Source organism: Nostoc sp. DedQUE04 (assembly GCF_034530995.1).
Taxonomy (GTDB): domain Bacteria; phylum Cyanobacteriota; class Cyanobacteriia; order Cyanobacteriales; family Nostocaceae; genus Nostoc.
In genome coordinates this window covers 16,829-74,499 of sequence record NZ_JAVRCA010000031.1, presented here as the reverse complement: position 1 = coordinate 74,499, position 57,671 = coordinate 16,829, and the positions used below count along the sequence as shown (strand labels likewise).

48 protein-coding genes (1 of these 48 cut by a window edge) are annotated in these 57,671 nt (G+C 41.8%); 23 read left to right on the top strand and 25 right to left on the bottom strand.

What is annotated here, in order from left to right; all coding sequences use genetic code 11:
* Positions 1-325, bottom strand: the 5' end (the start) of a protein-coding gene (locus RM049_RS21055; RefSeq protein ID WP_322705548.1) for a DUF6930 domain-containing protein. The gene continues 1,307 nt to the left of window position 1, outside the view; only the first 325 of its 1,632 coding nucleotides appear in the window; its start codon is at positions 323-325; its stop codon lies beyond the left edge, outside the window.
* A gap of 316 nt (positions 326-641) precedes the next feature.
* On the opposite strand from RM049_RS21055, the gene RM049_RS21050 reads away from it, so the two are divergent.
* The 3 genes from RM049_RS21050 to RM049_RS21040 all read left to right on the top strand — a co-directional run bounded on the left by RM049_RS21050 (position 642) and on the right by RM049_RS21040 (position 1,930).
* Positions 642-998 carry an iron-sulfur cluster assembly accessory protein gene (locus tag RM049_RS21050; RefSeq protein WP_322665540.1) on the top strand — a complete coding sequence of 119 codons (357 nt, stop codon included), beginning with the start codon at positions 642-644 and terminating at the stop codon, positions 996-998.
* A gap of 86 nt (positions 999-1,084) precedes the next feature.
* Positions 1,085-1,507, top strand: a complete 423-nt coding sequence (locus tag RM049_RS21045; RefSeq protein WP_322705547.1) for a hypothetical protein — start codon at positions 1,085-1,087, stop codon at positions 1,505-1,507.
* 177 nt (positions 1,508-1,684) lie between these two features.
* Positions 1,685-1,930 carry a hypothetical protein gene (locus RM049_RS21040; RefSeq protein WP_094352470.1) on the top strand — a complete coding sequence of 82 codons (246 nt, stop codon included), beginning with the start codon at positions 1,685-1,687 and terminating at the stop codon, positions 1,928-1,930.
* Positions 1,931-2,045: 115 nt separating this feature from the next.
* On the opposite strand, the gene RM049_RS21035 is transcribed toward RM049_RS21040, so the two are convergent.
* Positions 2,046-2,966 (bottom strand): TIGR01777 family oxidoreductase, encoded by a 921-nt coding sequence (locus RM049_RS21035; protein WP_322705546.1) that lies wholly within the window; start codon positions 2,964-2,966, stop codon positions 2,046-2,048.
* A gap of 422 nt (positions 2,967-3,388) precedes the next feature.
* On the opposite strand from RM049_RS21035, the gene RM049_RS21030 reads away from it, so the two are divergent.
* Complete coding sequence (locus tag RM049_RS21030) at positions 3,389-3,736, top strand: hypothetical protein (RefSeq protein ID WP_322665545.1); 348 nt, start codon at positions 3,389-3,391, stop codon at positions 3,734-3,736.
* A gap of 80 nt (positions 3,737-3,816) precedes the next feature.
* Here RM049_RS21030 and RM049_RS21025 read toward each other — a convergent pair whose 3' ends face one another.
* The 7 genes from RM049_RS21025 to RM049_RS20995 form a co-directional block, all read right to left on the bottom strand.
* A complete protein-coding gene (locus RM049_RS21025; protein WP_409882195.1) occupies positions 3,817-4,254 on the bottom strand; it encodes an FHA domain-containing protein in 438 nt (145 codons plus the stop codon).
* 248 nt (positions 4,255-4,502) lie between these two features.
* Positions 4,503-6,983: a heavy metal translocating P-type ATPase gene (locus RM049_RS21020; RefSeq protein WP_322705545.1), complete on the bottom strand. Its 2,481-nt coding sequence runs from the start codon at positions 6,981-6,983 to the stop codon at positions 4,503-4,505.
* A 159-nt stretch (positions 6,984-7,142) separates the two neighbouring features.
* Positions 7,143-7,403, bottom strand: a complete 261-nt coding sequence (locus tag RM049_RS21015) for a hypothetical protein (RefSeq protein WP_322705544.1) — start codon at positions 7,401-7,403, stop codon at positions 7,143-7,145.
* 179 nt (positions 7,404-7,582) lie between these two features.
* The gene (locus RM049_RS21010; RefSeq protein ID WP_289798872.1) at positions 7,583-7,858 is read right to left on the bottom strand and encodes a TM2 domain-containing protein; all 276 of its coding nucleotides are present in this window, start codon (positions 7,856-7,858) and stop codon (positions 7,583-7,585) included.
* 777 nt (positions 7,859-8,635) lie between these two features.
* Positions 8,636-10,210: a type II CAAX endopeptidase family protein gene (locus RM049_RS21005; protein WP_322705543.1), complete on the bottom strand. Its 1,575-nt coding sequence runs from the start codon at positions 10,208-10,210 to the stop codon at positions 8,636-8,638.
* 280 nt (positions 10,211-10,490) lie between these two features.
* Positions 10,491-10,613, bottom strand: coding sequence for a DUF29 family protein (locus RM049_RS21000; protein WP_322705556.1), 123 nt, complete (start codon positions 10,611-10,613; stop codon positions 10,491-10,493).
* A gap of 173 nt (positions 10,614-10,786) precedes the next feature.
* Positions 10,787-12,715 carry an alpha-amylase family glycosyl hydrolase gene (locus RM049_RS20995; protein WP_322705542.1) on the bottom strand — a complete coding sequence of 643 codons (1,929 nt, stop codon included), beginning with the start codon at positions 12,713-12,715 and terminating at the stop codon, positions 10,787-10,789.
* 485 nt (positions 12,716-13,200) lie between these two features.
* Between RM049_RS20995 and RM049_RS20990 the strand changes: the two genes are divergently transcribed.
* From RM049_RS20990 to RM049_RS20980, 3 genes are all read left to right on the top strand, one after another.
* Positions 13,201-14,250 (top strand): hypothetical protein, encoded by a 1,050-nt coding sequence (locus RM049_RS20990; protein WP_322705541.1) that lies wholly within the window; start codon positions 13,201-13,203, stop codon positions 14,248-14,250.
* Positions 14,251-14,520: 270 nt separating this feature from the next.
* Positions 14,521-16,335 (top strand): protein kinase domain-containing protein, encoded by a 1,815-nt coding sequence (locus RM049_RS20985; RefSeq protein ID WP_322705540.1) that lies wholly within the window; start codon positions 14,521-14,523, stop codon positions 16,333-16,335.
* Between the two features lie 367 nt (positions 16,336-16,702).
* Entirely contained in the window at positions 16,703-16,921 is a 219-nt protein-coding gene (locus tag RM049_RS20980) for a hypothetical protein (RefSeq protein ID WP_322674241.1), read from the top strand.
* 130 nt (positions 16,922-17,051) lie between these two features.
* Here the strand turns inward: RM049_RS20980 and ribD are convergent, their stop codons facing one another.
* The 4 genes from ribD to RM049_RS20960 all read right to left on the bottom strand — a co-directional run bounded on the left by ribD (position 17,052) and on the right by RM049_RS20960 (position 21,151).
* Positions 17,052-18,293, bottom strand: coding sequence for a bifunctional diaminohydroxyphosphoribosylaminopyrimidine deaminase/5-amino-6-(5-phosphoribosylamino)uracil reductase RibD (gene ribD / locus RM049_RS20975; RefSeq protein ID WP_322705539.1), 1,242 nt, complete (start codon positions 18,291-18,293; stop codon positions 17,052-17,054).
* Positions 18,294-18,604: 311 nt separating this feature from the next.
* Positions 18,605-19,222, bottom strand: coding sequence for a rod shape-determining protein MreD (gene mreD, locus RM049_RS20970; protein WP_322682943.1), 618 nt, complete (start codon positions 19,220-19,222; stop codon positions 18,605-18,607).
* A 25-nt stretch (positions 19,223-19,247) separates the two neighbouring features.
* Positions 19,248-20,042 carry a rod shape-determining protein MreC gene (gene mreC / locus RM049_RS20965; protein WP_322682944.1) on the bottom strand — a complete coding sequence of 265 codons (795 nt, stop codon included), beginning with the start codon at positions 20,040-20,042 and terminating at the stop codon, positions 19,248-19,250.
* A gap of 101 nt (positions 20,043-20,143) precedes the next feature.
* On the bottom strand, positions 20,144-21,151 hold the full coding sequence (locus RM049_RS20960) for a rod shape-determining protein (protein WP_322674271.1): 1,008 nt from the start codon (positions 21,149-21,151) through the stop codon (positions 20,144-20,146).
* 374 nt (positions 21,152-21,525) lie between these two features.
* On the opposite strand from RM049_RS20960, the gene RM049_RS20955 reads away from it, so the two are divergent.
* Positions 21,526-21,888, top strand: coding sequence for a single-stranded DNA-binding protein (locus RM049_RS20955; protein ID WP_322705538.1), 363 nt, complete (start codon positions 21,526-21,528; stop codon positions 21,886-21,888).
* Between the two features lie 138 nt (positions 21,889-22,026).
* Here the strand turns inward: RM049_RS20955 and RM049_RS20950 are convergent, their stop codons facing one another.
* Positions 22,027-22,770 (bottom strand): SIMPL domain-containing protein, encoded by a 744-nt coding sequence (locus tag RM049_RS20950; protein WP_322682969.1) that lies wholly within the window; start codon positions 22,768-22,770, stop codon positions 22,027-22,029.
* 325 nt (positions 22,771-23,095) lie between these two features.
* Here RM049_RS20950 and RM049_RS20945 point away from each other — a divergent pair, with 325 nt between their 5' ends.
* The 4 genes from RM049_RS20945 (at position 23,096) to murI (ending at position 30,495) form a co-directional block, all read left to right on the top strand.
* Positions 23,096-24,574, top strand: coding sequence for a cation:proton antiporter (locus RM049_RS20945; RefSeq protein WP_322674238.1), 1,479 nt, complete (start codon positions 23,096-23,098; stop codon positions 24,572-24,574).
* Positions 24,575-25,209: 635 nt separating this feature from the next.
* On the top strand, positions 25,210-27,084 hold the full coding sequence (locus RM049_RS20940; RefSeq protein ID WP_322705537.1) for an N-acetylmuramoyl-L-alanine amidase: 1,875 nt from the start codon (positions 25,210-25,212) through the stop codon (positions 27,082-27,084).
* A 501-nt stretch (positions 27,085-27,585) separates the two neighbouring features.
* Positions 27,586-29,499 carry an N-acetylmuramoyl-L-alanine amidase gene (locus tag RM049_RS20935; RefSeq protein WP_322705536.1) on the top strand — a complete coding sequence of 638 codons (1,914 nt, stop codon included), beginning with the start codon at positions 27,586-27,588 and terminating at the stop codon, positions 29,497-29,499.
* Positions 29,500-29,628: 129 nt separating this feature from the next.
* Complete coding sequence (gene murI / locus RM049_RS20930) at positions 29,629-30,495, top strand: glutamate racemase (RefSeq protein WP_322705535.1); 867 nt, start codon at positions 29,629-29,631, stop codon at positions 30,493-30,495.
* Between the two features lie 65 nt (positions 30,496-30,560).
* On the opposite strand, the gene RM049_RS20925 is transcribed toward murI, so the two are convergent.
* Positions 30,561-30,713: a hypothetical protein gene (locus tag RM049_RS20925; RefSeq protein WP_322690443.1), complete on the bottom strand. Its 153-nt coding sequence runs from the start codon at positions 30,711-30,713 to the stop codon at positions 30,561-30,563.
* A 967-nt stretch (positions 30,714-31,680) separates the two neighbouring features.
* On the opposite strand from RM049_RS20925, the gene sds reads away from it, so the two are divergent.
* Positions 31,681-32,652, top strand: coding sequence for a solanesyl diphosphate synthase (gene sds / locus RM049_RS20920; protein WP_322682950.1), 972 nt, complete (start codon positions 31,681-31,683; stop codon positions 32,650-32,652).
* Positions 32,653-33,205: 553 nt separating this feature from the next.
* Here sds and RM049_RS20915 read toward each other — a convergent pair.
* Positions 33,206-33,679 (bottom strand): hypothetical protein, encoded by a 474-nt coding sequence (locus tag RM049_RS20915; protein ID WP_322674233.1) that lies wholly within the window; start codon positions 33,677-33,679, stop codon positions 33,206-33,208.
* 205 nt (positions 33,680-33,884) lie between these two features.
* On the opposite strand from RM049_RS20915, the gene hetZ reads away from it, so the two are divergent.
* The 3 genes from hetZ to RM049_RS20900 all read left to right on the top strand — a co-directional run bounded on the left by hetZ (position 33,885) and on the right by RM049_RS20900 (position 38,719).
* On the top strand, positions 33,885-35,090 hold the full coding sequence (gene hetZ, locus RM049_RS20910) for a heterocyst differentiation protein HetZ (RefSeq protein ID WP_322674232.1): 1,206 nt from the start codon (positions 33,885-33,887) through the stop codon (positions 35,088-35,090).
* Complete coding sequence (locus RM049_RS20905; protein ID WP_322701370.1) at positions 35,083-36,060, top strand: PatU; 978 nt, start codon at positions 35,083-35,085, stop codon at positions 36,058-36,060. The genes hetZ and RM049_RS20905 overlap by 8 nt, the downstream gene beginning before the upstream one ends.
* A 355-nt stretch (positions 36,061-36,415) precedes the next feature.
* Positions 36,416-38,719: a DUF3488 and DUF4129 domain-containing transglutaminase family protein gene (locus RM049_RS20900; RefSeq protein ID WP_322705534.1), complete on the top strand. Its 2,304-nt coding sequence runs from the start codon at positions 36,416-36,418 to the stop codon at positions 38,717-38,719.
* A gap of 210 nt (positions 38,720-38,929) precedes the next feature.
* Here the strand turns inward: RM049_RS20900 and RM049_RS20895 are convergent, their stop codons facing one another.
* Positions 38,930-39,658, bottom strand: a complete 729-nt coding sequence (locus RM049_RS20895) for a hypothetical protein (RefSeq protein ID WP_322705533.1) — start codon at positions 39,656-39,658, stop codon at positions 38,930-38,932.
* Between the two features lie 484 nt (positions 39,659-40,142).
* On the opposite strand from RM049_RS20895, the gene RM049_RS20890 reads away from it, so the two are divergent.
* Positions 40,143-41,474 (top strand): hypothetical protein, encoded by a 1,332-nt coding sequence (locus RM049_RS20890; protein ID WP_322705532.1) that lies wholly within the window; start codon positions 40,143-40,145, stop codon positions 41,472-41,474.
* Between the two features lie 151 nt (positions 41,475-41,625).
* On the opposite strand, the gene RM049_RS20885 is transcribed toward RM049_RS20890, so the two are convergent.
* The 3 genes from RM049_RS20885 to RM049_RS20875 all read right to left on the bottom strand — a co-directional run bounded on the left by RM049_RS20885 (position 41,626) and on the right by RM049_RS20875 (position 44,155).
* Complete coding sequence (locus RM049_RS20885; protein ID WP_322674228.1) at positions 41,626-42,063, bottom strand: response regulator; 438 nt, start codon at positions 42,061-42,063, stop codon at positions 41,626-41,628.
* A 171-nt stretch (positions 42,064-42,234) separates the two neighbouring features.
* Positions 42,235-43,602 carry a DUF3370 domain-containing protein gene (locus RM049_RS20880; protein WP_322705555.1) on the bottom strand — a complete coding sequence of 456 codons (1,368 nt, stop codon included), beginning with the start codon at positions 43,600-43,602 and terminating at the stop codon, positions 42,235-42,237.
* Between the two features lie 31 nt (positions 43,603-43,633).
* Complete coding sequence (locus RM049_RS20875; protein WP_322705531.1) at positions 43,634-44,155, bottom strand: peptidase C15; 522 nt, start codon at positions 44,153-44,155, stop codon at positions 43,634-43,636.
* Between the two features lie 58 nt (positions 44,156-44,213).
* On the opposite strand from RM049_RS20875, the gene hisH reads away from it, so the two are divergent.
* Positions 44,214-44,849, top strand: a complete 636-nt coding sequence (gene hisH, locus RM049_RS20870) for an imidazole glycerol phosphate synthase subunit HisH (protein ID WP_322674225.1) — start codon at positions 44,214-44,216, stop codon at positions 44,847-44,849.
* 105 nt (positions 44,850-44,954) lie between these two features.
* Positions 44,955-45,545 carry a 16S rRNA (guanine(966)-N(2))-methyltransferase RsmD gene (gene rsmD, locus RM049_RS20865; RefSeq protein WP_322705530.1) on the top strand — a complete coding sequence of 197 codons (591 nt, stop codon included), beginning with the start codon at positions 44,955-44,957 and terminating at the stop codon, positions 45,543-45,545.
* A 47-nt stretch (positions 45,546-45,592) separates the two neighbouring features.
* Here rsmD and petG read toward each other — a convergent pair whose 3' ends face one another.
* Positions 45,593-45,706: a cytochrome b6-f complex subunit V gene (gene petG, locus RM049_RS20860; protein ID WP_063721252.1), complete on the bottom strand. Its 114-nt coding sequence runs from the start codon at positions 45,704-45,706 to the stop codon at positions 45,593-45,595.
* A 209-nt stretch (positions 45,707-45,915) separates the two neighbouring features.
* Here petG and RM049_RS20855 point away from each other — a divergent pair, with 209 nt between their 5' ends.
* Complete coding sequence (locus RM049_RS20855) at positions 45,916-46,290, top strand: cytochrome c (protein WP_322674223.1); 375 nt, start codon at positions 45,916-45,918, stop codon at positions 46,288-46,290.
* A gap of 351 nt (positions 46,291-46,641) precedes the next feature.
* On the opposite strand, the gene RM049_RS20850 is transcribed toward RM049_RS20855, so the two are convergent.
* Together RM049_RS20850 and RM049_RS20845 are read right to left on the bottom strand one after the other, a co-directional pair.
* On the bottom strand, positions 46,642-51,120 hold the full coding sequence (locus RM049_RS20850; RefSeq protein WP_322705529.1) for a translation initiation factor IF-2 N-terminal domain-containing protein: 4,479 nt from the start codon (positions 51,118-51,120) through the stop codon (positions 46,642-46,644).
* Positions 51,121-51,322: 202 nt separating this feature from the next.
* Positions 51,323-52,240, bottom strand: coding sequence for a histone deacetylase (locus RM049_RS20845; RefSeq protein ID WP_322674221.1), 918 nt, complete (start codon positions 52,238-52,240; stop codon positions 51,323-51,325).
* 113 nt (positions 52,241-52,353) lie between these two features.
* Here RM049_RS20845 and RM049_RS20840 point away from each other — a divergent pair, with 113 nt between their 5' ends.
* The gene (locus tag RM049_RS20840) at positions 52,354-53,379 is read left to right on the top strand and encodes a mechanosensitive ion channel family protein (protein ID WP_322690436.1); all 1,026 of its coding nucleotides are present in this window, start codon (positions 52,354-52,356) and stop codon (positions 53,377-53,379) included.
* 48 nt (positions 53,380-53,427) lie between these two features.
* Here RM049_RS20840 and RM049_RS20835 read toward each other — a convergent pair whose 3' ends face one another.
* Together RM049_RS20835 and RM049_RS20830 are read right to left on the bottom strand one after the other, a co-directional pair.
* A complete protein-coding gene (locus tag RM049_RS20835; protein WP_322690437.1) occupies positions 53,428-54,207 on the bottom strand; it encodes an MBL fold metallo-hydrolase in 780 nt (259 codons plus the stop codon).
* Positions 54,208-54,344: 137 nt separating this feature from the next.
* The gene (locus RM049_RS20830) at positions 54,345-55,091 is read right to left on the bottom strand and encodes a Uma2 family endonuclease (RefSeq protein ID WP_322690438.1); all 747 of its coding nucleotides are present in this window, start codon (positions 55,089-55,091) and stop codon (positions 54,345-54,347) included.
* Between the two features lie 186 nt (positions 55,092-55,277).
* Between RM049_RS20830 and RM049_RS20825 the strand changes: the two genes are divergently transcribed.
* Positions 55,278-56,171: an alpha/beta fold hydrolase gene (locus tag RM049_RS20825; protein ID WP_322705528.1), complete on the top strand. Its 894-nt coding sequence runs from the start codon at positions 55,278-55,280 to the stop codon at positions 56,169-56,171.
* 125 nt (positions 56,172-56,296) lie between these two features.
* Complete coding sequence (locus RM049_RS20820) at positions 56,297-57,340, top strand: serine/threonine-protein kinase (protein ID WP_322690440.1); 1,044 nt, start codon at positions 56,297-56,299, stop codon at positions 57,338-57,340.
* Positions 57,341-57,671: the final 331 nt, after the last annotated feature.

Sequence of the window (57,671 nt, the reverse complement as noted above, 5' to 3'; positions counted from 1 at the left end):
GCAGCACTCCCCGCAGGTAAAATTGGATCTCGCGGTCTTTGACTACAATTCTTTGGGGTCTAGCAGGTCTTGCCGGACTCTGGGGATGCTCCATTGCTTGCATTAAGGTGCGAACTATTGCTTCTGGGCCGGTATCAGAAGCTACCACGTCCATTCCTCGAACAACACCTTGGGAGTAATCTACCCAAAGAATGCATTCTCCCTTTGCCTCTGAGTCTGACACCTGGTTTGGTGATGACAACGGACGGCGATCGCCCTCCCATACAGAAGGAATTTGAGTTAATTTCTTCAACCGGCGACTGGTAGAGCGATTAAAACTTGTCATAGAATCAAAAGAAGCAATTTGGAAGTAAACTTGGGGGCTAGCTAGCCTCGGATTAAATTTTTATGGCTGCACCTGAAGGGTGGTTGCTTCTGTTGCTGCCGTAAGGCTGGAATTTTAAGAATACCGAATGTATAAACACATTGAGTCTCTCAATTCTAGAATAAAAATCTTTGGCTACTTTTGACGGAGTGTTTACAATTTGGTATCTAGCAACATCTAAGCCGCTAGAATGAATACAAAAACACCAAGAGCAACCCAGAAGCATTACAAGCCGATATAGGGTAACGCTTATACTAATTAAGGAGTTGAAAAGCAGATGACACAAGCAATTGAAGCTCAACAACGTGGAATTCTGTTGAGCGAAGCCGCATTGCACCAGGTAAAATCTCTCCGGGACAAGCAAGGCACAGACTTGTGCTTACGGGTAGGGGTGCGTCAGGGTGGGTGTTCTGGGATGTCTTACATGATGGACTTTGAAGATACCAGCAAAATAACCCCTCATGATGAAGTTTTTGATTATGATGGCTTCAAAATTGTCAGCGATCGCAAGAGTTTGTTATATCTCTACGGTTTAATGCTCGATTACAGCGATGCCATGATTGGCGGTGGTTTCCAATTCACTAACCCCAATGCTAATCAAACTTGTGGTTGCGGCAAGTCATTTGGGGTGTAATATTGTCAGTTGTCATTTGTCCCTGAGTATTGGACGAAAGACAAATGACAATTGACCAATGACTAATGACTCATGATTAATTTACTATGACTCAAACAGTTGAATCCCTGTTTGATACAGGTTTAGAACGCTATAAAGCAGGAGAATCAGCAGAATCTTTAATCCCTGTATTTAAAGAAGTGTGCGATCGCGCTCCTAAAACTAGTGCAGCTTGGGTTTGTTTAGCGTGGTTGTATCTACTCGATAACAAACCCAATTTGGCTTACAAAGCTGGACAGAAGGCAGTCAAGTTAAATCCACAAGATCCCCAAGCTAGAATCAATCTTGCCTTAGCAATGCTGGAAACAAAGCAAAAAGGCTTGCGAGAACATATTGATATAGCACAGCAGTTAATTTTTGTCAACGAAGAATGGAGTGATGAAATAAAAAATAGTATTGAGGACGGTTTAACTAGAAAACCAGATTGGCAGAGTTTAACAAAAGTCAAAAATTGGCTGTTTGAAAAGTAAAAAATGGGGACTGGGAACTGGGAACTGGGGGTTAGGGACAACGAGGAGAAGGGAGAATTTATTGAAATAACTCTCTAGGCTGTCTCTTCCCAATGCCCAATTCCCAATGCCCAATGCCCAATGCCCAATGCCCAATGCCCAATGCCCAATGCCCAATGCCCAGTACCCACTCCAATCATGAAAGATAAATTGTTAAATTGGCTAAACATGGTTTTAGTCGCAGATGTTTTTTTAGTTTTGTTTGGCTTTGGCTGGTTAGCGATCGCTGCGATCGGTGATGCTGCTGGAGTAAACCTGGGTTTGGATTTGTGGCATCAACTGTGGCAACCCTTGTTTAACCCCGCAATTGGCATTCTCATGGGCGGTGCAATTCTCAGCGGTATTATCAGTTGGGTTTCCAAAAAATTTCTTTCTAGTCAATAGTCAAAGAATAAGACATGGGGCAATTCAATTTTGGATTTTGGATTTGAGATTTTGGATTAAATTTCAATCTAAAATCCAAAATCTCAAATCTAAAATTCTTACTCCCCACTCCCTTTTAATTAAGAATTTGTGTTAATGCCGATTGCAAATTAGGATATTTGTACTCAAAGCCTGTTTGCACGGTGCGTTTTGGGATAACTTGCTGACCTTCTAAAACTACTATAGCCCCGTCTCCTAAAAGAGCTTCGATCGCAAAAGCAGGAACAGGCAACCAAGAAGGGCGATTCATCACTTGTCCCAAAGTTTGGCTTAAATCTGCCATCCTAACTGGGTTGGGGGCAGTGGCATTGTATACGCCTTCTATTTCCGGTTTAGTTAAAGCTTGCAAAATCAGGCTAACTAAATCGTCTACGTGAATCCATGAGAACCACTGCCGACCACTGCCAATAGGCCCGCCAGCAAAGAGTTTGAAAGGCGGAATCATTTTACCTAAAGCACCACCATTGCCCAGGACAATCCCAAAACGCAGAATTACTAGTCGCACACCAGCATCTTTTACTTTTCTCGCTTCAGTTTCCCAGGCTTGGCAGACTTGGGCAAGAAAATCGTTACCAGATAGACTGGTTTCATCAAAGGTAGCCGTTTCACTGGTGCCGTAGTAGCCAATAGCCGAAGCGTTAATTAACACTGATGGTTTAGGATTAGCATTGGCTATTGCTTCAACTATTTTTTGTGTACCTAACTTTCGGCTATTGAAAATTTCTTGTTTCCGTTCTGGTGTCCAACGTCCTTCACCAATAGGTTCTCCTGCCAAATTAACTACGCCATCACAATTAGCAATGACACTTTGCCAAGAACTAGATGCATTTGGTGTATAGGCAACAATTTCTACATTAGGGAAAGCCTCAGATGGAAAAACCTTTTGAGCAAAAGCGGTATTTCGAGTTAATGATACTATTTTATGACCTTCTTTGTGTAATCGTTGTACCAAACGACTACCGACAAATCCTGTTGCTCCAGTAATTGCGACTTTCATTTTCTACCTTAGCCAAACCTTTATTGTAAAGTTTTCGATCAAACTTTCAGCTTACCAAAGAAGGCAGGAGGCAGGAGACAGGAGGAAGAAAACACATTTTTTGCCCTCTACCACTTTCTTCTAGATCGAGTAAATTTATTTATGTTCGCGAAGCGTGTCTTAGAGAAGAAATAATAAAGTATGTATTTCGAGCGGAAAGTGCCACAAAAAATACTGCGTCCTTATTGAAACCCCATTCAGCTGACACTCACGGAACGCCTAAATTATTTATGACGTTTACCTCCTACCTCCTGCCCCTTGCCTCTTCATTGACTGTATATCTGGTAATACCTGCTCTCAAAAACTTTGATTTTTTAATGACTTTATATTTAGATACTTCGGTATTATAGGATGGACAGAGTGTTGCAAGGCTTGGGGCTATTATGGCTCGCTATACCTGTTCATTTATTGTTTCTGTTCCTAGTGACCATCTGGTGCCGTTACTTGTAGAACTTCTACAGGACTGTCAGTTGGATATTCAGTATCACACAGCCGAATATATTATCGGTCGTGAGGTTCCTGGAAATGTTCCTTTTCCTAAATTAATAACAGTAGAAGTACTGATTGACAAATCAAAATCTACTGAGACAGAAACTCGGATGAGTATTGTGATTAAAAATGAAGAACTACCAATTCACCTAGATAATTACTGCCGACAAATGTTTGAGTTAATCAAGCAAGCTATTGAAAGTAGCCGCCATTGGCATTTGATTGAAAGTATTGCAGGATAGTTTTGGTGATTGAATTGATACTTCCACGGTTTCAAACCGTGGAAGTATCAGACTGTGATTGGTAGTTATAATTCACTCTCTTAATCCTCTAAATCCTCGGCCATACCGGGGTTTATTAGTGTAATGTCGTACTCGCTCGAATCCGTTTGTCCTAAACGCTGAGTGTTTCTTAAAAGGTAATAAATGGCACGTACTTGAGGCCCAAAAACGATCTCGTCTTCATTTCTGAGATCGTGGGCTGGTATTTTACGTCCATTAATCATCAAACCATTGGAACTAGGCTTACCTTTGGCATCGCCATCTACAATCCGGTAATAGTAGCTATGACTATTATGCTCTCGTGGCAATCTCACTAATGTGGCATGGCGGCGGGAGACAAACTGCGACATCAAACGGATATTACATTCGCGGTCTCTACCAATAGAGTAGACGGGGTGCTCCAGAGAAAATTCTTTGCGACCTTGATCGTCTTCAATAATTAGTAGATGGTTTTCATTGGTTTCTGCTGCCATTGACAAATCGTGGAACTGTAATTGATTAAACTTTGTTTAGTATCGTATCTTGCCATTTTTGCGCACCAAAAGTTTGTGGTGCTAATCTAAATAAGCTTTAAAATTGCATAATACCTTGAAAGAGTAGAACATGTCCGTTCTACTCCAGTAGCTATGATAGCTTTGGTAGGTGTCTTAATCTGACGACTGACTCCTGAATTGTGTTTTGACAATCCAAAATTTGTGGTGGCAAATTGGACGTGTAAACGAGTATTCTACGGGCGATGAGCGAATCGCCGTAATAATATTGAGTTGGTGACGACGCTAACAGAGCTAAAAGCCATTAATGCAGCAGCACCAGATGGGTTAAGCACAAAACCCAGACTAGGAAATAAAACACCTGCTGCTAAAGGAATGCCAAGTGTATTATATGCAAAAGCCCAGAATAAATTTTGGCGGATTTTGTTGAATGTGGCGCGACTAAGCTGAATAGATTCGACGACATCGTTTAGGCGATCGCGCATTAAAATAATTTCAGCAGTTTCCATCGCCACATCTGTCCCGGAGTGTAAAGCAATTCCTACATCAGCTTGAGATAAAGCTGGAGCGTCGTTGATTCCATCTCCTACCATTGCGACTACTGAGTGCTGAGTGCTGAGTGAGAAGTGAAGAGTTTTCTTCGTCCCCTTGTCTCCTTGTCCCCCTTGTCCCCTTGTCCCTTCTAACTGGAGAGACTGGATTGCAGCTGCTTTTTTAGCTGGGGGAACACCTGCTATTACATCAGCGCTATCTAATCCTAGTTGTTTAGCTATGGCGCTAGCTGCTTCTAGACGATCGCCACTGAGCAACATTACCCGTAAGCCCATTTGACGCAACTTGTCTACTGTAGATCGAGCATCCGATCTAAGGGTATCAGAAACACCAATTAGTCCGGCTAAGGTTCCCCCAATTGCTACATAAACGGCTGTTTTACCATTTGTTGCTAAATCCTGTGCTAACTGTTGTGCGGTTTCGTTAATGGCAATGCCGTGCCAACTCAACCATTCCCAGTTACCCAACAATACAACTGTGCCCTCTACCACAGCAGATACTCCTAGCCCTGGTTCCGTGTGAAAGTCTACACCCTCTGGAATAGATAACTGTTGCCGCCGTGCTTCTTGCTGAATCGCTTTTGCTAGGGGATGGTGAGTACCGCTTTCTACGGCTGCTGCTAGTTGGATTAGGGATTGAGCATTATTCTTCTCCAGTCCCCAGTCCCTAGTCCCCGATTCCTCAATTAACAGACAATCTGTGACTATGGGATTACCTGTGGTGAGAGTACCAGTTTTATCAAATACTACGGTATTTAACTGGTGTATTTTTTCTAAAACATCGCCACCTTTGATTAACAAACCTCTTTCTGCGCCCATAGCAGTTCCAACCAGAATGGCTGTTGGTGTGGCAAGTCCCAAAGCACAGGGACAGGCGACTACCATAACTGCGATCGCTAGTTTTAAACTAATTAACAGGGAAGAGTGAGGAGTGGAGTGGTGAGCGTGGCTCATCATTTCCATGCCACCAGACATGGTGATATCAGTCCAAATGTGAGTGCCGAAAAAGTACCAAAATCCAAATGTTAAGACAGATGCTGTTAGTACCCCGTAAGTAAAGTAACCAGCTACTGTATCTGCTAATTTCTGTACTGGGGCTTTGCGAGTTTGGGCGGCTTCTACTAGGGCAACAATTTGAGCTAGAGTTGTATCACTTCCAATCCGGGTTGCTTGAATAGCGATCGCTCCTGACTGGTTTAGTGTTCCCCCTGTCACTGTATCTCCTGGTTTCTTGATTACTGGCACTGCTTCCCCGGTTAGCATCGATTCATCAACCGTTGTTTGACCAACCACCACTTCACCATCAACGGGGATTTTATCACCTGGCAGCACTTGTAAGCATTCACCGACACGCACCTGTTCAGCAGGAATCTCAACACTAGAAGAACCCATTCCAGCTTTCTCTGGGTTGGCAATCAATCGCGCTAAGAGTGGCTGGAGTGCTAGCAATTTCCTAAATGCAGCAGCCGCTCGACCTCTAGCTTGTTGCTCTAATGTCCTTCCTAAGAGAATAAAGCCCAGCATCATTACTGGTTCGTCAAAGAAGCACTCCCAACCCAATTGGGGAAAAAGCAGCGCTAGTAAACTAGCAATGTAGGCTGTCAGCGTTCCCAATCCCACTAGGGTGTTCATGTTAGGCGCATTTCGCCGCCAGCCCAGCCAGCCATCTACTAAAATCGGGCGACCGGGAATTAACAGCGCTACTGTCGCCAGTCCACAGTGAAACCAGATGTTATTTAGCACTGGCAGCACTGAGCTACCAAGATTACCAAAATGTCCACTTCCCGACAATATCAGCAATACCCCTGCGATCGCTAACTGCCATAGAGAAGAACGCATTTCTCGGCGTTGTCGTTCTGCTGGATCTGGTAAGGTTGATATTTCGCCTGCTACTGTGCCATTAGCTTTTCGGGGTTGAGTCGGGAATCCAACGGCTGTTAATCGCTGTGCCAGTGCATCTACATCTATTGCACCAACTTCTGACTCTACAACTGCTACCTCTGTGGCCAGGTTCACACAGGCACTCTTGACTCCTGGATGTTGGGTCAGCTGTCGCTCTACAGCGTTCACACACCCAGCACACTTCATACCCCCAACATCTAGAATAATCTTCTCTAGGATTGGGTCAGGTTCTAGGGCTGGCTTAGTTTTCGGGACGAGTTGCATGGCTTGTGTTTAGATTCGCTACAGAAATTCAACGCCTGACTAAAAGCGTCTCTAATTCGAGCGTAGGCTAAATATGGAACTATGACTCAATGTCAACCATATTAAAATTATTAATTTATCGTACTTCGTTGAGCATCAAGACTATCGCTGCATTTTAATTCAACGTTCCAAGTTCTCAGATTTTTCTGTAGGGTTCTGAATTTTAAATTTTAAATTTTTAATTTTAAATTCCCCTACAGGGGGTTGACATTTCCAACGTTGATAAGTGACATAAATAACAGCTGCCATCTGTATTGGCGCGATCGCAATCAGGTTTTTGAAGAAATAGTTGATTTCTAAATGAGATATAACGCTGAAATATCCTAAGCCTAACAAGAAGAACATTGTCCAGTTAAGCTGTTTAGGTTTGAAAATAAGCATATTATTAAAAATAAATATAGAAAGTAAAAGTGCTGTATAACTTTTGTTAAAGGTAAAAGGTGAAGCGGAAGGGAAAAAGGATGTTTCTTTGGTTGCTCTTTATCCCTGCGCTTTTGCTGCAATCCTAAACTTGGCAGGGAGGATCATTCTCTGCTTCCAGTAAGAAAGTTATTCTTGCACTAGAACCAGCCCTGCTTATTCACAAAATAGGTATTTACAAATCCTTCAGGGGATTTATTTAAGTAAATCATGCCTTCAATTAGACCTACAAGTTGCATAACTAACAAAGCAACGCCGTAGGTAAAAGAACCCCCAACTACAGAAATCACTAACATGATAAAGCCTTCCGAAGCGTATCCTAGAATAAACTTATGAACCCCGAATGCTCCCAGGATAATGCCACAGTAACCAGCTAGAAGTTGTTTGGTAGGGTGACTGGGGTTAAGATTTGCCATATAAGTGCTGCTCCTTGATAAGTGAGTATAAAAATAAAGTCTTTATTGTAATGGAAGCAAATACATTTACTTGCTTAATAAATAGATTTTTAATTTTTTCAGTCTGAGTAAATCTCAAGATGAATAATTAAAATCAGCGTGCTTCTATTCCAAAGGAGACGCCAAGATGTCTTGCGCTATAGGCCGAACTGGCGCTCCTTGATGACTTTTGCTGGATTTGACGATCGCAAACCTTGGTACAGCAGTTTTGCAGATTTTTAGCTCAGACATTTATCTTGAGCAGAATCAATCTTAAATAATCAGCAAAAGCTGCTACATACACCACTTTTTACAAGTCCATCAGTATTATTTCCGGATGTTTTTGCGTAGGCGTAGCCCGTCGTAGACATCGCACCAATGGCAAGACAACTGCGTGGCTAGTGGGAATCTAGAAGTGCAAAAGGCAGCTTCCATATCTTTATAACCGTTTTTTAGTTACCGATCCCCACTTCCATGAGCGCAAACCGGAATTGAATTCCAATTTATGACAGCTAAAAATGGTTCAAGAAGGCAATTAACATCTCGAAAAATGGCTAAAATCTACCTGAATGAGAATAAATGCTTAACTAGATAGTTTGTTGTCTATGTTAATAGCATTCTTTAATTTGCTTTTGCCATTATCGTAATTGGGTTTTCAGCTAGTATTTATGCTTGTAACCAATTATTACTAGTAAATTGTCTCTATCTAAGGAGATAAAATCAGATATTTTTGTTTTTGGCAACAGTACTATACTTGTATTAACTACTACCTAAAACAAATAAACTTAATAGTGTACCACTATTCCAAAGGCTGTGGAGGAGCATAGGAGCGAGGAGATTGCGCGATCGCGTGTAAACTACTCCCAACACAATGCCTAATGCGGTCAGGGGGAGAATTTCCGATAAGCTGAGGTGAGCGATCGCAAACAACAAACTACTGATCAGAATTGCTCCCCACACGGGTAAGTAACGAGTTAGAGAGGGTAACAAAAAACCGCGAAAGAGGATTTCTTCAAAAAATGGAGCTGCGATCGCTGCTGTGGAGAAAAATATACCTAGCGCTACACCATCTTGGCTTTCCAGGGCTAATTGCAACAGAGGATTACTCCCACCCTGTCCTTGCCATAGCTGCTGATTAATCAAAGATACCACCACAACTACAGGTAAAGCCGTGCAATAGCCTCCCAGTCCCCACAAAAACCAGTTATCTTGAAAACGGAAGCGAAACCAGAATTCCGGTAGTGGAAAAAAGCGCTTGAGAGAGAAATACAGTACTAACAGCGCACCTAATGCTACTAAAAAGTAACTAACCAACACAGAAAATGCCTGAAGTCGCACATCCACAATGGGACGCGGGATGGGTAGCAACGATATTACTAAGGGCACAAAAATTTGCCCCATAAAGAAAAAGCCAATGATAAAAACCTGCAAAACCGTTTCACCACCCCAAGGGGTTGACCAGGGGATATCAGCATTTTGAGCTAATAACGAGGCTTTTCCTTTCAACAAGCGTTGAGCAAATAATAAAATCAGCAGTATTAGACCAATTAAAGCTGCCAAGGTGGGAATAGTGCCAATAACTGCCAATTTAATCACTGCTTGAGCAGAAGATTCTTGTTGTGCGGCTTTTACTGCTGATAACGCATCTTGTCGTTGCTGGAGTTGGTATAACTTAACCAAAGCAGTAGAGCGAAACCAACCTTCTAAATTCTTTTGAATTGGTTCTTGAGCATTTGGGAGGATACGAGGAGGATTGCTCCACAGTCCAGTCAATACAGCGGCGGTTTCCCAAAACCCTGAATTAATATCTGAGCGTTGTTGTAATTCGCTCCAAGTCTTAAAGGCTGTATCCGTCTGTCCTTGCTGTGCTTGTAAAATTCCCAAGCGCAGGTCTAATTCAGCCAGTAATTTTTGTAATTGCTCAAAAGACTGCTGTAACTGTTGCTGTCCCTGTTTAGACGTTTCAATAGTGGGAGGAGCATCCGGTAGAGGTTTCGGAGGCGTGGGAGTTATTTCAGCTTGAGAGCGTAATTGTGCAAGTTTGTTGTTAACTTTGTCTAAATTAGCTTGAACTGATTGACGCGCCTCCTGATACTGCTTTGTAGCGCTTTCTAGAGGTTGCTCACCAAGTATTGCTTCGCGAATCGCCTGGAGTTTGTCATCATTGCTATCTTCTGATTGCCAAGCTTGGGCTTGTAAAGCAATATTTGTTTGGTATAGTTCCAAACGACTTTGAAATTGAGGTTCTTGCCAACTACCGAATAAAGCCGAAACTGCTAACAGAACTGCTATCGGCGTCATCACAAAAAATAAAACCAACCGCTTGAGTGTCATCTATCCCCCTTTGACTAACCAGTGGAGAGCGCGTCCCCCTTGGGAATTATCGCAATAAAAAGTCAGAGGTGGATAGATATCATCAATATTATAAGTTTGCAATGAATGTGCGGTGCCTGCGGTAAATGCTCGCCTATGCACCCACGATGTTAAATTACAGTGGTGTTCTCTTATCTTGAGGAAGCCGATAATCTTTGTTTTGAGCGATCAATCACTCACTACGGACTAGGATTTTATTTTATGTTTAATTATGCCTACTTACGAGTTTCAGCAGTCTAACTTAGAAAAATTCAGGATCGAGAAGTTTTTCCATAGTGAAAGGAGACTCAAGGGGAAAAGTTTCTATTGGCTTTTCAGTTTCATTTGCGGCATCTCGACGAGCGCGGCGATAATATTTCTGTATCCACTACCTGTCTTCTAGAAGGCGCTGCAAACTAGGAGTATCTTTCAAAAGGAATTTAGTAATTACTCCTTTGATTAATTTCAATTTGTGTATTTTTTAGTACTCAAAATTTATAAATAATGAAGAGTGAAGAATCAAAATTTTAATTCTTCACTCTACCTTATTCTAAATTTCTAAGATTCTCTTCCCGATGCCCAGGTATCACGCCATTTGACAGTACCTTCTTTCGCAATCACCCAGCGGCGATTTACGAGATTTTCGCGTAGAGGCGATCGCCCTTCCCGCCACATGGCATATTTATAAGCAATTAGCTTACCAGCACTTTCATCAAAGGGAATTTCGGCAAACCAAGTATTGGTGTTGATGTACTCTAAAGGATAGGCTTTGCCAATATCCCAGTTACCTAACTCTGGGCAATCTCCTGTCACCACAATAATTTCACCAGGTTGGGTCTCTACGCCATTGAGTTGGACGCGGACAATTGTTTGTGCTTTTAACCGTTCGCCAACGTGGCTGAAAACAATTACTCCCCTTTCTTCTAGTACTAGGTCATAAATCTTGCCATCTTTCACCTCATACTTGTTGCGAGTCACTACGCAGGTATGTTCGCCATCGGGCAATTCTGTTTCTACTTCTGGTAAAGTAACTTCTCCTCCCCGATTTAAAGCGACAAAACACACAGAGTCACGATAACGGCGTACATAGCAGTAAACATCCGGTGTTAAGTATTTTTGCCAGTGGCTACCCATTGATACGGCTGGATTCAGTCGCCGTAAGCCAGACAGCAGTCTGATGCAACGATAAATCTCACTCTCAGTATCCCAATTTTCCATCATTGGGCGGTTGTACGGGTCGTTGCCGCCATCAGTGTCGTTATGCAGATACTGTTCTGTGCCGTAATATATGCAGGGAATGCCGCGACAGGTCATAATTAAGGCGATCGCAACCTTCAGCATCGCTGGATCGGGATTCAGCGATTGGAAACGGCACATATCATGGTTATCAATGAAGGTAACTAGCTCTGTTGCCCCGTTGTAGCGATGATCTTGGTCAAAAATATATTGAATTGTTTGGAATCCGTTTTCTGAACCTTGTCCTAGTGCGGCTCGAATTGCCACGCACAAGCCAAAGTCTAGAAGTGTCATGCCTGAGTGGTTAACAAATTCCACTGAGCGATCGTCACTGGGATTACTATAAATCCATTCACCAAAAATGAATACATCTGGTTTGTGATTGGTCATCTCGCCAGTGAATTCTTGCCAAAACCAAATCGGCATGTGCTTGACAGTATCCACCCGCAGTGCATCTACACCCCGGTCTAGCCATTGTTTAATTGCTGACTTGATATACTCCCGATATTCAGTATTATTTTCATTGAAGGTTGCTAGACCAGATAATTCACAGTTTTGTACTTGCCAATCATCTTCCCAATTTTGCACTTCGCCATAGTGGTGATACCAATTATTGACATCATCATTGAAATCAGCAATTTTGACACCATCATCATACAATTCACCTTTACTACCGCTAGTATCAGGTGTGCTATGGTTGCAGACAATATCCAGCACTAGCTTCATATTGCGCTTGTGCATTTCTGTAATTAACCGATCGAAGGTCGTATTTTTTTCTTCTTGAGTTGCGTTTAAAGAAGGGTTATCTCCCTGCGCAATGTATCGAGGATTAAGCCGTTTAAAGTCTTTTGTCCAATAGCCATGTATTGCTGCATTACCAACAAATAACTCCTCAACCTGCTCGAACAGGGGAGTTAGCCAAAGAGCGGTAACTCCCATATTTTTGAGATAATCTAATTTATCGATGACACCTTGCAAGTCGCCACCCCAGTACTTACCCCAATCCTGTCTAGTTGGATCGTACAGTTCTGAATTTGCACCTTCGCTGTTATCTGGATCGCCATCATAAAAGCGATCGACTACGAGAAAATAAATTGTTTCCTGACGAAATTCAATATCTCTGGTGTAAAGGAACTCTAGAGCAATCTCAATATCTAACTGCGGTTCTTGTATAAGAGCTTCTACATTTTCCTTTGCAGGATCTACTTTATATTGATCTGGTGAAAACTGAGATGGTGGGGTTTGTACCATAAAAAAACTCAAAATTTCATCTAATTCACACTTGCAGAACCAACAGTACAACGTTTCAGGTATTGTGTGTCACTACAAACTTGGGTATTGTGACATCCTGCTTACGGTGTAGGTATCTATCGCTAGCTAGTTTATAATTCTATCGGTAGATATAATTCATCTGCTAGAGGATAAAAATAAAAAAATATAGCAGTTATTAAGGATAATTGCTAGGTTACAAAAATTTACAATATTTAATTAAATTAACCTGTAGTAAATACTGAGTTTGTCTGGTACTTAGGTGTATATTCGAGAAAAGATTTTAGAACACCTCAACTCCTTAGATGATATTAGTTGTCAATAAGGTTTAGTTGTTACACCTGAGTAATACTGAGTAAACCACGTATCAGCCAACTTTTTCTCTAGAAGATTCGCTCCATTGGTAAACTGACCATTGTCACTTTCAATCTGTTATTACTATCAAGGAATTAATTTAGGTAGCAATTATGACTAAATATGACAAGGTTTTTAACTCACCAAAGACATCAGAGGAATCACTAAGTCCAGAGGAAGCAGTGGCAGCGATCGCAACTGTGACTGCGATCGCTGATTCATTTATTGAAGAGGTAGATGCAGAAAGTTTAGCGGGTATCCTCTGGGAATTCGAGGTTTTCGAGGAATACTCAGAAGATGACATTGCAGAAATAGTTGATAGACTGATCTCCATTGCCGAAGAAGAGGGAATTGGGCCTTTGTTTAATGCCGCTAAAGTATCTCTCTCAGATGAATTAGTGCTAGATGGTTTTGCAGCTGGGGTAATAGTGCTTTTAGACGATGACCTCGCCATCCCCAAATCGAAACAAATCTACCTGAAAAAGCTACAGGCCGCTTTAGAACTTGAGGATGAAGAAGCAGAGGAAATCATCAAGGAGGTAATTGCAGCCTTTAAAGAAGCAGAAGATGAAGAATATGCAGACGATGAAGATGAGACAGTAGTCATCGAAGATTTTAGCGAACAGACCTATCAATCCCCTTTAGGTAATTTTACCGTGCCGATTCCGGTCGATCCGCAGCAGGGCGGTAGAATTCAAAGCCAGGAAGGAGTAGTTGGCTTTTCTGATGACATCGGTACTTTACTGAGAATCGATTATTATCCTTTCCCCTTAGAACAGTTAGAGGAATTGGAGTCTGTTGGACAAGAAGAATATTTACAAACAATTTTAGTAGACAAGTATGTACCCCAAGCGATTTTCGCTAATGTACCAGAAGCTTCTGTGGAATATACCGAATATCTGGAAAATACTTTGCGAGGCGCTTACTACGTGTTAATTGATATGCCCAAAGGTTCGACAATTTCTAAGCAAGAAAATAATGGAACTGCGATCAGATTAGATGCGTACCGGGGGTTGCTCACCTTTATCAGTGGTGAATTTTTGTATATAGTTAGTAGTCAGCACAGCTTTATTAACGGCGAAACTCCTGATTCTGTTGAGGAAGAGGCTGAAGACATCAAAGAAAGTATTTTAGAGTTTGTTGAGACTATAGAGTTCACTTAGTACAGTATTTCATTCATTCGTGGCGAATTAAATTTGGCAGGATTCTGCAATACCAATGCATTGGCTGGCATTAGACATAAGAATGTAGAGACGTAGCAGTGCTACGTCTCTACAAGAATTCTGGATAACGCATATTTAATTTCACCAGAGTATATTCGCCTTGCCTTCGCTTATGTGATGTACATTTGGAAAGGGCGATGTCTGACGACAAGTTTGGAGAAGACAAGAAGTCTCAGGCTCCGCACTGGGTGTCTACGCTTATAATTTTTCATGACAATAACCCTGCTGAACAATCGCTATCAAGTTATCCAGGTAATCGGCGCTGGTGGGTTTGGCGAAACCTTTCTAGCAGAAGATGTCCACATGCCTTCTCGCCGTCGCTGTGTAATCAAGCAACTAAAACCGATAACCAATAATGACCCGCAAACCTACCAACTTATCCAACAACGGTTTGAACGGGAAGCCGCAACCTTGGAGTATTTGGGTGAAAGTAGTCACCAAATTCCCAAACTCTATGCCTACTTTTCTGAGAATGGACAGTTTTACCTCGTCCAAGAATGGATTCATGGTCAAACCCTGACAAAAATTGTCGAAGCCAAAGGATTTGAGAGTGAAACTGCTGTTCGGCAAATTCTCTTGAGTCTGCTTTCAGTTTTAGATTATGTCCATAGTAAAGGCATTATTCACCGGGATATCAAGCCAGATAACATTATTCTGCGTTCTGTTGATAACAAGCCAGTTTTGATTGATTTTGGTGCAGTCAAAGAAACAATTCGTTCGGTAGTGAATTCTCCAGGATACCCCACGCGATCGCTTGTCATTGGTACGCCGGGATATATGCCTAGCGAACAAGCCGTTGGTCGCCCAGTTTACGCCACTGATATCTACAGCTTAGGTTTAACAGCAATTTATCTGCTGACTGGCAAACACCCGCAAGAACTAGTAACCGATCTAAAAACTGGGGAAATACTTTGGCAGCAGCACGTCCCTAACGTCTCTTCTCAATTGGCCGCGGTACTCAATCAGGCAATTAAGCCTCATGCTGGCGATCGCTACAGCACTGCCAGTAAAATGCTATACGCCCTACAATCTGCTAGTAATATACCTACTGAGTTAACTGCAAATCCTTCTAGAGTTAGTTTTTCTCCCACCGCATCGACTCGGCAAACTCAGCCATTATATTCTCCACAAAACAATTCTGCGATTCCAGAGTCTTCCAATCCTGGAAACTGGCAAAAATCTGCTGTGATTGTTGGTAGTTTGTTGATAGGCGGCTTGATTGGTGCAATAGCAATTCCTAGCATCATTCGTCAGCAACAACCAGAAACAACCATTGGCACAAATCCCACGCCATCGCCAGAATCTTTTCCAACTTCTGCATCTACCGAACCGCCCGTTTCTTCTCAAACTTCTCCAGTTCCAGTTATCCCTAGCTCACCACCACGACGGCGACCAACCTCTAATTCTCCAGTTGTACCCATACCACAGCTAGAAAAAGAGCCTGTCACTTCAGATACTCCAGCGCCGATAGCAGTATCCACACCACAGCCAGAACCAAAGGATGAGGTAAGCGCAGTTCCTAAACCAGAAGTTCGTTCCACACCACAAAATAAGCCGCGCAGTAAATTAGCTGCCACTGCCAGCAGAGAAAGCGTTCCCGCATTCCCTACAGGTACAACAAGAAACATCGTAGAAGCTACCCTCGGCAAACCAAATCAAGATTTAAGAGGCGCATGGGGCAAAACTCGTGCTGTCGTTTACAAACTAGTGCCAAACAAAATTGACCTTGGCTACTTATTCGATCGCAATTCTAAAACGCTGCGTCAAACTGAGGTATCTTTTGCTCAATCGGTAGATCCAGAAGTAATGGAGACTACCTTGAATGGAATGTTAGCAGGGCAAGCCACTGAAGAAATTAAGCAGGGACTCAAACAGGTACAACAGCGTCAATCTGATAATTTTAGTTTTAAAAATGGCTCAGTCAAGGGTCAAATTATCCGCCAACAATGTGATTTTATTTACATCAGCATTTGGGATGCAGATTTACATGATTTTGTAAATCCATCTACAGCCAAACAGTGTTAACTTTCTGGCAAACACTGTTCTCGAAAGTTAGATTTTTGTATCCTACAAGACAGACTCAGTATTCAACATAGTGATTCAAAAACTGACTTTATTCGGCTACAATCAAGATAATTTCAGTCTTCACAAACACAAAAACCCAATTTTTAGAATTAGTGCATTTGTTTTCTAAATTTTGCAACTAAATCCATAAAAATCTGTGTTTCCCATTCCCCATTCTTTATTTTCAATTCTTAATCTTCATAAAGTTATAAATACCATTATTAAGTTTTTAATAATACTTGTCTCAGCTTCTACATTCATGTCGTAAAGTTCGATTGGAATTGTGTAATCTGAAGACAGCAAAGCTAAATTATTCAATTGAGGTCTGATGACTCCTACAATCATACGTCAGCTTTGGTCAGTGGTTGAAACCGCTCAAGCCAAGCTCCTTTTACAACTGGATGATGCTAGCTTGGTGCAGTGGTTAGTGAAACAAACCGAAACGCAAGTGTTGTTAGATTCTAACGAAACTGATTTTCTTAGCCACTACATTCAATCTCGACTAGCCCTCATACGCGATCTTGCCCATGAACGCCAATGTTCATGATGCCTACGCCGGTCACTGAGCTTTGTCGTACCACTTCGTGGAAGCAAGCTACGCGCAGCGTCTCGCAGAGAAGTGCGGGCTACGCCAACGCAAAATCAAGATAAATAAATAGATCGATCGTCAAGTGTTATTACTGTTGACTATTAGCTTTTGGGGAAAAATAACCTTCCACTAAGCAGTCAGAGCCTACTACACGCCAACGAACACGTTCTAAAGACAACGCCTCAGTCATGGTAGTAAAACCTAAATCGCCCACTGGTGTGGGAGCAATACTACCACCAATGATCTTTGGGGCAATAAATGCCAAAACTTTTTGCACTGCTCCTTGAGCGATCGCACTAGCAGCTAAAGTGCCACCACACTCCCACAACACGCTACAAAAACCTCGTTCATATAAGTACGCCATTGCCTTATCCGGTGTCAGTGATGCTAATTCCACTACCTCCACACCCTGGTTGAGCAACAGGTCTTGAAAATCGGGGTTAGCACCCTTCTGTGTCAACACCAAAGTTGGAGCATCCGCGGTTTGCCACAGATGGGCACTGGCCGGTAAGTTAAGATGGCGACTCATCACCACTCGTAGGGGATTGTGTGCCCCCACCTGATGGCTGGTTAAGTAAGGATTATCTTGTCGGACTGTATTACCACCGACAATTATGGCATCACAAGCCGCCCGCACTAGATGTACTTCACTGCGGGCTTCTTGACTTGTCACCCAAGCGCTATGACCAGAGGTAGTAGCAATTTTGCCATCTAAAGTCATGGCATATTTTAAAATTCCCAAAGGTCGCTTATAGAGAATGCGATGCACAAAAGCTTCATTTAGCTGACGACAGGCTTCCTCTTCTACTCCAACCAATACTTCGATTCCTGCCGCTCGTAAACGGGCGATGCCACCTCCAGCCACCAGTGGATTGGGGTCAACCATACCCACTACTACTTTTGCCACCCCTGCTTCAATCAATCCTTCCGAACAAGGGGGAGTACGTCCGTAGTGATTGCAAGGTTCGAGGCTGACATAGATTGTTGCACCACGAGCGCGATTCTCCTGAGCAGAGGCTGCGCCAACGCCTGCTGCCCTCAAGGCAAACACTTCTGCATGAGGCTCACCTGCGCGAGGATGAAATCCTTCGCCGACAATCTCGCCATCCTTGACAATCACCGCTCCCACTAACGGATTGGGCGAAGTCCGCCCTAAAGCGCGACGGGCAAGTTCTAAACACCGCAGCATCATACGAGAGTCAAAGTCAGTTCCTACCTTTGGCTTCGGTGGTGAATTCGAGCCAGCTGCTGACTCCACTATTGGTGTATTTTCCTGAGTGTAATTTGGTAAGGATGCATCTGCTTGAGCGATTACTGGGGAATTATCCATAATTTTAGGCAACACTGTAAATATTCTGCACGCGATCGCGCAGCCTCTCCACAAGAGAATCGCGCTTTGCTCCTGATAATTAAACAGTAATATCTAGGCGCTATTATTGGCTGTCTCAACTTACATGAGTCTGTAATATTCAGACTTACAGTTCACTGTAACTTGAATCCATATTGCCAGAGGTTGCTCAAATTCATAAAGATTTAGGTTACAGGGTACAAAAGATAATTTTCTTTACTGTCACCTGTAACCTATTCCCTTCCTAACTCCTAATTCTTGTACAGACGCGATTAATCGCGTCTCTAACTTTACTATTGCTCCAATAATTTCATCCGTTGCCACCAAAGATTCAACGGATAATAGACGACAGGCGCCCACAGACTACTCAAAATGGCAGATGCAAGAGCGACGCGCTGATAATATGTCCAAATATCTGTCACCTTACGCTCATTGCCCAGCAAAGTTAATTGCAACCCAAAGATAGTTTCTGCCAAAACTGCCAAAACAAAGACAATTACAGCAATCGAAATAAAATCTTCTTCGATAAAACGCTGTTTCTGAAGCAGACCAGTTAAAGCCCCCACTATTCCTAAACTGATGGCATGAGTCGGGCTAGGTGATGTCATCGAATCTTGAAGTAGCCCCAGAACTATACCAGCCAATGCTCCGGCAAACACCGTGCGCTTCACACTCCAAGCTACCACCCAAATTAACAGCCAGTTAGGGCCAATTCCCAACAATTCCATACCTGGGAATCGGGTTGGTAATAATAGCAAACATAACAGTACAGAACTAGCCGTCACTATCCAACCAAACAACTGACGTATACCGGGATGCCAACGAGCAAGCGGCTGAATTCGGAATTTCGATTTTCGCTCTGACGATTTTGGCTTTTTCTGCCTGCTACCACCAAATGCAGGAATCTTCATTTTTCTAGTGATTTTTTCAAAGAATTTACTTAGACTTTTGCGGCACTTGATTTGCCGACTCTTGGTTTTCTGGTTTGGGATAAACAGCTACCCAATCAAGAGAACGGATTGGCGGAAAAAGCTCAATTTTCGCCACTGATGCTGGGAGTTTCTTTAAATCCAGCGACTTAATTCGTCCTACTGCCAAACCAGAGGGAAATTTCTGACTATAAGTAGATGTGGAAACTAAATCTCCTACTTTGACATTTGGAACTTTTTCATAAAACTCCAATACAGCTTCAGCAGAAGAATCTCCTCGCAAAACGCCTTTAGCTGCTGTGCGACTAATCGATACACCCACTTGACTCTTGAGGTCACTAATTAACAACACGCGGCTAGTATTAGGAGTTACACTCTCCACCAAACCCACCAATCCGCCTTCTGCCTTGACTATGAAGCCTTCCTGAATCCCTGCACTCGCACCGCGATTTAGCGTCACTTGTTGCCACCACTGGTCAGCACTACGTCCCACCACCCGTGCTGGAACTGGCCGTGATGCTAGTGGCTCTTTTTCCACATAGCCTAATAAATCTTGTAATTTTGTCTTTTGACTTTCCAAATCTACTATACGGGTTTGCAATTCCATTATCCGGGCATCTCTAAGACGTTCTTCTGGAGTTGGCCCTGACTGCAACATCTCTAATGGGCGGGTAATTGCCTGATATGTCTCAAGCACTAGTTCTCCTTGAGTCTGTCGCAATATCCAAGCACTACCAACTACTAAAGCTAACAAGCCAATTTGCAACCCTTTACGATCCCACCAACGCCGTATTGTCACCATATATACCTACATGTACTTATATAAATTAAGTTCTACTTGGATTCTATGTATATAGAACCCAAATAGAACTCAAATAGAACTCAAGTCTGATATTTTTTTTGTTACATATTGCGAGAGCTTTCGATAACAACTCGTTCCAACTGTTTAAAGTTTTCTAACACACGACCTGTTCCCAGCACAACACAGCTCAAAGGATCGGCAGCAATGTGGGTAATAATCCCTGTTTCATGGCTAACGAGGGTATCTATGCCTTTGAGCAAAGCACCGCCACCAGCTAACATAATACCTCTGTCAATAATGTCTGCTGCTAGTTCTGGCGGTGTGCGTTCTAGTGTCCGCTTCACAGCTTCGATAATTACTGATAGCGGTTCCATCATACTTTCACGGATTTCTGGGGCTTTGATGGTTACAGTTCGCGGTAGACCCGAAAGCAGGTGTAAGCCTCGGACTTCCATCATCGCGTCATTATCATCATTAGTCGGATAGGCAGAACCAAGCCGAATCTTGATTTCCTCGGCAGTACGTTCACCAATGACTAAATTATGAACTTTCTTAATATACTGAACGATCGCATCAGTCAGTTCATCTCCAGCAATGCGTACTGATTCGCTGATTACCGTACCTTGAAGACTCAGCACTGCAACTTCTGTTGTCCCACCACCAATATCGATGATCATGTTGCCAGTTGCTTCGGCAACAGGTAGTCCTGCACCAATAGCCGCAGCTACAGGTTCATCGATTAAATAGACTTTTCTCGCTCCTGCTTGGTGAGCTGCATCCATCACCGCTCGTCTTTCTACTCCTGTGACGCCACTGGGAATACCAATGACAATCCGGGGTAGAATTAGAGATTTACCTTCATTTACACGCTGAATAAAGCTTTTGAGCATCAGCTCGGCTATATCAAAGTCAGCGATTACACCATCCCGCAAAGGACGGAGAGCAATCACATTTCCCGGTGTGCGACCGAGCATTTTTTTGGCTTCTTCTCCTACTGCTAGTGCAACCTTTTCGTTGACATCGATAGCAACTACAGAAGGTTCTTGTAGTACAATACCTTTACCAGATACATAAACCAGGGTGTTTGCAGTACCGAGGTCGATACCCATATCCCATGAAGTGCGAAAGTTTCTAAAAATACCCACGCGTCTGTAAGCCCCCTATGTGCGATACTTCTTGACTACAACGGTAAGAGTTAATCGTGCTTGATTCGATTATGTTTGTATCCTAAGTTGAGTAAACTAGACAATATTTTTATATGATTCCCAGAAATATTTAGTATGTCTCAAGCCCCGTACTTTTTGATATTCTCTGGTTAACTTAGTATATCCGTATACTTTTATGTGTTTACTCCAAATAATGTGTATAAATTTTCAAGTCAATTATATTGTTAACTGTTTAACACATTATTTTCAAGTCTTTCACAATTCGCTATGATGAAAGTCGAAATTGCTAAGTACGTTTGTACTGAAAGGTAACGCACATGAGTATTAATATTGTCACCCTTGTTGGTCGTGTCGGTGGCGACCCTGATATAAAATATTTTGAATCTGGTAAGGTGGTGTGTAAATTAGCACTAGCTGTAAATCGTCGTACAAAAGAAGGTGAACATACCGACTGGTTTAATTTGGAACTATGGGGAAAAACGGCGGAGGTGGCAGGTAATTATGTACGTAAAGGCAGGCAAATTGCTGTCAAAGGTTCTTTGAAGTTTGACACATGGAGCGATCGCCAAACAGGAGCAAACCGATCGTCACCAGTGATTCAAGTAGATCAACTTGATTTATTAGGCTCTAAGCGAGATGCAGAAGGCGGTACAGGAGATATGTCTTCAGAACATTTTTAATTGAGCATGCCTTCGGCTCCGCTCAGGGCAAGTGGGCATTGATTATTAGTCCTTTGCCTTTACAAATGACAAAGCGCAAAGTCTGAGCGCCGGCTTCCGGCGATCAGAACTTTGTAAGAGAGGACTAATGACAAATGACTAATAACTAATTTGCAACGTCACCGATGCTTCTACTTGCTGTTCACCACCAACAATCGGGGTGGAAGCATCAGCTGATTTCGCAGCCTCAGCCCGTAAAAACATTGGTGGTGGTGGAGGCGCACTGGCATTATTAACTTGAATGCTGACTATTTCTTTGGATTTAAAACCCAAAGCACTAAAAACGGCATCAGCTTGCTGCCGCGCGTCTTGAGTAGCTTCTTTTAATGCTTGCTTTTGAGCCGCGGCGATCGCTTCATCTTTCGCAACAAAAGTAATGCCGTTAATTTGTGTTGCACCGGCTTTGACTGCATCATCCAATAATGTCCCAGCTTGCTCAACAGGAATACTAAAACTCACAGTGTTAGTGGCAGCATAGCCTGTAATTCGCTGGACATTATTGGTGTAGCTGTAAACCGGATTGAGACGGATACCGGTAGTTTGTAATTTTTCAACATTTTTGCTCTTGAGAAACGCAACCACCGCTGATGACCTCTGAGCGGCTTCTTGCTGTACCTCCTGGGCTGTTTTCCCCTGAATCTCCACTCCTAAACTAACTTGTGCCAGAGTTGTCGGAATTGTTTCGACTCCGCGACCACTGACACTAAGGGTTCGTGACAATCTATCTTTTTCTTGTGCGAATGCAGGTAGTGCAAAAGTTGCACATACAAGCATTGCTAAAGGCAGTATTTTCCACAGGTTTGCCGATGGAAAATGAGAACCGGGTAAAGCGGCTCTAGTCATCATATTTGCACTCCTCAAAGTATCCACAGATGTTTTAAATAAAGGTATATAGCAATCTGCTGCTGGTTGTTGAGAACCAACAGCCACCACAAGTTTTTCACAACTTAAGTGCGATCGCCAGATACGATTCGTATGTTCTTACTTTGACACTGCGATCGTCAAAAGCTGAAATGGTTACATTTTTTGAAACTAAAAAAATTACACTAGTACTGCACAGCCTAAATGAAACGTTTACGCCGTATTCATTTTGAATTCGGATTGCTTCTCCATAGGATGTTTTTCAGAAACGCGTCAAAATCAAAGAGAAGGATTTTCAGAGAACCTAATGCATTTGTTAGAACCAATCAACTTCTCTTTTCCTCTGCTGGCTAGCGCAACACAAGCCGCAGACAGTTCAATGGTAGTCGAAGCAGTGCTACTAAGCTTAGTAGTCATTTATCTCGCCAGCAAAGTTGGTGGAGAGTTATCAAACCAAGTGGGTTTGCCGCCTGTTTTAGGCGAACTCGTTGGCGGTGTGGTAGTTGGCATCTCTGTTTTCCATCTTTTAGTGTTTCCAGAAGGCGGCACAGACAGTTCTAATTCTTTGATTGTGTCCTTCCTTCAAACCACTGCTGGTTTAACGCCTGAAGCCGCTCCAGCAGTGTTTGCAGCCCAGTCCGAGGTCATTTCCGTTCTGGCAGAATTGGGTGTGATCATTTTGCTGTTTGAAATCGGCTTGGAGTCGAATTTAAAAGATTTAATGGCAGTTGGTATTCAAGCTACTGTTGTCGCAGTAGTTGGGGTAGCAGTACCCTTTGCTGCTGGGACTGTGGGACTGATGACTTTGTTTGGGATTAGCGCTATACCTGCAATTTTTGCCGGGGCAGCTTTAACTGCCACTAGTATTGGGATGACATCCAAAGTGCTGTCAGAATTGGGGCGGCTCAATTCTAAAGAAGGGCAGATTATTTTGGGTGCTGCGGTAATTGATGACGTACTAGGAATCATCGTTTTAGCGGTAGTTGCCAGTTTAGCTAAAGACGGCGTGGTGGATGTCAGCAAAGTGATTTATTTGATTATCAGTGCCACTGGTTTTATTTTGGGAGCAATCCTACTAGGGAATGTTTTCAATAAGTCCTTTGTAGCGATCGCCGATCAACTCAAAACACGAGGTGGACTAGTAATCCCAGCATTCGTCTTCGCTTTTGCTATGGCATACCTGGCCGCCGTCATCCAGTTAGAAGCAATTTTAGGAGCTTTTGCAGCTGGTTTAGTTCTAGAAGAAACAGATAAGCGTAAAGAACTGCAAAGGCAAGTCTGTCCCATTGCCGATATGTTAGTGCCAATTTTCTTTGTGACTGTTGGCGCAAAAACCGATTTGGGAGTTTTAAACCCAGCAATTCCCGACAATCGTGAAGGTCTAATTATGGCAACTTTCCTGATTACAGTAGCCATTCTCGGTAAAGTAATCACAGGTTTAAGCGTGTTTGGTCAACCGGAAATCAACCGTTTAGCGATCGGTGTGGGGATGATTCCTAGAGGCGAGGTTGGGTTAGTGTTTGCTGGTGTCGGCGCTGCCAGTGGCGCTCTCTCGAAACCATTAGGAGCAGCAATTATCATGATGGTTATCTTGACAACCTTTTTAGCTCCTCCATTGTTACGATTTGTGTTTCCAGATCCAAAAACCGTGGACGGAAATTCAGAGCAACTAATTTTAGACGGTTCCTCTGGGACTTCGTTGGTAATTGAACCACCTCAGTCGAGGGTGCCAGCATCAAATGACAGCAGCAATTTGGGAGTAACTCCAGATTCTGGCGATCGTTAATTATTGGGAATGGGGAATGGGGAATGGGGCGTTAGGAGTTCTGAGTAATGAGTAATGAGTAATGAGTAATGAGTAATGAGTTAGGAGTTATTCTCCTCCTGCTCCCCTGCTCCCCTGCTCTCCTGCCCCTCTGCTCCAATTGTGCAGTGGAAACTTCTATCCTCAAATCTCCGTCCCGTGTGATTGTAGAATAATCATTTGTTTATAATTTCTACCAGCATTCAGAATGTTACTTAATTTCTAGTCTCCCTGGGCTTGTGAGCCTTTATCTGAATATTTTCCAGATAATTGGGGAGTAACACCCATAATTTTGCTAGATCGTTTGACAGTAATGGGAATTATTTATTCAGTGCATCGATGGCAGCAAAGAACAAACACTTATCAGTAAACAGCTATCAATTATCAGTTTTCTAGCTTTATTGGGAGTCAGAGTTCTCCACCTGTAAAGGTGGAAGGTTTCGCATGGGGATTTAAACTTAATTTGAAACCCGATCGATGATTTAAGTGTGTCTAAATACTGGCTTAAAAATCAAACAAGGGATTCAGAAGTCAAGTTTAAGTGGTGATGGTGTGATGATTTACCAATGAGTTGAGATATTGACGGCTCCCATGAATGTGAATTAGGAGAAAGGACTGTGAAATTACATTGGTTACTAGCCAGCACTATTGGAACTATCTTCATGCTATCGTCGCCAGCAATGGCCGCGAGACTTGAATCTTGGCGCTTTGATGCCAATCAAAACAGGCTGGAAATTAATACTGTGGGAGCAGTTCAACCCCAAGCACAACTAATTTTCAACCCAACTCGGCTGGTAATTGATTTGCCGGGAACTACATTTGGTCGTCCGCAGTTAACCCAACAGGTGGGTGGTGGAATTCGCTCAATCCGTGTTGGACAATTTGATATCGATACAACACGCATAGTTGTCGAATTGACTCCTGGTTACAGTTTAGACCCGAAACGAGTGAAATTTGTTGGTACAACTGGCGATCGCTGGACGGTGCAATTACCGAAACCAGAAGTCGAAAAAGTAGCTTCATCTCCTAGAAGTGCTTACAGTGTAGTTACCCCAGACTCCGAACGTCAATCTAATATTTCAAGGGTTGCTACTACTACACGAGGGGCAACTCAAATTGAGAGCTTACAGGTAACAGGTGATGGGTTGTTCATTCGTACCAGTGGTGGTAATCCTCCGATTCAGGTAATTCGTAGCCGCGATCGCGCTACCATCTTTCTAGATATCTCTGGTGCATCTTTATCACCACGTCTGACGCAGCAGAGTAATATACCCGTTAACAAACATGGTATTAGCCGCGTCGAATTCACCTCATTGCAAAGCCAACCTCCTGGTGTCCGCCTAACTTTGCGAGTAGATAAAAATAGCCCAGATTGGCGAGCAACTAATAGTAGCGATGGTGGTTTGATTGTTTTACCTAGTCGGGTTGTCAGATTGCCTAGAAGTAATAATTCGGACAATCAGTCAGAAGCCGTTTCCTTTCCCAGTAGAGCATCTGCTAATAACTCGCCAGCAACAATTGAATCTGTGCAACTTGCTGATAATGGCAAACAATTGCTAATTAGAGGCAACCAACCTTTATCTGCTACGGGAACCTGGGATAGATCCTTAGGTATTTTCCGAGTCACAATTACCAATGCCAAGTTAGCTCCCAGAGTTATAGGGCCTACTTTTGCTCCCAATAGCCCCATTCTTCGGGTACGTCTGCAACCTCAAGCATCCAATACAGTGGTTGTTTTGGTTCAACCCGCAGGAGGAGTGCAAATTGGGCAACCCCAGCAAATCGGCGACCAGCTTTTGGTACCAATACAAGGTTCTCGGCGAGTTGTCACCCTTCCCGGAAGACCACCCTATGCTTTACCTGGGCTACCACCGCCGAACCGCGGGCCATTCCCAGACCCAAACAATCCAAATCCGCGACCCCTAATACAACCACAGCGCCGAGTTACCAATGGGCGAGTGGTAGTTATTATTGACCCCGGACATGGTGGTAAAGACTCAGGAGCGCTTGGCATAGGTGGGGCGCGCGAAAAAGATGTTATCTTGCCTATTGGTAAAAGGCTAGGTGAGATTTTGCAGCAAAATGGCGTACAGGTTATTATGACGCGGGATTCTGACTATTTTGTTACTCTTCCAGGACGGGTGCAATTAGCAGAGCGAGCTAATGCTGATGTATTTGTTAGCATCCATGCTAATTCCGCAGGTGCGAGTCGTCCCGATGTTAATGGCTTGGAAACGTATTATTACGACAGTGGTTTGGGTCTAGCTCGCATTGTCCATAGCAGTATTCTCCAAAGCCTGAATGTCAGAGACAGGGGAGTGCGGCGAGCCAGATTTTATGTCCTCAGAAAAAGTTCTATGCCCTCTATTCTCGTGGAAACGGGTTATATGACTGGTCGACAGGATATGGCTAGGCTCAGAACCTCAGCTTACCAAAATCAAATGGCAGAAGCGATCGCTCGTGGGGTTCTTCAGTATCTAAAGAGAAGATAAGTAATTTAGTCTAAATTTCTAAATTGTTGAGTAAGTACATCTAATCTTTACCATTTTTATCCAATTTAGTAGTAAAACAATTTAAGTATTCTTGCGGCGGAATAAGAGTAGCTTCTTTGTTATTGTCATTTGATACTTTGCAATTCAACAAATTTTGGATTTTAGATTGTCCTGCGGAACGCTATGTGTAGCTTGCTTCTTTGGAAGGTACGGCTACACTCAGTCAAACTATTTTGGATTTGTATCACCTACAACAGGTGGTAGTGTAGCAAGACCCTAGTCTGGCAGAAAACTAAAATCGGGAATCTAAAATCTAAAATTGGCAGTCAAATTTATATAGGCTAGTGGCATGGCAAAATCAGAGGAGCGTGCTATATTTTACGCCATTAGCTGTGTCTTAATAACAGCGCAAAACTCAAGTGTGCGCGGTGACGGTGTGAGGATTAGCCAATATGTTGAGATGTTGACGGCTCCCATAAATGTGAATCAGGAGAAAAGACTGTGAAATTACGCTGGTTACTATCCAGTACTATTGGAACCATCTTCATGCTATCGTCGCCGGCAATGGCCGCGAGACTTGAATCTTGGCGTTTTGATGCCAATCAAAACAAGCTGGAAATTAATACTCAAGGGGATGTTCAACCCCAAGCACAATTAATATTTAACCCGACTCGTCTAGTAATTGATTTACCAGGAACCACATTTGGCCGCCCGCAGCTAACCCAACAAGTGGGGGGTGCAATTCGTTCTATTCGTGTTGGGCAGTTTGACGAACAAACAACACGCATAGTGGTTGAACTGACTCCGGGTTATAGTTTAGACCCCAAACGAGTGCAATTTGTAGGTACAACTGGCGATCGCTGGACAGTGCAATTGCCTAGACCAGAAGCGGACAATGTACCTGCAAGAAACACTGAAGGGCAACCAGAACAAGCTATAGCCTCTGATACTTCACCCAGAACATCTACACCAACATTTACCCCAAGGAATATTTATAATGTGGTGACAAGCGGCTCTGTAAATCCACTGAACACCAGATCGCTGAACAACAGAATGGTTGTCGCCAAAGTTACTCAAATTGAGAACTTACAAGTCACTGGTGATGGTTTTTTTGTCCGTACCAATGGTGGTAATCCTCAGATTCAGGTAAATCGTAGCAACGATCAAAAAGCAATTAACATCGATATTGCTGGCGCAACTTTATCACCAAGTTTAGAACAGCGAGATTTGTCAATTAATCGCTATGGTGTTAGCCGTATCCAGTTCAGCCAGCTGCAAACTAGTCCATCTGTTGTTCGCCTGACTTTACAAGTAGATGAAAATAGTCCAAATTGGCGAGCAACCACTAGCAGTGTTGGTGGTTTTGTGATTCTACCCAGTCGTGGAGTTGCCCAGCTACCTGGAAGTAACAGTCCACGTCCCATAGCACCAAGTAACACACCTGCTAGCATTCAGTCTGTACAACTGGCTAATAATGGTACACAACTGCTGATTCGAGCCGACCAAACTTTGTCTGCTACAGGAGGCTGGGATAGAACCTCTGGTCTGTTCCGCATCACTATCAACAATGCTAAGTTAGCTCCCAAAGTCACAGGCCCGACTTTTAATCCTAATAGCCCGATTCTACGAGTACGCCTACAACCACAAGAATCCAACACTGTCACCGTCTTGGTTCAACCAGCCGCTGGAGTACAAATTGGGGAACTCAACCAAGTTGGCGACCAGCTTTTAGCTTTAGAATTACGACGTAGTAGCAGCATCACACCACCCATTGCTTTACCTCCTCTGCCATTACCAGACCAAGGACAATTACCAAATCCCATAGATAATCCCCGTCCAATCTCCCAGCCACAGCCACGCCCTTCAGTTCCCAGAGGGAAATTGCTAGTAGTTATTGACCCAGGACATGGTGGAAAAGACTCAGGTGCCCCTGGATTGGGAGGACTTTTAGAAAAGAATGTAATTCTGCCTATTGGGAAAAGGGTAGGAGCAATTTTAGAGCAAAATGGTGTACAAGCGGTACTAACGCGGGATGCCGACTTTTTCGTAGAACTTCAGGGACGGGTAGATATTGCCAAGCGGGTTAATGCGACTTTGTTTGTCAGTATTCACGCTAATTCCGTTGATAATCGCCCTGATGTCAATGGGTTAGAAGTATATTATTTTGATAGTGGTTATGGTCTGGCTGAAGTAGTTCGTAAAACCATTCTCCAGGACATCGGTACTATTAAAGATCGGGGAACTCGCAAAGCGAGATTCTATGTTCTCAGGAAAAGCTCCATGCCTTCGATTTTGGTAGAAACAGGCTATATGACTGGTTACGAGGATAATCCCAGATTGGGAACACCAGAATATCAAAATCGGATGGCAGAAGCGATCGCTCGTGGCATTCTAAAATACTTACAGCAGAGGTAATATAGTACAAATTACTAATTAAAGAGGTAGTATTTAAACTTCTTTGACGCGCAGAATTTAGTAGTCAAATTAGAGATTGTCTGCTAAATTCTGTATTTTAAATCCCAAAACCTAAATATATATCTGCCTGTGTATTCATCTTCCATTTTTGAAGGAAATCTTGACGATTTTTCTGAGCGAGAACCCCAACGTGCCCCAATTGGCATCTTTGATAGTGGTGTGGGTGGGCTGACAGTACTGCGACAAATCTATCGACAACTCCCCAATGAATCAATTGTTTACTTTGGGGATACAGCTAGACTTCCTTACGGAATTCGTTCACAAGCAGAAATTTTACGATTTACACGTGAAATTATTACCTGGCTACAACAGCAGCAGGTAAAAATGGTAATTATGGCTTGCAATACCAGTTCTGCCTTAGCCCTAGAAACCGTGCGTCAAGAATTTAGCATACCTATTTTGGGAGTAATCCTACCAGGTGCAAAAGCTGCGGTGCAGCAAGGAAAGCGGATTGGTGTAATTGCCACTCCAGCTACAGCTAAAAGTAATGCTTATAAGCACGCTATTCTTGAAATTGCTCCCGATGTCCAAGTCTGGCAAGTTGGATGTCCAGAGTTTGTGCCATTGATTGAGCAAAACCGCATTCACGATCCTTACACTGCGGAAGTCGCACGAGCCTACCTAGAGCCTTTATTAGAGCAGGAAATTGACACCCTAGTTCACGGCTGTACCCATTATCCGCATCTTACACCAGTACTGCGATCGCTCCTCCCCTCTCAAGTCCAGTTGGTCGATCCAGCTGTTCATGTTGTGGCGGCTTGTGCGCAAGAACTAGACTTACTAGGCTTAAGAAATACTCATCTACCATTACCAACTCGCTTCGCCGTCAGCGGTTGTCCGCAACAGTTTTCTCAGTCAGGAGTGCAGTGGCTAGGCTATACACCAATGGTTGAAGAGGTTTCTTTCACCGATATCGCTATTTCCCAACTCCAATAAAACTAATTAGTCCCTAGTCCTTAGTCATTTATCGAAACAAATGACGAAGGACTAAGGACAAATGACTATTGACTATTAACTGATATCTCCTGCTTATGTTTTCCTTTAGTAGATGAAGAGAAACTTGTAGGAACAGTCTTTGTACCCGTTCGCTTCGCCAGTGCTAATAACAGGTAGACTGTGAACAAATATCCAGAGGCTAAAATAAAAATCATCATAGGTATACTTCCGTAAATCATTGTTCTACTAGCACCCTTCTAAACGAATATAAAATTTCATAAAATTAGTAGAACCTCAGCCAAGCAAGTACATTCTTGATGACTGTAGTTTCCTATGGTAAAATTACCTATAGAGATAAAATCCTCTACGGACAAAGAATTTATGACCTAATGCGACTTCTTGCAAACCATAGATCCCACAGCAGTTAGCTTGCCGTTTAGCAATCTAAAACTACGATTCTCAGCGGTCTACTCGATCTGCTTTATTTTTGCTTAAACTGCTGCAATAAAGAGCAATGCTTGCGCTCTACGTGCGCTAAGTACGTGTAGCGGCTTCCCATAGGGATATCACATAGCTCCAAACCAGGAGTTTTACCCATCGTAGGAAAAATTAAAGAATTTATTCCCTTAATCTAACCGACGAATATTTATTTTAGGCTCACAGCACCAATTAAGTAAAATCAACTAGTAGCTGACTTAACTTTTGGGCTGCGAATATCTTACAAAATTTAAAATTCCTATATTTTAGCGTAACACAACGACCCTGAATTTTGAGCTTATTCGGCTGCTAAATTTCAAATTTTTTGAAGAGCTACACCTTAATCTGGAGAAATTTAGCCTTACTCTTTGCGACGAATTTAAGTCACTTCATTTTTGTCAATAAGTAATATTGCTTGAATATTTTCAGAACTGTGACGAGAAAGGTGAGATGAGAAACTACTTAACAGAATTTAATCTAACGATTTTTTCGTGTACTGAGAATTCTTGTTTTAAGTTAGTTTCAAGTTTGAGCAGCCACTAATTAAGTACAATTGCTTATTGACAAAAATCTTGGCAACCTTAATTATCACCCATAGACTCATAAAAACGGGATTACCTGATGAAAACTTTGCGCTGGCACAGGGTTATCTTAAAATGAGTATAGGATATGTAAACTTTCGTAACCTAAGTCAGAGTCCGCCCATCCATGACCCCAGCCACCTCCCTGTTTACCCCTGTGGAAGCAGACCTGCGACTACTAGCAGATAACCTAAAGCAGCTAGTTGGAAATCGCCACCCCATCCTGTTTATGGCAGCCGAACATCTATTCGGAGCTGGGGGAAAGCGTATCAGACCAGCAATTGTCCTGCTAATATCGCGGGCTACAATGTTAGCTCAAGAGATTACACCGCGTCATCGCCGCCTAGCTGAGATTACAGAAATGATTCACACAGCAAGCTTAGTACATGACGATGTGGTAGATGAATCAGATACGCGGCGAGGCGTTCCTACCGTTCATAGTTTGTTCGGTAATCGCATTGCCATATTAGCAGGAGATTTTCTTTTTGCTCAATCGTCCTGGTATTTAGCAAACTTGGACAATTTGGAGGTGGTAAAACTCCTCTCAGAAGTAATTATGGATTTGGCTACTGGGGAGATCCAGCAGGGATTAAATCGTTTTGATGCTGGCATTTCTATTGATACTTACCTCCAGAAGAGTTATTACAAAACAGCTTCATTAATCGCTAACAGTTCTAAAGCTGCTGGGTTACTCAGTGAAGTCTCACAAGAAACTGTTGAGCATCTGTATAACTACGGTCGTCATTTTGGTATAGCATTTCAAATTGTTGACGACATTCTAGATTTCACCAGTACAGCAGATACCTTGGGTAAACCGGTGGGGTCGGATCTTAAAAGTGGTAATTTAACTGCACCTGTTTTATTTGCTTTAGCCCAAAAACCATCCTTGGAAGTGCTGATTGAACGAAAGTTTGCTCAAGAAGGAGATTTAGAGCAAGCACTAGCATTGATTCAAGATAGTCAAGGTATACAGCAGGCGCGAGAGTTAGCTGCTCATCATGCTAAGTTGGCAATTGAACATCTTGCAGTTCTGCCATTCTCAGAATCACACCAGGCATTGATTAACATCGCTGAGTACACACTGAGTCGCCTCTATTAAATCAGTTATCAAAGTTCTCAGGTAGAAAGTGGGGATTTAGATGTAGGTGTGTTGTGGCTTACATAACGTACCGAAAACCTGAAATGTTGTGTTGTGTTAACGCTTTAATGCACTAAAGCAGTTTTATGTTTAATTCAATCCACTTATCGAACAGCTAGAAAGTGGGGTTTTTATTTGGAGGTTCTTAAGGATTTCCAAAAAATAAATTACTACTTGGGGAGTGAATAGTGTTTGACTGAGCGCTCACTCTAAAGACTTACCCGTTTTTGGTTACTGGGTACTTCACAATCAAAAATGGGATATTTTTTATGTGAAAGTTCTTAAGTATAAAACTCTGCTTCACTAGGAAACTAAAATTTGAAAAGGGAAAATGTTCACTGATAACTATTTTTTAATCAATTTTAGGTTTCATCGAAAGTTGAGTCAATCGTATGGTGTAACGGAAAGAAAAAATTTCTTTTTTCACTGATTTAAAAAACTTTTTTAAAGAAATTTGAGATTTAAAAATTTGGATGTGGGATTGTATCTAAAAAACCCCACATCCAAATTTTTTCTATGCAATATCAGGGGGGATCTGTTTAGGCGATCGCTGTTGTCGTAACTGTTTCTGCATGAGTTTTTCTAGTTCAGTTCGCCGAACTTCGACGGTATGAGTGGTCTTACCCGGCGTCTCCAAAAAAACGATACTATCTACGGGTTCTAATGCCACCAATTGGAACAAAATATGGGTGACAGGAGTAATTTTAGCTAGCATTTGAGGGTCAAGCCCATCAGGGGAAATTAGAGAGACATCCTGTATGGTAGGGAAAGCGTAAATCACACGTTTTTCCAATCCTGGGTTAGCACGATTGCTTAATGTAGTTAAAACCCAGCTTGACTCCGAATTTTGGAGAATATAGTACTGGGAGTAGCGTAATTTTTGAGCGATCGCTCTAAGGGCAGGAGCAATTGCTGCAACAAGGTGTGGTGTCACACCATCGCGGGGTGCATTGTCAATCAGCAATTGAATTTGTGCTTCTAAATCCATAATGACTTGTATACGGCTCCTGGGTAATGGCAATAACATCTATCAAGTGTGAACAATCCCATCAGAATTGGGAATAATAAAATCAGCCATATCCTCAATATAGGATTGGCCTGCGTTTAGCTTATACGTAAAACCAAACTAGCCAATACCCACAGTCCTACAGGTTGTATTTAAGTTAAGTTAGGGTCTTTTGAAAACCGAGACTATGAATTCAGCCGCAACCGCAACTATTCCATCTGCAACTATTCTGGGAGAAAATTCTACAGGCGTGGAGGCGATCTTTCAACTCCTGTCCAAGGAGTTTCAGCAGTCAACCAAAGCTTCGGAACAGAATTGTCACGACGTAGCAAGACGTATTACCACCGAAGTCTACCGGATTTGTCATGAGAGTAAACGTATCCAAGCTTCTGGATCTGTAGAAAGCTCGGCGATGACCTTGGCTCGGCATCGGCTGCAACAGTGTCTCAGGTACTATCAGTTGGGTTCAAATCGGGGCAGAGTCGAATTACACAGTACTCTGAGTGCAATTATTTATCGATATATTAATCCTCCTCAGAAGCAATTGAGCTATCAAGGGCGGCTGACGATAATTGAAGATTTTCTCCAAAGTTTTTATTTAGAGGCATTAAATGCTTTCCGGCGAGAAAATCAGCTTGGTGCCACTTATCGCCCTCAGACACTCTTGGAATTGTCCGAGTATATGGCATTTACCGAGCGCTACGGCAAGCGACGCATTCCCTTACCAGGTCGCCAGCAACAGCTAATTATCCTCCGGGCACAAACTTTTTCCCAACAGCAACCTCCAGAAACCAGCGTAGATATAGAACAAGCCGCAGAAGGTAGCAATAATGAAGGTGACGGTTCTTGGGAAGAACCAGCAATTCACCAATTGCGCTCGACAATGGCAACGCAAGCCGAACCCGAACCCGAAGAAGACACCTTGCGCTCCGTTGTGGTTACGGAATTAATGAATTATCTCGAACAACGACAACAATCTGACTGCGCTGATTATTTTTCCCTCCGCCTCCAAGATTTATCAGCACAGGAAATTGAGTCGATTTTAGGTTTAACTCCTCGTCAGAGAGATTATTTGCAGCAGCGCTTTAAGTATCATTTGATTCGCTTCGCCCTGTTGCACCGTTGGGAATTAGTTCACGAGTGGCTGGAAGCTTCTTTACACACAAACTTGGGTTTAACTCCTCAGCAATGGCAAGTATATACAGCACAGCTGGACAATAAGCAACGGTCTTTATTAGAGTTGAAGCAACAAGGACAAGCTGATGAAAAAATAGCAAAAACTTTAGGGCTGTCAATGGCACAACTGCAAAAACGATGGTTTAAGATTCTTGAGCAAGCTTGGGAAATTCGTAACTCATTAGTTTCCGGATCGGGTGCATCTACTCATGAATAGTGACTCAGAATCCTTACAACACCGGTGTCTCGATTGGTTATTGACAGATGATGTCAAAAATAACGAGCGATCGGTAGAATGTGAGGAAAATGACGGGGTAAAAAACCTCCTCAAGGAAGCCACTGCTTCAAAAAGCAGTGAGCCAAAATTAGGAGGAACGCCCCAGACCTTTCAATTGGGAGAAATTCCTACTGTGCAAGATCGTTTTCAAGCTGTCCTTAAGCATCGGCTACAAATCCAAGCCCAAGAACATCCACCGTTGTTTCCTTGGGAAACACAATTAATCGAATATCCTGATTTTGTTGATGAGCCGTCAATGACACTCGTTCCTAGCTGGGGATGGATGGTACAACAGTCAAAGTTGACCTTGCCAACCCGCTTACCGGAAAGAGTTTTCCAGCAATTGCTAGAACAATGTCAGGCTTTAGTGACATCTTCAGTGCCATTGGGGGCAAAATTAGTTCAAGTGGTGGAGAACTTTTTTCCCAATGAGTCTCAAGCACTAAATGATATAGCTGGATTGGTGCTAAGAAGCACTTATCGGTCTGCAAGTACACTGGAGACAATGCCCGCTATTCAGAGCGATTACTCAGATTTACAACCGCGTCAACAGATGGCTTTGTCGTTGCTAGCAGCTAAACAACTGCTGGAAAATCTGACTCTACCAGTTTCAGCAACCAGTCCGGTAGTAGAAAGACAGTGGCTAACCAGTGTTGGTGCTTTGAACATCAGAGTAGAATACCAGTCTCTAGGTAAACTTACGAAGTTGCTTGTTCAAGCTGAGTTACCTGTTAAAGGAACTTTGACGCTGCGGGGAAGTGGCACTTTAGCAATGACAACATCTTCGACTTCGGGATACTTAAATGTAGAGTTAGGCTGCGAGCAACTTAACCCAACTTATACCCTAGAAGTTGAATTTCCAGAAATAGACGAACAGTCGTTGTTGTTTGTGATTAATCCCACGATTTAGTTGAAATTGCCACCGCTAGCACACTATGTCAATCAACGCCGATATATATTAAGAGGATTTTCCTGGTTTTGAAGCTCATCCTATTTTTCAACAAGCGGTCATTAGGGTGTCTACGAGAAGCAGTTATTACAAAGACACAGGGACGCGAGAATATGGGGACATTGGGATATTGAGAAAGTATTTGATTATTTCTCAATTCACCGTATCACCCATTTCTCGTATATCTCCATCTCTACCCCTATCCATAATTAATTTTTTTGACACAGTACTAGGGTAGGCAATTACGTCCCCCGCATTGTGTTTTTTGCATCTACATCATTGCTTCTACTAGACTCAAATGTTTAACTTATCCAGGATGAATCGGTTTTGGCGTATCCCTGTAGGTAGTTTCTGGCGGCAAAATCCGCAGGGGTCGCCTTTGATTGAAGTGGAAGATTCAATTTTATTGCGGGTGCTGGTGCTAGCGTTGGTTATTTTGGGAATTGTGGCGACGGATATTGCCGCTGAGACTTCATTCAGTTTTTGGGCGTTACCCCTGAGTGTTGTGGGTGCAATTTGGAGTTATTATCGTCGCCGCGATCGCAATGTTGCAATTAAATTCTGCATCGCCATCGGAATGTTAGTAGCACTAGGTGCTTTCTTTGGGCGATTAGTCGGAGAGTTGAATGATACGCGGTTGGGTTTGGCAGAGTTATTAATTCAACTCCAGGTGTTACACAGCTTTGATACACCCCGCCGGAAAAATTTGGGCTATTCGATTGTGATCGGACTGATTTTATTGGGTGTAGCAGCAACCCTAAGTCAGACTTTAGCATTTGCACCTGTGCTGCTATTATTTTTAGCGATCGCTCTGCCAACTTTAGTACTAGATTACCGCTCGCGCTTGGGTTTGCAGCCATTAAAAACTCAAAAGGAAAAATTCAATCAGAAGAATTCCTCAAGTCTTAATTTTAAATTTTTAATTCTAACTTTTTTACTAATTGTCGGTCTGGGGCTGGCAATTTTTGCTGTTTTACCCAGATTTCCTGGTTATCAATTACGGAATTTTCCTGTAAGTTCTGCTATTCAAGTAAAAAGTAATTTCACAGGTCGTAGTATCATTAATCCCGGTTATGTCCGCCAAGGTAAAGGTGAGAATCAAGGCAGTGGTAGCGGTGGTACAGGACAAAATAAAACAGGTGAACCAGGTAAATTAGATAATAATTTTTATTACGGTTTTAATAGCCAAATGAATCAAAACCTGCGAGGCGAGATGAAACCCAAGGTTGTCATGCGGGTGCGATCGCAAGCTGAGGGTTTTTGGCGAGTATTAGGATTCGATCACTATACAGGTAAGGGATGGGAAGTTTCTCGCAATGAAAATGTTACGACTGTTAGGCGATCGCCTTGGTCTTACCAAATTTTTATTCCCCCATCTGTACTCACTGCTAAAACCCAAGAGGTCGTACAAACTTATACAGTGGTATCGGATTTGCCTAACCTAATTCCAGCGATGGCTAATCCCAAGGAAGTTTATTTTCCAGCACCAGTGATCGCTCTTGATAAAGAAGACGGATTGCGATCGCCTGTAGAATTATCAGAAGGATTCACCTACACAGTAGTTTCAGAAGTACCATATCGCGATCGCACTAAATTAGGTCAAGCTTCTACTAAATATCCAGAACAAATTAAAAAGCATTATCTGCAAATTCCTCCCGAAATTGCCGAAAAAGTCCGGCAACGTACCGAAGAAATCCTCACTAACTACAATCAAGAAAAAGTCGCAAAGTCTGCTAAAAGCCTGGATTCACCCTACGAAAAAGCTCTCTACTTAGCTCAATATTTAAAGCAACGCTACTCTGTTCCCCAAAATCCTTTAGAACTACCTTATTTGAGTGAAAAAGAAGACTTGGTAGAAACTTTTTTGTTTAAGCAAAAGGGAGGCTATCCAGACCACTTCTCTACAGTTCTCACAATAATGTTGCGTTCCATTGGCATTCCAGCGCGGTTGGTAGCAGGGTTTAGTGCGGGAGAATTTAATCCATTTACAGGGCTGTATGTTGTTCGTAATACTGATGCTTATGCGATGACGGAAGTGTATTTTCCGAAATATGGTTGGTTTGCCTTTGACCCTATTCCCAATCATCCCCTGATTCCGCCATCAATTGAAGATACTCAGACTTTTAGTGTGTTACGCCAATTGTGGCATTGGGTTGCTGGCTGGCTACCTTCTCCGCTGACAGGTTGGTTGAATAATGTATTTGAGACAATATTTAAGTGGGCGATCGGAGCGATCGCTTGGTTTTTAGCTTTATTCTCTCAAGGTTGGTTTGGTGTATTAACTGGCTTAATCTTGTCAACTACAGCAGCTTTCTTCGCTTGGCTAGGTTGGGGTCAGTGGCGAGAGTGGCGCAACCGCCGATGGTTAAAGAAATTGCCAGCGATGGAGAGTCTTTATCAACAAATGCTGCAATGGACAACTCAAAAAGGTTTAGGCAAACATCCAGCACAAACACCTTTAGAGTATGCCAAAGTCTCATACCAGCATCATGCTAAAGCAACTGCTGAGGTCATAGATGAAATTTGTCAAGCTTATGTTGGCTGGCGTTATGGCGGTCATACACCCAACTTGCAGCAACTACGACAAAGATGGCAAGGTTTGAAAAAAGCTGCAAAGTAACTCATCAATGCTAAATCACTTAGTTGACTTAAATACCCCCTACAAAGAAATTAAGGCAAGTAATTGATGGCTTATCTATGTATATAATTGGGTTATTTTTAATCTCTGGAGAAGTCTAGAGAGATTATTCATATTGATTACCTACAAAATAGGAAATAAGAGTAGTAGCGTGTGTTATACCATAGGCTAACACACCTTAATACTCTCTTCTTAACCACTATTTTCGTCTACTTCCAAACTCTTACTCTTGTTCCTATTCAAGTATTCTTCAAACAATTCAAAAAATTTCTGTAGTGCCTCATGCTCGTCTACAGAATAGAAAAGGATTATCTTAGACCATGACTGACCTGACTTAATCCCATATTTTTCTTGAACCCATGATTGAAAACCTTCAAATTCTCTTTCCTGCTCAGTTAGGGGTACGCCAACTTCTCTTTGAGCCAGACTATATCCCCGCAAAAGCATATCAAGCTTAGTAATTGAGCTAGTACCTAAGTACATTCCAGGTCTTTTCTTGATACTATCCAAAAGCTCATAGAGAGCGCGTACTGAAAACCTCAAATCATTCCCAGAAGAGTTAAGGCTTTTTCCATTTTCCTTATTTGGTGAACTCTCATTTCGTTTCAAAAATATTTCAAACAGTTCAAAAAAATTAGAAAAAGCACTTCTTTCACTACCACCAAAAAATAGAAGTATACCAGCCCATGATTGTGAAATATTAGTTTTTTCTCTTTCTTGTATCCAATCTTGAAACCCCTCAATTCCAGACCCTTCTCTCTCTAATCCCATCTCACTTCGAGTGCTTAAATACCCAACTAAAAATGAATCAAGACAAGTAATTGATGGCTTATTTAAATACATGACTGGGTTATCTTTAATATCTTGGAGAAGTCTAGATAGATTCCTCATATTGATTACTCCAATTAAATTTAGCGTCATTGTCCACCACGCTGAAAGTAAAACCAACCTGTTTTACGCAAAGATCCACGAGCTAAACCTTTTATGCCGAGTTCTGGGATGATTTACCCCATCGTCTTTGATGCCAATCACTTGCTAGGAGCTTAACTCTCAAGCAGCATAGTAGATTTAAAATAGGAGAAGTAAGCTTGTTCTTTAAAACCAACCGATAGCGATTTTGATATCACCACAGTACAGCTTGCGGTCTGAGTCTAGATCCTACAGGTGGCGATCGCTAGTAACTCAAATAAAATACCATAACTGCGATCGCTGTCCAAACACCACACTGCCGATTTCGCCAAGGATTTAATCCCAATAACCTGGCTGTGACAGATGTCAGCTGTAGTATGCCTGCACGATCAAACCTATTCTGCTAAGTGTGCATTTCCATAAATCTAACAATAGCTAGATGCTGAAATTCTCTCAAAGGCTATAATTTACATCTGTTGCACCGAGAGATTAACTTGTGGATGTCATATTAGAACGATCGCACGAATTAAAACAAGCCTTAGTTGATTTTGTCCTTGATGCTGAAGGCGAACTGGCACAAGCACTAGAAGTTTATGCAGCAGAACAGTTACGCCGTGGAAGTGGGGATAGTACGCAGCAGGACTTAACCATCGATAGCTTTTTGACAGATGGAAAAGTCGGCGATAAGTCTCCATTAGAGTTGTTTATCGAAAGCCATCCAGATTTAGCAGAAAGCGATCGCAGCCTAATCAATAGTTGGCATCATAGTTTTATTGGCTTATTTGCCATCACTAATATTTTCCCTGATGGTTTTGAATTGAGGAACTGGTTGACAGATAAACACTACATTGTCAAGCCAAACAATACTCAAACATTACAGGCAATATCTCGGTTGAAGGTTGGAGAAATCTTGCTAACTCGCATTTCTCCCGTTACCGATAGCTACTGGATGTTTTCTGGTCCCTACACAATAATGGGTAAATTAGGTAAACCAAAACTTGCTGTAGCTATTGGTAATTTTAAAGAAAACTATAAAAGTAATCTTTACAGCGATGCTCCAGACTTACTAGAAGAAGCTTGGCAGTCAGTAGAAAAATATCATCAGCAGTTTGTGGACTTTTTTGGTACTGATGAAATCACACTACCTGGATACCAGCTTAATAAAAAAATAGCGGAGCTTCAAGAAGTAATTACTGAAAAAACCTTTGCAGCCGCAGGAATTGATACTTCTAAATCTCTTGCAGAAGTAGCAGAAGCAGCTGGAATTGGCGATGAGGAAATAAAAGCAGCTGCACAAGAATTTGGTGCAGATTCCAACATAGTCTCTGAGATGTTAAACAACAAAAGCAGCAAGAGCAAAATGGTGATGCCAAAGGTTGATTTGCCTGCTGAACTCAAGAAAGCAGAACAGGTAACGGCTCTTTCTCATCCCCGTTGGGGACAAATGTTTTTACCAACCTATAGTAAAGTACAAGCAATCTTATCGGCAGAGGACTGGCAAAGTGTTCAAGGGGCAGAAAAACTAATTCGCTACTACCTCGAAGATAAAAGTATTAATGCTTTTATTTGGCATAGATTAGCGCAACAGTATCCAACTCAATTAGAAAAGGTGTTGCAAACATTTTTACAACGTCCATTTAGGCTTGAAAGTGACTTGGATGCACTTTTGCAAGAATTCCACAAACCGATTGAGCCAGAGTTGCCAGACATTGCCAGTGTACCCATACATTTGCATAACTTATTTCAGGAAGCTTTAGGAGAAGTTAGCAAATCTAAGCCCAAGGGTAAAGGGCAACAAAAGCCAGCAAAGGGTTTTCAACGAAGCTAACAAATATATCCAACATTTTACCCTACTCACTTAGGGTTCTATGGTTTCCTTTCTTAAAATCGTTTTTAGGAGTGTATAGCTAGCTGTGCGCTCCCACAGAGTATTGTGTGAAATCAGTATCAAAAACGAGATTGAGGCTGGCTAGTTACATTTACAGATCGGTAGATAACAAATGAACAATCTCATCTACAATTTCTTCTGGACTCTCAAGCTTGACTAGAAATCGATTAAAACCAGCATTCAAAGCCTTATAGCTTGAGACTTCCCGTGTATAAGAAGTGATAGCGATCGCAGGCAACTGTCTTAAAAATTGGCGAGAATGCACTCGAATCTGCTCAATCAACCAATTTCCATCATGTTCGGGCAATTTCATATTGCACAGTAGAATATCGGGATGAAGCGATTCAACTAAGGCAAGAGCTTCTTCTGCATCAGTTAAAGCCATCACCTCTGCACCGGCTGCTTCCAAAATGAAGATGAGTAAGTCTGCAATATCTGGCTCATCCTCTACCAGTAAAATCAAGATTCCAACAAGCGGCTGGAGCGAATTTAATTCAGTTTCTTGATTCATTTTTTGATCTGTTGCCATGCCGTCCTTTTATTTCCTGCTAAAGTCTGCTATTTCTATTGCAGTGTATGCAGCGGAATAAGTATTCACCCTAAATATAGAAACTTGGGGTGAAAAGCTCTAGAACAGGCTTTAATTATTTTTTGGTAACAGGTAATTAGAAAAAAGTCCTTACCCATTACTCATGACTCATTACCGAGGTTCAGCCTGAGTTGAAACTGTTAATACCTGCGGTGGTGTAGCATCCGGTGGATAAAGAAAGTCTACTTCTACCAAAGAGCGATCGCCAGCTTTCATCTTTAATAAAACTAACGGTTCTCCTGGTTGACCTCTCTTTTGCACTAAATGCACAAACTGAGTTTGCAGCTGATTTTGGTCATTTTTGTAACGTACTCGCACTGTCCCTCGAAAGAATACTTGAGGAGCGGGTGTACTCAGAAAGCGTAACCCTGGTTTGACTAACCGATCTTCCTTGAGTGGTGTTTGTATCGACACACTAACAGTTTGAGGACTTTGAGTATTGTTGTATAACGGCAACTTCAGATTATATTGAATTCCATAGTTGCCATGAGCGCGATATGCGGTATCAGGATAGCGCACCAGCATAGGCGCACTTTGAATTTGACCAGTTCCTAATGTACCGCCATGCAGGGTACTCAGAGCGTAGGAAAACACTTGACCAGGCTGGGGAATGGTTAGATATCTAGCTTTAGGATTATCTACTAATAAGGCTCTCCATCGCGAACCACCAACCACTCCCGCAACACGCCCATAAATTCTTGGTTTGCCAGTTTCCTCTAAGGGAGTAGGAATTTTATCTCGTGGGCTAGCTAAATCACCATTATCTAGTAAATTCTGCCACTCTTCTAAGGTAGGCGATCGCTCGCTGCCATCAGGATTCTCCCGTGCAAACATCGCTAGGCTAGCTGCATAGACAGTGCCATCACTTTGCAGTCGTATGAATGTAGACCGACCATTTAAAGGTGGTGTCAATCCCTGTACAGGAATTGGTAAATTGAGTAACATCCGACTTTGCTTTGGTGGAATCTCAATTTGGGCAGGAAAAATCTCTTGTCGTACTCCCCGAAGCACATCAGACATGACGCGATCGCCTGGCCCGGCAAAAATTTTACCTAAAAGATTTTGGCTAAAAGATGGTAACTGAATAAATGGTGCATCCGGTTGACTTAAATAACTCGCCGCCTGCCAAATATTTACTTTCACTGGTTCCAAACTAGGGTTATGCAAGATTATCCCTAAATAAAGAGAACGCAAATTCTCTGGTGGTTCAGCCTTCGCAACGTGATGGGCAAAAATATCAAATCGTCCCCGAAAGGGAAAATTCAGATGCGCTGTTGGCACTTTTTTCCCATCTGGTGGAAAGGTGGAAAGTAAAATCCCTTCTTTCAAAACCAATTCTGGACTATTGCTGTTAAAGGTTGGCACTGTATCCAATTGTCCTGGTAAAGGACGTACTTCTTGTGGTTGGACGACTTCTTCAGGTGGTAGCTTGGCAGGAGTTGATTGGGCAATTGGAAAAATTAGTAACAATGGCAACATATACTTAGATATTTCTTTCACCATACAGACATTAACAACTTGATGAAAGTGCCAGTTTGTTAATAATTAATACGAAATCAGCAAGAATCTCCATCAAATTTTCTTGATTGAGAACCGGAACGTGGACAAAAATACAACGTGCTGTGAGTTTATTTTGGCTTAAGTAGTCCAACACTGAATAGTAAAGACCTTCACAGACAAATTTTCCACAGTCATAGCTAATCTGAATTTTTGCTGCTCCCGCCACTAATTTTTCTAAATCAACTTCTGTCTGCAAAACAATTTCTCCACAGCTAGCAACTGCTTCCACACTTAATTGTGTACCGCTTGCAGCCATGCCACAACAGATGATGTAATCAGGTTGGATTGCCTTGATTTTTTCCATTACCTGAGTACTAGCAAGTTGCACATCTACGGGTAACTGGCGTAAAAAAGTTAAGTCATGTGGTATCAACTCAAGTTTGCTCACTTCAAGTAATAAATCATCAGAAGAATTTGACTGTTGATCTTTTAGCCAAATGTCAAAAGAAGTTAATAGAATTCTTTTCTTCATAACAAATATTATTTAGAATAGAAAAACCCTCCATAATAAATTTACAAGGAGCAGGTAAATGCCAGTAATTGCGGTCGTAGATTACGAGATGGGAAATTTGCACTCAGTTTGCAAAGGGTTGGAAAAAGCTGGGGCAACTCCGAATGTTACTTATTCTCCAAAGGAATTAGAGCAGGCAGATGCTATAGTCCTACCGGGAGTGGGAGCATTCGATCCAGCAGTGCAACACCTGCGATCGCGTGGTTTAGAACAACCTATTAAAGAAGCGATCGCATCTGGTAAACCTTTTTTGGGAATTTGTTTAGGATTACAAATTCTGTTTGAATCAAGTGCCGAAGGTACTCAACCAGGGCTAGGAATTATCAAAGGAAAAGTGCGGCGGTTTCGTCCAGAAGCTGACATCACTATTCCTCATATGGGATGGAATCAACTAGAAATCACTCAACCAAAAAGTATTTTGTGGGAGCATTTACCGTCCGATCCTTGGGTATATTTTGTCCATTCCTACTATGTTGACCCAATAGACCCGCTAATCCGTGCAGCAACTATCACTCACGGTACTCAAACCGTCACAGCTGCGATCGCTCACGAAAACCTGATGGCAGTACAATTTCACCCCGAAAAATCCTCTAATATCGGATTGCAAATCCTGTCTAATTTCGTTGCTCAAGTCCGCGAAAAAATTCCTGCATAATTATTTTGTCATTTGTCCTTTGTCCTTTGTAAATAAATCAAAATCACCACCGACCATTAAACATTGACTAATGACCAATGACTAATGACTAATGACTAATAACTAATGAGCCTGAGAATTTACGGTAATCGCCAGCTAAAAACTTTACCAGGGAAAGAAACTAGACCCACTAGTGCGCGGGTAAGGGAGGCAGTATTTAATATTTGGCAAGGAGAAATTGCTCTTTGTCGCTGGCTAGATTTATGCGCTGGTACTGGTTCAATGGGCGCAGAGGCTTTGTGTAGAGGAGCCAGCCTAGTAGTGGGAATTGAACAATCGAGCCGAGCCTGTGCCACTATCCAACAAAATTGGCAGCAGTTAACTAATGCCGACCAGCAATTTCGGGTATTGCGGGGAGATATTACCCAGCAGTTAAAGATTTTATCAGGTAAGCAGTTTGATAGAATCTACTTCGATCCACCTTATGCCAGTGGATTGTACCAGCCAGTATTAGAAGCGATCGCTCATTATCAACTTTTAGATTCTAGCGGTGAAATCGCAGTTGAACACGCCTCACAAGGTTGGACACCGCCAGAGATTCCCGCTTGGGAAATTTGCCGCCAGAAAGTTTACGGCAACACATCACTTACTTTCTACAGAATTCGGAATCAGGAATCAGGAGCAGATAAAGGAGATGAAGAAGAATACGACTCCTAACTCCTAACTCCTAACTCCTAACTCCTAACTCCTAACTCAGCACTCCCTCATCCCCCCAGCTGATTGGGGCGCTTGTATTGCTTATATGCAGCGTAAAAAAGTCCAGCGAGAGTTACGAAAACTAGACCAAGGACAATACCTGATAGCAGGGGTTCAACCACTGTAAATCTCCTCTTTGTAATTATTAAATATTCGTTGCCTGTTTTTGATTTTACCAAATTTCGTATGAATCCTGCGCCCTACAGCCCTTTGGAGTGCGACTGGTCACAAAAAAATAGTCTTCTGTGCTTGCAGACACAATCAAGAACTTTTAAGCTATGTGTAGGAAATGAAAACTTTTTAGCACACCTAGACTTTCACAGCAAACCTTTTGGATAACCAGATTAACAAACCTGAAATTTTGATTCAGCGGATCGTTTTATTGACGCTGACTATACTGCTAGGAGTCCCTTTGGGCTTTTTTGGTGTTCAGTTGGTTCAAGCCTCCGATCCATACGTCAAGAGTGTTCTATCCCTAACAGGAAACCCAGTTCAAGGACACGCGATATTTCAAATTAACTGTGCTGGTTGTCATGGCTTGGAAGCAGACGGGCGAGTGGGGCCCAGTTTGCAAGCTGTTTCAAAGCACAAGTCTCGGTATGGGCTGATTCACCAAGTGATCAGTGGCGAAACACCGCCAATGCCAAAATTCCAACCTAGTCCTCAAGAAATGGCGGATCTTTTGAACTATTTAGAGTCTTTGTAGACCTAAGAGGATGTTTGGTTCAGAACTTTACGCAACTGGCACAAGCAATGGTGTGCGAAGCGCACCGAACACCCAAAAACTATATAGAAGGCAGCAATATCTGGACGTTTTAGTTGCTCAATTAAATAATTAAAAAGCAAATTGTGCTTGAGCTTGTAAATATCAAATACATTCTGGGTAATTAAATACTTATGTACTACTGGCTAGCGATCGCACTGTGCCAGTTGCGTAAGTTGTGTTTAGGAGCAAATTCCGTTAAGATACTTAGCCTAAGTTACAGTTTATGAAATTTAGGTTTTTTGTCGATTCGCGCAATACCTGCGGCAGGCTATGCGTAAGCACACCACAGATTTAGCTGAAGAGGCAAGAAACATCAACGAAACCTTCGTGAAGACTAACAATATTTGATACTTCAGAATACATACTTCCGACTTTACCTGATTGATGGGTAAATAAATTATGGCAGCCCACAATTATTAATAGTTCTTGAGCGCGAGAAAATGCAACGTTGACTCGTTCTGGTTTCTTTGCAAATCCCACATCTCCTTTGTTATTATTGCGAACCATACTGACAATTACAACAGGTCTTTCCATACCTTGAAATCTGTCTACTGTACCAGTACGAATTTCTAACGAAGGAAAAAGTTCAGATTGCAGACGTTCATCAATTTTTCTTAATTGAGCGCCATAAAATGTAATTACGGCAATTTCTTTTTTTGGTTCCCCATTAGCAACTTTAGAAGCCCAAGTATTTTCAAACTGATGACACAAACGTTCAATCGCATCAACTTCTGGAATATTGAAGTAAGAAGTTCCATTTCGTTGCTCTAAAAACTGATTTTCTATAGGCGTTTTTACCCAAATAAGATGCTGAGATTCTTGGATAATTTCGCTTGCTAAATGATGTGCGCGTTTTGTGTCCGCCTCTACAATACCAGATTCTAGTTTACCGTCATAAAACTGATTGATTGCACCCATAATAAATGGATGCATTCGATACTGTGTAGTTAGCATTTGTTTGATGCTTTCATCAGCAGATTCAAACTGACTTTTAAATAGTGATTCTTCTAAAAACTGTAGTTCGTTTCGTGTATTGCCAATTGTTTGAGCTACTTCTTCTAAAGTGCTAGTATCAAGCATGGGTGGTAATTGGCGATGATCGCCTACCATTACTAGCTTTTTGCCTTTCAAAGCTGGGATTAGTAACTCTGGTGGAGTACACTTACTAACCTCATCAATGATAACGACATCAAAAGATTTGAATTCTTCTGAAAAACCTCTATTTGCAGCTTGAACACAGGTGATACCGACGACATTAGCATTATCTAAATATATGCGTCTTAAATCGTCCCTATCGCCTTCAGTTGGCTCTCTTAATTTCCCTATCCAATCTTGAACAAAATTATGATATTTATTGAGATAAGTTTCGTCTATCTGGAGTTGTTGCTGCCAAGATTCAAACTGAGTATTGATATTGCGTAAAAACTCTATACTAAATAAGTCGGCTTGGGAATTTTCTGGTTTAAATTTATCAGGTATTGTTTGCCATTCTGTCAACCACCAGCTTCGTTCTTCTCTTAGGTTTCCTGATGGCTGCGGTTGTGACTTCTGATCTATTTCACGTAAATTAGTTTGTAATTTTTGTAGATGCTGTAGAGAAGTTTCAGTTTCTTCTTGTAACTTTGATAAATGCTCATTTAGAGAATGTTTAATTATCTTCAGTACAGCAAAAGGTTCTAATGATGATATTAAGGTTTCAAGCTGACTAATGGAAGTTTCCCAGTAATTTACTTGATTCGCAAATTCTTGGGGATGCTCCCAAATATTTGATTGTGTTGCCAGATATTTTTCAACTAAAATACGTAATTGAGAAGAGATATTTTTTTGATTCAGTTCTTGCAAAATATTAATCACTTGCCCAAGTTGGAAATTAGCATCCTGCTGTGCTTTTTCTACCTCAGCTTGAGTAATAGATATTTGCTGTTGGCTAACTTTATTTTTCTGAAGTTCATTTAATTGTCCTTGTAGATGCTGAAGTTGTTGCTCTGTTTCCGTTTTGACTTTTAAAACGCATTGACGCGCATTTGCAAGGATAATATCTAACAATTCTTGTGTAATACGGGTGAGAGTAGAGTCGATATTATTCCATTCCCATGATGTACCATAAGTCCGTTGCATTCTAATTAAGAAAACCTGGATATTCTCAACCAGTAATTTTCGTTGTTTGAGGTTGAGTAGCTGATAATTGTTAAACTGTTGATAGGTTTCTTGCCATTGAGTGCGATCGCTCTTTGATAGCACCATTGGAATCTGACTAAAATTTTCTTGTAAAAAATAGCTAAAATTATGCTGTTTACCCCGCCTGTCAGTAAAACCTCCGTCTATTTCATAAGCGATCGCCTTTGCTAATACTTCCCATTCAGGTAGATTTATTTTTTGATTGTTTGGTAAGATTGGGACTTTTAATGTATTAGCAAACATCAATAAACCTAGCGGCAAGTCAACTAAATTTTCTGTGAGTGGTACACCTGATTGATGACATTCTTTTAAAGTTTGATACAGATGAGAAGGTGCTGTAGATTTCCATTCTTTAACTGCTGAGATAATGTAATCTATTTCCCGTTTGCGGTTTTGCCATATCTGGATTGTTTGCTGTATATTTTGCAGTTTGGTATGATATTGCTGATAATCTGGTTGTAACTGATTCAACGAGGCGAAACTTTGTTTGACAACCTCCACTGATGCTGCAACTTCTAAGATGGCTTTACTTGCTTCTTGAGCATCAGTCAAAGAAGTTTTAAATCCAGAAATTTCTATTGCTACAGTTTTACGCAACCAAGCCGCTAAACCAAAAGCACCAAGCGCCGGACGCACAAAGCCAAGCTCATCAGTATATTTGATGATTTGACGAACATTTGCTAAAAACTCTTCTACTAAACTGTTACCTTCTGTGTAGGGTTTAAGAAGTGGCAATAAATCTGTAACTTCTGAAGCTTCCCAGTTGATATTTGGTAAAGTCTTTAATATATTTTCTAATTTGGCAATTAGTGATTCAACCTCGTTCTGTTTATCTACATTTTCGTTGTAATCTTTTTCTTGATTTTGAAAGGTTACCTCTAGTTTTATCTTATTTTCATTTAATTTAGTTTGTTGCTGATTAAATTCTTCCTCTGCTTGGAAGTAAGCGGTAAATCTTTGTGATAATGCCAGTAATTGAGTGAAAATTTTAATATTTTCCAGCCGTTGAGTCAGATTATTTTCGCAGTCAGTTGCAGTATTTTCTAGCCATCTGCCAATCACTTGGTCTTCTAAAAATGGCTGTCCTTCTTCCCCAACTTTTTCGGCTTTACCCTTGCGTACAGCGCGAATGACTGGGTTGTGAACTAATCGACTCAAGGCGTTATCTACTGCTAAATTGGCTTGAGAAGCAATTAGAGTGCGTCCCCCGCGAAGGGCAATTTGATAGCAAATCTCCGCAATTACGGTAGTTTTCCCAGTACCTGGTGGCCCTTGTATGAGAACAAGATCCTTTGCGGTAAGTACCTTCTCCACTGCTGCTTTCTGCCCAGGATTTGCAGAAGATAATAATAAATCTTGTGGTTGCAGTTCAACAGTTGTTTTGATCTGTCTAGCCTGAGAAGCATCAAATAAAAAGTTACCCAAATAGGGATTTTGAGTATAACCATTATTCAAATCATCTAAAGCTTTTTTCTTGCGCTGAATCTGTTGAATATCACCAACTGCCTCGAAACACAAAAATCCTGTATCTGGCAACTTATAACGCTCTGTTGCCATGAATTCAGCTAAGTCACGTTCTAATCTGAGGTTGATAATACAACGGTTGGGATCAATTTCTTCAACAGTCCCTAATTGACGACCGCTAATCCAATTTTTACCGACGGGAGCAGTTTCAAAAAGTTTTAAATCTTCGTTTTTTGTGCCTCTTGCTCGTTCCCAAAAATTATCTACTTCGAGGGAATTTTGATAAAAGCCGTCAAGGGTGGCTGAGTTTAGATCAATTTCAAAACTGATTCGTCTTTTGAAGTTATAGTTATGACTTACGTAACGCACACAAAATTGACGCGCTTTCGCGATTTTTTCTTCAATTTGCAAAAATGCTTTCCAAGCTTTTAGCTGATCTTCTGTAGGTATGTGGTCACCACAAACTGGTGCAGTAGCGATGCGCTTCAATGTCGCTGGCGGAATATCGAGATGATGCTGATGATTAGCTAGTAAACGCAAGCGACAAGGTATAGCATAGCTGTCGGCGTGTCCCCGTGAGAGTTGTAACAATTGAGCCGAAAGTATTTTTATACCGTCGCGTCCATCTTTTTGTACAGCTGCTCTAAATCCTAATGTTTTTCTGAGCTTGTCAAGTCTTGCGGGTAATGGAAAATCATCGGAGTCTGTTGCTATTGTCAAATCCCAGATTTCCTCTCTTGTTTCTTTCCCCGCACCTTTACGACGCACATAAAATAGAGAAGGCTTTTTACCGACACATTCATACATTAACTGATTGGCGCGATCGCGCCGCTCCCTAAAATCGGAATATGATTTCAAGGCAGCCTCACCTTCAAGATGGCGGATAAAGCTATCAATTGCTGAAGCTATAAACGTATAGCCCCAATCTTCAGAGGTTGTTTTAGTTTTCGAGGATTTTGCTGTTAGTTTATTTGCTACTGCACGAATACGTTCTGCATCGGATTCTGAGATTGTACTGGTATGACCTTTGACTAGTATGTTGAGCTTGTCGCAAATTAATAATAGCTTCTTGCTATCCAAATTCAATTCTTTTGCTAGTTCGTATATTCTGAGTTTGCCGTTGTTCATCCAGTACTGCCAATGCCTTCAAAATATGGTTTAAATTTAAACGCAAAGGGGCGCAGAGGTAAGCGCAGAGGAGCGCAAAGTTTATTTTAGTCCTATTCGCTACGAATTAAATTTGGCAATACTCTGCGTACCTTTGCGTTTACTTTGCGTTCCTCTGCGTTTAAAAACTTTACGATTTTGGCTAGTATTGCCCACTAAATGACTATAGTTTATAGTGACGGTAAACTTCACTAGCAGCCCGATGTAGCAGGGAATGCCGCCATACTAAAGATTTCATATCATCAGCGTAACCGCCGCCAATAACGCAGGCGACTGGATAACCGCTACTCATACAGGTACTCAGAACCTGCATTTCTCTGCGAAAAATGCCAGCATCAGTTAAGGCTAATTTGCCCAAGCGATCGCCTATATGAGGGTCAACGCCTGCATCATAAAATACTAAGTCTGGCTTGACTTTAGACAATAAATCTGATAAATAATTCGCCAAGGTTTGTAAATAAGCGTCATCTTCCATTCCTATCGGCAAAGGAACATCCAAATCGCTGTTTTGTTTCGTACCGGGGAAATTGACTTCGCAGTGCATGGAGAAAGTAAAAACGCTGTCGTCGTCTTGGAAGATAAAAGCTGTACCGTCTCCTTGATGCACATCCAAATCGACAATCAGGATTTTTTGGACGAGTCCGAATTTTTGTAAAACGCGACAAGCGATCGCTAAATCGTTGAAAATACAAAAACCAGACCCATAACTGGGAAAGGCATGGTGAGTTCCACCAGCAGTATTACAGGCTAAACCCTGACTTAGTGCCAGTTTTGCAGTCAGTATCGTACCACCTACCGCTACACAAGTACGATTTGCTAGTGCTGGACTCCAAGGTAAACCAATGCGACGTTGTGCTTTGGGGTCTAGGGTTCCTTCGCAATAAGCTTGAACGTAGCTTGGAGTATGGACTAACTCTATCAATTCTAGTAGCGGACGTTCGGGGGTGTGAAATTGTTCTTGATTCGCGACACCATCAGCTAACAGCAATTCGTAGAGTTGTCGGAACTTAGACATCGGGAAACGATGTCCTTCAGGTAGGGGAGCAATGTAATCTGGGTGGTAAATAATTGGCAAGTCCATAAGGAAAGAAAATCTCAAGCAGATAATCCGGCAAATAACAAGGTAAAATTTAGCCATAATTGCAGCAATAGTGCTGTTATCCTAAAATGTAAAACTCCAAATTTAAAATTTATATGATGGAATGGATTACGCCGATAGTGTTTATTGTATCTGGCTTTCTGGCTGGAATAATTGGTGAAAAAGTTATCTTTAAAAAACTAGAAACATTCGTTACTAATAAACGAATTGCCGGGAGTAAAATTCTATTTCACTCTCTACACCGGATGACTTTTCTTTGGTTTGTCATTGGCGGTTTTTTTTGGGCAGTTCTGAGCGCTCCCCTCAAGCCAAATGTTGCCATCGTACTGCAAAAAATTCTGACGATGGCATTACTATATTCAATAACTTTAGTCTTGGCTAAATTGACTGCTGGTTTCCTAAATTTATATATTCGCAGAGCAGAAGGGATTCCCACATCACTAATTTCTAACCTTGCTAAGATTACTGTTTTAGTTTTAGGAACATTAATCATCTTGCAAACGGTAGGCGTTCAAATTACACCAATAGTCACAACTTTAGGTATTGGTGGTCTAGCAGTTGGTTTGGCACTTCAAGACACACTTGCAAATTTGTTTTCTGGTTTTTACTTAGTTATTTCTAAGCAAGTTAGAACCGGGGACTATGTAAAATTAGATGCTGGACATGAGGGATATGTTATAGATATTTCTTGGCGGAATACGACCATTAAAGAAATTTCCAATAATGTAGTCATTGTTCCCAATTCTAAGCTGTCTTCGGCAATTTTCACCAACTATCATTTACCTGCAAAAGAAATTACTTTAACAATTGATGTGGGCGTAAGTTATGATAGCGATTTGGAAAAGGTTGAAAAAGTTACTGTAGAAGTTGCTAAAGAAGTTATGCAAGAAATTGCACCGGAATTAAAAGATAATGAACCATATATCAGATTTCATACTTTTAATGATTTTAGTATAGATTTTACGCTTTATATGCGGGTAAGTGAATATTTCGATCAGCGGATTGGTAAACATCTATTTGTCAAAAAATTACACAAACGCTATCAACAAGTAGGAATTCAAATTCCTTTTCCGATTAGAAAAGTCTATATGCAAGATAATTCAGCTATGGAAAAAAATTAGTAGTTGCCATGTTATTAAACTAACATGGCAAGCAGTATGTCCTCGAATTTAAATTGCCAATGCTCGTTTTTCTAATGGTAGTTCAAAGCGATCGCCTGGTTTTGGCTCAAATACCCGCGTCGAAAGATTGTTCTTTTCTAATAACGAACAAAATTCCTCAGCACTTCCTTTAGTTTGAATGAGTTTCATCAGCAAGCCCTCAAAGGACACATCTCCACCAGCCGCAGTAGGTATTATTACTTGAGGCTGTAATGATCTGACGACTTCTAAAGCACTATTTTGTCCTTTAATAATCGGCCCAAGCAAAGGTAGCGTCATGTCAATGAATGGTGTAATCACTACATCGATAGGTGCAGATTGCTGAAGTTGTGGAGAATGATACCCGTGAGGCTCATAGTATACAGTTAAACCACTTTCCAATTCTTTGAGGAGATAACTATTTTCTACCAGAGTCGGGCCAATTGGAGAGCCAGGGAAAGCCTTGATTTCTACTTGATTATTTAAAGTGAAAGTTTCACCATGAGCCAATACTGTTACTTGGGTGTAATCTAAATGCTGTACTACCTTAGCGGCATTGGGAGAAGCTACAACCTTGATGCTGCGATCTAACAGCTTGAGCGTTGGTGGGTGAGCATGGTCTTCTAAACCCTGAGATAGCAGGATCAAATCAATATTATCTGGGATTGGACGATTTTGCGATCGCGAACCTTTAAATAACCAATCCAAATTGCTAAAAATCAACGAACCAACCAGCCAAGGGTCAATTAGTATTCGTTGTCCGCCAATTTCCAGCAGCCAAGAGTTGCTGTCTAACCAAGTTAGAAACATAAACTTATGTGAAGATAACGCCTACTTTCATTATCAATGATGTCAGCTTTATTGCAGGCATTGAAGTTACTACTGCGTTCTCACCACAGAGCGATCGTAATTTCAATTATAGTAATTTTTACCTATAGCTCTAAAGATCATCTCCCCAGATCCAACGATAAAATAAGTAACACATCTTCCACCGATAAACTAAGAGTACTGGCAATCTGTTCTATACTCAAGCCTAACTCCAATAATCTAGGTATTGCATCCTGTCGCGCTTGTTCTGCTTCTTGTCGCGCTTGTTCTGTTTCTTTATGACTTAACAATTTTCTCCCAGTTTGGGGGTTAAAAAACCGCAATTCTCCGTCAATCAATCTGAGGTCTAAACCCAATACTTCACTGTGAATAGACGAGACACCATCGGGTAAAAAGTTGGATGTAATCGGTTGATATTTGCCCTCCAATAAATAAGAACCCTTTAGTCGTGGGTTGAGGTAATCTCCGGTTGGGTCATACTGAAAATACTCTTGCACACCTAAAAGTGAATATTTCTTGGGTTTATCCTCTTCATCGTTTTCTTGGGTGCTTGCAGAAGTGATTTCCAAAATAAAATTAGGGACTTTACCCCCTTCTTCCCAAACCTTGTAGCTGACGCGCTTTTTCTTGTCTACCTCAAATACCACAAAGACATCAGGAGCAATCACAGCGCTAGGAATGCCCTTTTTGTAGTAAACAAATAGATTCCCCGATACGTAAACATCACTTCGATCTTGGAAATAAATGTCTAAGGCTTCTACAGCATAAATTAGATAATCCCGTGCTGGATCGCTCTCTGCCATTGGTTTACCATCAGAACTGGGGTAGATAATTTCGGTCTTGAGTTGGTTAGCAGAAAGGGTCATGGTCGCTTCTCTCCGAGACGCTATGCGTAGCAAGATCCCCAAAGGGGTACGCTCCAATTCAAAATAGGTTATAGGGCAAAGACTTTAACTCAACTGGAACTGATTTTAAAATAGCATTTTGTTGAAACTTCATTTTAGGTCAGAGAAAATTACTATATTTGAAGAAAGACTTTATTAATCTTAATAATGACTGTAACTACACAACAGCTTCCAACTCAAGACGCCTTTGAAAAATTTATTTGGACTTGGCAGGGTTACAAAATTCAGTACACTGTCATGGGTACAGGACGCCCTTTGGTTCTGGTTCACGGCTTTGGCGCTTCCATTGGACACTGGCGCAAAAATATCCCGGTTTTAGCTGATGCTGGCTACCAGGTATTTGCCATAGACCTTTTGGGTTTTGGTGGTTCCGATAAAGCGCCCATTGATTACAGTGTGGAAGTTTGGGTGGAACTGCTGAAAGATTTCTGCACAGCACACATACACGAACCTGCTGTATTTATTGGCAACTCCATCGGCGCACTTTTGAGCTTGATTGTACTGGTAGAACATCCAGAAATTGCTGCTGGTGGTATTTTAATTAACTCTGCGGGTGGGTTGAGTCATCGTCCTCACGAATTGAACCCGCCACTACGGATTGTGATGTCAACTTTTAATCGGTTTGTGCGATCGCCAATTACAGGTAAATTGGTCTATAATCGCATCCGCCAAAAAGCCCAAATTCGCCGCACTCTGTACCAAGTTTACCGGAACCGTGAAGCTGTCACCGATGAATTAGTTGATCTACTTTATACTCCCTCTTGCGACCCAGGAGCGCAACAAGTCTTCGCATCTATACTCACAGCCCCTCCTGGCCCAAGCCCAGAGGAACTTTTGCCCAAAGTAGAACGTCCTTTATTAGTAATTTGGGGTGCTGACGACCCTTGGACACCAATTACCGGGGCCAAGATTTACGAAAAGGCACGGGAGAATGGCAAAGATATCAAAATTGTTCCCATTCCCAATGCCGGTCATTGTCCTCACGATGAGGTTCCAGATGTTGTCAATGCCCAGATTGTCGATTGGCTAGCGCAAAGGTAATCATTTCGCCTTTCTGCCGATATGTATTAGCCCAAGCAGGGTAAAAATGGGGCTAACAATCTGGGTGAGTGGATCTTAATCTTTTAATTGCGCCTTGACATAATCAAACTCGTATGGTATGTGAAATGGAGCTTGATATGCGTAATGGAGATAAAGGGGTAATACCCTTAAATCACCATCCAGATTTTTCAGAACTTGGCTATCAAGTCATCAGCGAACTAGGACGCAACCGAGAAGGGGGACGGATTACTTATCTAGCTAATGTTTTGAAATCTAATCAACAGGTGGTAATTAAAGAGTTTTGTTTTGCTCGTGCAGGTGCTGATTTATCAGGTGTGAAAGCATATCAGCGCGAAATAGAAATCTTGCAACAACTCAATCATTCCCGCATTCCTCGCTATATAGATTGCTTTGAAATGCCAGGGGCTTTTTATCTGGTGCAGGAATATAAAAATGCCCCATCCTTGGGATTAAAACGCAGCTTTCATCCTGAAGAAATTAAGCAAATTGCTCTGTCAATCTTAGAAAGTTTGGTTTATCTGCAAAAGCAAGTTTCCCCAATTATTCATCGGGATATTAAGCCAGAGAATATTTTGGTTGATGAAAAACTAAATGCTTACCTGGTTGATTTTGGATTGGCTAGAAGACAGAGTGAGAAAGTAGCTCTGAGCAGCTTTATAGCCGGAACTCCAGGTTTTATGCCACCAGAGGAACAGTTTGGTCATTCCCTGACAGAGGCATCAGATTTATATAGTTTAGGAGCAACACTAATTTGCTTACTTACTAATACCCGTTCTGTTGAGATTGGCAAATTAATTGATGATAACTATCGCTTTAATTTCCAGCAATTAGTTCCTCAAATAAGTCCCCGTTTCCGGCGGTGGTTGATGAAAATGGTGGAACGTAACCGAAAACGCCGCTATGCTAATGCAGCTATTGCTTTAAAAGCACTTGGGACAATTGAGGTTGTTGGTAGTGCGACTGGGTTAGATAATTTCATCAGTACAATCAAACCTAGAAAACGAGCTACTTTGTTGGGACTAGCTACTGTTGTTACACTGGCTGCGGTTGCGGGAACTTTGATGAGTTATCAGTCTGGTAATACGGCTAGGCAATTGTTGGAAGCTAGAGAATGTCAAAGTTTTGATTTAAGCTCAGGTTGCCAATAAAAAATCGAAAATTAAGATTAATTAGGTTGCATCTGGCTAAGGATTACAGTGGTTTTCAATTGAATAGACTACACGCTAAGGGGCACAATATATTGTGCCCCTAAAATTATGTATATTCCACGCTTGTGAAAATTGCTGGAATTTGCATGAGTATCAAATACTCGTCAACGGAGATAAAAGGTGGATTCATCTAGTTCCAATACTCGTCAACGGAGATAAAAGGTGGATTCATCTAGTTCAAATACTCGTCAACGGAGATAAAAGGTGGATTCATCCAGTTCAAATACTCGTCAACGGAGATAAAAGGTGGATTCATCCAGTTCAAATACTC

What these genes read in the sequence shown, in the direction of transcription:
- RM049_RS21050 (WP_322665540.1), top strand. Translation starts at nt 642, where the DNA reads ATGACACAAGCAATTGAAGCTCAACAACGTGGAATTCTGTTGAGCGAA.
- RM049_RS21045 (WP_322705547.1), top strand. Translation starts at nt 1,085, where the DNA reads ATGACTCAAACAGTTGAATCCCTGTTTGATACAGGTTTAGAACGCTAT.
- RM049_RS21040 (WP_094352470.1), top strand. Translation starts at nt 1,685, where the DNA reads ATGAAAGATAAATTGTTAAATTGGCTAAACATGGTTTTAGTCGCAGAT.
- RM049_RS21035 (WP_322705546.1), bottom strand. Translation starts at nt 2,966, where the DNA reads ATGAAAGTCGCAATTACTGGAGCAACAGGATTTGTCGGTAGTCGTTTG.
- RM049_RS21030 (WP_322665545.1), top strand. Translation starts at nt 3,389, where the DNA reads ATGGCTCGCTATACCTGTTCATTTATTGTTTCTGTTCCTAGTGACCAT.
- RM049_RS21020 (WP_322705545.1), bottom strand. Translation starts at nt 6,983, where the DNA reads ATGCAACTCGTCCCGAAAACTAAGCCAGCCCTAGAACCTGACCCAATC.
- RM049_RS21015 (WP_322705544.1), bottom strand. Translation starts at nt 7,403, where the DNA reads ATGCTTATTTTCAAACCTAAACAGCTTAACTGGACAATGTTCTTCTTG.
- RM049_RS21010 (WP_289798872.1), bottom strand. Translation starts at nt 7,858, where the DNA reads ATGGCAAATCTTAACCCCAGTCACCCTACCAAACAACTTCTAGCTGGT.
- RM049_RS21005 (WP_322705543.1), bottom strand. Translation starts at nt 10,210, where the DNA reads ATGACACTCAAGCGGTTGGTTTTATTTTTTGTGATGACGCCGATAGCA.
- RM049_RS20995 (WP_322705542.1), bottom strand. Translation starts at nt 12,715, where the DNA reads ATGGTACAAACCCCACCATCTCAGTTTTCACCAGATCAATATAAAGTA.
- RM049_RS20990 (WP_322705541.1), top strand. Translation starts at nt 13,201, where the DNA reads ATGACTAAATATGACAAGGTTTTTAACTCACCAAAGACATCAGAGGAA.
- RM049_RS20985 (WP_322705540.1), top strand. Translation starts at nt 14,521, where the DNA reads ATGACAATAACCCTGCTGAACAATCGCTATCAAGTTATCCAGGTAATC.
- RM049_RS20980 (WP_322674241.1), top strand. Translation starts at nt 16,703, where the DNA reads ATGACTCCTACAATCATACGTCAGCTTTGGTCAGTGGTTGAAACCGCT.
- ribD (WP_322705539.1), bottom strand. Translation starts at nt 18,293, where the DNA reads ATGGATAATTCCCCAGTAATCGCTCAAGCAGATGCATCCTTACCAAAT.
- mreD (WP_322682943.1), bottom strand. Translation starts at nt 19,222, where the DNA reads ATGAAGATTCCTGCATTTGGTGGTAGCAGGCAGAAAAAGCCAAAATCG.
- mreC (WP_322682944.1), bottom strand. Translation starts at nt 20,042, where the DNA reads ATGGTGACAATACGGCGTTGGTGGGATCGTAAAGGGTTGCAAATTGGC.
- RM049_RS20960 (WP_322674271.1), bottom strand. Translation starts at nt 21,151, where the DNA reads ATGGGTATCGACCTCGGTACTGCAAACACCCTGGTTTATGTATCTGGT.
- RM049_RS20955 (WP_322705538.1), top strand. Translation starts at nt 21,526, where the DNA reads ATGAGTATTAATATTGTCACCCTTGTTGGTCGTGTCGGTGGCGACCCT.
- RM049_RS20950 (WP_322682969.1), bottom strand. Translation starts at nt 22,770, where the DNA reads ATGACTAGAGCCGCTTTACCCGGTTCTCATTTTCCATCGGCAAACCTG.
- RM049_RS20945 (WP_322674238.1), top strand. Translation starts at nt 23,096, where the DNA reads ATGCATTTGTTAGAACCAATCAACTTCTCTTTTCCTCTGCTGGCTAGC.
- RM049_RS20925 (WP_322690443.1), bottom strand. Translation starts at nt 30,713, where the DNA reads ATGATGATTTTTATTTTAGCCTCTGGATATTTGTTCACAGTCTACCTG.
- sds (WP_322682950.1), top strand. Translation starts at nt 31,681, where the DNA reads ATGACCCCAGCCACCTCCCTGTTTACCCCTGTGGAAGCAGACCTGCGA.
- RM049_RS20915 (WP_322674233.1), bottom strand. Translation starts at nt 33,679, where the DNA reads ATGGATTTAGAAGCACAAATTCAATTGCTGATTGACAATGCACCCCGC.
- hetZ (WP_322674232.1), top strand. Translation starts at nt 33,885, where the DNA reads ATGAATTCAGCCGCAACCGCAACTATTCCATCTGCAACTATTCTGGGA.
- RM049_RS20905 (WP_322701370.1), top strand. Translation starts at nt 35,083, where the DNA reads ATGAATAGTGACTCAGAATCCTTACAACACCGGTGTCTCGATTGGTTA.
- RM049_RS20900 (WP_322705534.1), top strand. Translation starts at nt 36,416, where the DNA reads ATGAATCGGTTTTGGCGTATCCCTGTAGGTAGTTTCTGGCGGCAAAAT.
- RM049_RS20895 (WP_322705533.1), bottom strand. Translation starts at nt 39,658, where the DNA reads ATGACGCTAAATTTAATTGGAGTAATCAATATGAGGAATCTATCTAGA.
- RM049_RS20885 (WP_322674228.1), bottom strand. Translation starts at nt 42,063, where the DNA reads ATGGCAACAGATCAAAAAATGAATCAAGAAACTGAATTAAATTCGCTC.
- RM049_RS20880 (WP_322705555.1), bottom strand. Translation starts at nt 43,602, where the DNA reads ATGTTGCCATTGTTACTAATTTTTCCAATTGCCCAATCAACTCCTGCC.
- RM049_RS20875 (WP_322705531.1), bottom strand. Translation starts at nt 44,155, where the DNA reads ATGAAGAAAAGAATTCTATTAACTTCTTTTGACATTTGGCTAAAAGAT.
- hisH (WP_322674225.1), top strand. Translation starts at nt 44,214, where the DNA reads ATGCCAGTAATTGCGGTCGTAGATTACGAGATGGGAAATTTGCACTCA.
- rsmD (WP_322705530.1), top strand. Translation starts at nt 44,955, where the DNA reads ATGAGCCTGAGAATTTACGGTAATCGCCAGCTAAAAACTTTACCAGGG.
- RM049_RS20850 (WP_322705529.1), bottom strand. Translation starts at nt 51,120, where the DNA reads ATGAACAACGGCAAACTCAGAATATACGAACTAGCAAAAGAATTGAAT.
- RM049_RS20845 (WP_322674221.1), bottom strand. Translation starts at nt 52,240, where the DNA reads ATGGACTTGCCAATTATTTACCACCCAGATTACATTGCTCCCCTACCT.
- RM049_RS20840 (WP_322690436.1), top strand. Translation starts at nt 52,354, where the DNA reads ATGATGGAATGGATTACGCCGATAGTGTTTATTGTATCTGGCTTTCTG.
- RM049_RS20835 (WP_322690437.1), bottom strand. Translation starts at nt 54,207, where the DNA reads ATGTTTCTAACTTGGTTAGACAGCAACTCTTGGCTGCTGGAAATTGGC.
- RM049_RS20830 (WP_322690438.1), bottom strand. Translation starts at nt 55,091, where the DNA reads ATGACCCTTTCTGCTAACCAACTCAAGACCGAAATTATCTACCCCAGT.
- RM049_RS20825 (WP_322705528.1), top strand. Translation starts at nt 55,278, where the DNA reads ATGACTGTAACTACACAACAGCTTCCAACTCAAGACGCCTTTGAAAAA.
- RM049_RS20820 (WP_322690440.1), top strand. Translation starts at nt 56,297, where the DNA reads ATGGAGCTTGATATGCGTAATGGAGATAAAGGGGTAATACCCTTAAAT.